Raw genomic sequence first — 43,261 nt, 5'->3', positions numbered from 1 at the left:
GTATAGGCCCGAGAAACCGGGCCGGTAATTGCTATGGGCTCAGACCGCGGATCCGCTCACCAAGGAGAAATTCGATGCCACTTGAATGAACAATTGACAAAAGACCTGATGTGAAAGGATATGAACCAGCGCCTCCCCCAAAGGGTCATAAGACTTATTGATTTAACTTGATTTTCGTCCCCGCAGCATTTCTCTTCAGCAGCCCCAACAGAACTTCAACCAAAAATTTTGGTTAAATATTTTTTCACTCGTTATCCACAATATAGTTTCCATGAGGATGGATAACGGCAGTAAATCTTTAAGAGTTTCAGATTTTGTCACGCGCTGGTCGAATAGGGAGGGCGGGCAGGAACGAGCAAACTATTCTCTTTTCTTAACCGAGCTCTGCGATGTTCTCGAAGTTGCCCATCCAGATCCAGCCGGCGCTTCTCACGAATTGAACGATTATGTGTTCGAGCGCAGAGTCGAGCGAAGATTATCTGAAAGTCGCCCCGAAGCGGGCCGTATCGATCTCTACAAACGCGGACATTTCATCCTTGAAGCCAAGCAAAGTCGACAAAGAGCGGTGGCCGACGGTCCCGTCGGTTTGCAAGGAGACCTGTTTGTTTCCGCCAAGTCTCATAGCCGTAAGGACGACGCCAGCGCTATTGACCACCTGATGATTCAGGCGCGGCGCCAGGCCGAGCGTTATGCCGGCGCGCTTCCGGCCGAGCATCCTTATCCGCCATTTCTGATTGTTTGCGACGTAGGACGCGTTCTCGAACTTTATGCCGACTTCTCTGGCAACGGGCGACATTATGCGCAGTTTCCGGATGCAAAAACGTTTCGCATCCACCTTGAAGATCTCAAGGAGCCAGAGAGGCGAGAGCTTCTGCGGATGGTCTGGGAAAATCCATATAGTCTGGATCCCGCGAAGCAAACTGCGAAAGTGACGCGACAAATCGCCGGGCGCCTTGCCGATATCTCGAAAGCACTCGAAGGCCGAGGCTTCGATCCCCGCAATGTCGCGATCTTCCTGATGCGCTGTCTCTTCACGATGTTCGTTGAGGACGTCGGACTGCTTCGAAAGAAGGGGTTTACTGAACTTCTCGACCGGTGCATCGAAGACCCCAGACGCTTTGCGTTCGAGATCGATGATCTCTGGAAGCACATGGACCAAGGCAGTTACTCGCCAGGCATTGGCGAACGTCTGCTTCGGTTCAACGGCAAGCTTTTTAAGAATGCGGCGGCGCTGCCTCTCACGACGGATGAAATGCGCTTGCTCCGCGAGGCTTCCGGTTCCGACTGGTGCGACCTGGAGCCGGCGATTTTTGGCACGCTGTTCGAGCAGGCGCTCGATCCGGTCGAACGCCGGCGCCTGGGAGCGCATTACACCCCTCGCTCCTATGTCGAACGGGTGGTGAATGCGACCGTCATCGAGCCCCTGACGCAAGATTGGCTCGGCCATCAATCGGCTGCAGAACGCGCCTTGCGGGCCGGTATGAAAACGGCCGCCATTCGCGAGATCGAAGACTTTCTGAGGTCTCTATCATCGGTGCGCGTTCTGGATCCGGCCTGTGGCACCGGCAATTTCCTCTATGTCGCCTTGCGGAGGATGAAACAACTAGAAGGCGAGGTTCTGAAGCAACTGCAGGATATCGGCGGCGATCAGGCAATCGCGAACGTCGATCATCTGTCCGTAAAGCCGGAACAATTCTTCGGAATGGAATTGAACGGCCGTGCCGTGGAGATTGCGGAACTGGTTCTCTGGATTGGCTATATCCAATGGCACATGAGAACCCGGACGACGGTCCCTCCGGAGCCGGTCATCGGCAGCGCGGATCATGTGAAAGAGCAAGACGCCCTCCTCACCTGGGCAGATTATCCAACCCGCCATGTGAAACGGGACAAGCTCGGTCGTCCCATCTGCGACCAGCAGGGCCGCGAGGTCTATTCGTTTCAAGATGTCAGGCGGCCCGAATGGCCGGATGCGGACTTTATAGTCGGAAACCCACCGTTTATCGGCGGGAAGGACATCCGCGGACGGCTTGAAGGCGGATATGCAGAGGCTCTGTGGGAGGCGAATCCCCAGATCAACCCATCTGCAGATCTTGTCATGTATTGGTGGGACCGCGCCGCTGAGTTACTGACCAAAAAAGGAACGCGACTCCGCCGTTTCGGCTTCGTTACGACCAATTCAATCACACAGGTGTTTCAGCGTCGGGTGCTGGAGCGTCATCTGTCTGCGGCCTCACCAGTTTCCATTTTGCTGGCTATACCGGACCATCCCTGGACAAAAGCGACGAAAGATGCGGCCGCCGTGCGTATCGCCATTACCGTGGCTGCTGCAGGCAACGTGCAGGGCGTCTTGCGCCAAGTCAGGACGGAAGACGAGATCGATACTGACGAACCGAAAATCGCGTTCGTCGCTCGACACGGAACCATCAACGCAGATTTATCAATAGGTGCTGACGTTACCAGAGCTCAATCTCTGCTATCGAACTCTTGGCTGTGTTCACCTGGCATGAAGCTCCACGGAGATGGTTTTATAGTTACCCGAAATAAGGCCGTTGAACTGGGTCTCGGAAAACGGACAGGTCTTGATCGGCACATTCGCGATTATAGAAATGGTCGGGATCTGACGGCACGATCGCGTGGGGTTATGGTAATCGATCTTTTCGGTCTGGATGCAGCTTTTGTGCGCAAAGCCTACCCGGAAGTTTATGAACACCTGCTCGAATTCGTGAAACCCGAGCGAGACAGGAATAACCGGCCTTCTTATCGGGAAAGGTGGTGGCAGTTTGGCGAGCCTAGACGGGAAATGCGACCGGCACTCGAGACCATAAGTCGCTATATTGCCACGGTAGAGACATCGAAACATCGCGTATTTCAGTTTCTCGATACCAGCATACTGCCAGACAATATGCTGGTAGCTATCGCATCAGACAATGCTTTCGATCTCGGCGTTCTGTCTTCTCGCCCCCATATCATATGGTCCCTTCGCGCAGGCGGGCGTCAGGGTGTCGGTAACGATCCTCGTTATTCCAAGTCGCGCTGCTTCGATCCGTATCCATTCCCGGACGCAACAATAACATGGCGCACAAAAATCGCGGACTTGGCCGAAGAACTCGATAGCACGCGAAAGCTGGTTCTTGCGGAAAATCCCGATCTGACCCTAACCGGGCTGTACAACATGCTGGAAATTTCCCGATCGGGAGAGGCACTTTCCGCGGCGGACCGTGAACTCCACAAGCGCGGACGTATCCGGATCCTCAAGGATCTACATGAGCAGATCGACATATCGGTCATGAAGGCTTACGGATTCGATATCCATCTTGCCGAGGGCGAGATATTGGCACAACTGGTCGAACTCAACCAGCGAAGAATGATGGAAGAACGCCGCGGATTGATCCGCTGGCTGCGCGCTGATTATCAGATAGAGAAGATGGGACCTCTGGTTCATCGCGCCGACCGCATCCAGTCGATGTCCACCGTTCAACAGCCGAAAAGCAAGTCCCGCTTCTCAGACGAAAGGAAGATACAGGCGGCCCAGGTGCTTGCTCTTCTCGATCGGCATCAAATGCCGCTCACCGCAATCGAGATCGCTGCAGAGTTCAGGGAGCCAAAGCTTGTCGGCCCACAAATTCAGGATGTCCTAATATCTCTGAACCGTCTCGGCGATATTGAAAGTTTTGATAACGGCCGAAGTTTCACGCGCATTGCCGGATGAAATTCTGGCATTCCCCCCGTATCGCCAAGGCCTTTCGTTATAAGCCTTAATTCTCATGGGTAAATGCGCCGAGAGCCAGCACGAACCAAATAAACCGCAACCAAAGGCGATAAACTGATTTTTAAAGCTCCGGTTCTATTTCCGCTCGCCCTCGGCACTTAAGTCGCGAGAAACGGAATGAGCATGGCCAAACACGATCTTTCATCAGGTCATTTTCAGCGCAAAATTTCGGAATTCTGCGAGGTGCGTATTGCGCCGATATCCTCAAAGCGGGTGCTGGAGAATGTGCGCCCCTATCTGATCAGCCTGATCATTTACCGCAAGCGACCGCCGGTCCTGAACGGCCGGCTCGACTGGACCGCGATCGGAGAGTACTGCGGGATCGAAGACGAAATGACGGCAGAATTGAAGAAGCAGCTACGGCCGGCATTGGATGCGATCATCCGATGGCTAAAAGCTCCACCCGTCGCAGAAGACGTTCCGTCGGCGAAACTGTCTATGCGCACAAGCAAGGTTGAGCCCGTCAAAAAGCCCGCGGCTGCATCCTCAACCAGAAAACCGCAGCGCGCCGCGAAGGACGGCATCTTCGCCCAGACTACATCTGCTCAACGTGGGCCGGCTCCGAAGCCCATCAGCCCGTTTCCGGATCCATTGTTCGAAGCGACCGACGATCCGGCGAGTTTTCAGGATGCGCTGATCTACCATATGCGTCGGTTCGGCGACAGCTACTGGCAACTATATGGTGCCGTGGTCCGTCTAACAGAGACTTTCGACAGCAAGACGCTTCTGTCCTGGATCCAGGGCGAACGCGTGCCGCAGTCGGTTGCCAGCTTTGATATCCTGCGGCGCATTGAAACACGCTACCGACTGTCAGAGGGATACTTCAAGGCAAAGCTGCCGCATCAGGCGCGATCGCTCTACGGTCATGACCTCGGTGATATCAGCCCGGCCGAGCGACGTCGCATCTCCTTGCATCTGCCGGATGATTTCAGCAGCCTGCCCTTCACCAAACGGGAAGAGATTCTCGACTGGGTCCGCCGGGTGATCATTTCGGGCTCGACCGAATATCGCCGTTACCAGGCAGCAGCCAGCAAGCAGCGTTATGCGATCCGATTTCCCGGTGTCACCTATGGCGGCGGTTCGCTGTCACCCCGATCTCTGGCCTCTGCCGCCAACGGTAACCAGAATATTGTTGAAGAACTCGACGATCCCGACCTGCTGTCAGGCGTCGTCGATGCACCGCCGCGGCTCGCGATGGAAATGGCGGATCTCATCCGCTTCAAGACTTCGACCCTCACGGCGATCGGTTTCCAGCGAAACGGGGTCTGGGGAGAGGAAACCGCGTCCCAGAAGATCGAACACCTTGGCCTCATGTTTGTCGCACTTGCCGCCTCCCCCTCCAGCATCGTCAAAGGTCGCGGCGTTCCGCTCAGCCAACTGAGCTTTGGCCTGCTGGTCTTCCCGGGCGTCTGGGACTGGTACCTGCAATGGCGCGAGCAGCGGCGTGGCTTCTATACCAAGTGGGAAGAGGACATGCTGATGGTGGCACAGGCTCTCACCCGAGCAGACGTCGGCTGGATCCGACAACATCCGGAACTTCTGAAGAATGTTCGGCCGATCGAAGGGCTGATCGAACAGGACGAGATCGAGTTCGCAACCCGAGACTGGAACGCCGCCTGCGACGCGTTCCACCGGCATGCAGCCAACCGCTCAAAGGAAATCCAGCGGGTGATGCGCGTCCACCGTGATCCGTTCGAGCCGATCATGTGCATCCTCGAGGCCGACAGCCCGCTCGCCGAATACCGCAAGATAACCGACGAGATCCTGAAACGCATGCCTGATGAAGATCGATACCCGCGGCCGGCTGCCGAAGCCGTCCGATCGTTCTTGCTCCTGCGCCTTGGCCTGCATCTCGGCCTTCGCCAGAAGAACCTGCGACAATTGCATGTCTGCCCGCGCGGACACTTCCCGACATCGGAGCGACGGCTCGAGGACCTGAAATGCGGCGAACTCCGTTGGAGCGATCGCGATGGCGGCTGGGAAGTCCTCATCCCTTCGGTCGCGTTCAAGAATTCCGGGTCATCGTTTTTCGGTCAGAAGCCATTCCGACTGATCCTTCCGGATCTTCTCGATCTCTACAAATACCTCGAGGCCTATATCGACAAACATCGCGGCGTGCTGCTCGGCAGCGCCAAGGATCCAGGCACGCTGTTCGTCAAGACGGTGAAGACGACCAGTATTGACGCCGCCTACGATTCAACCAAGTTCTACGAGGCTTGGAGAACTGTGATCCAGCGCTATGGGATCTACAATCCCTATACCGGCCGTGGCGCCATCAAAGGGCTGCTGCCGCATGGGCCACATAACCTACGGGATATTCTCGCCACCCATATCCTCAAACAGACCGGCTCGTACGAGCAGGCCAGCTACGCCATTCAGGATACGCCTGATGTCGTGCAGCAGCACTACGGTCGTTTCCTGCCGCAGGACAAGGCCGCACTGGCGGCCAAGATTCTTAATCAGGTTTGGGAAGGCGGCGCTTAGTCATCGATAGGGGCTATGGGGCGGCACAATTTCAAGACGATATAAACCGCCTACCGCTTAGATACCTAAGTTATTGTTTCTCATAATAGAAGTCCTTCGCGCATGATTAGATTCGGATATAACGGGGATAAAAGCGGATGGCCAAATTTGCGCTTAGCAAGGCAGCTGCAGCAAGGCTGGTTCAAAACGAGGATAAAAAACCTCTTTGACGGCCTTACCGCATCGCTTTGTTTTTATTCCGAATTGTTGCTGGCCTTGATCGAAAAATGCTGCTGAAGCCACCGAATCTGATATAAGGGGGATAAAAGAGGCCCGACATGCCAATTCATGATCCCTGCGCACTTCTCAATCGATTGCTGCAAGAGCCGAGTGAGAGTGCGTGGCTCGAGTTCAAGGTCAACAATAAAGATCCGCGTGAAATCGGAGAATACGTGTCGGCGCTGGCGAACTCGGCAATGCTGCTTGGCCGAGATCGTGCCTTTCTCGTCTTTGGGATAGAAGACAGGACTAAGAGACGTGTCGGTACCGAACTCCGCCTGCAGCAACTAAAGCAGGGCAACGAGGATTTCACCAACTGGCTCGCCCGAATGGTCGAGCCCCGGGTGCTGATCGAGGTGCTGGACTTTATGTGCGACGGCTTGGCTTACTCAATCGTCGCCCTTGAGCCCTCCTACGAGCGGCCTGTGAAGTTTTCCGGTGCGGAATTTATCAGGATTGGCGAAAACAAGAAGAAGCTTGCCGAATTTCCCGAACACGAACGTGCTCTCTGGATAGCGACTGGTCGAAGACGTTTCGAAACTGCGGTTGCATCGTCGAATGTAACGGCAGACGATATTTTCGCTATGCTGGATCCAGATCCGATTTATGATCTGACCGATGAGCCAAGGCCAAAAAATAATCAAGAAATCATTCGAAAAATGGTTGATGCAGGCTTCCTTCTCGACAATCTCGAGGGAAGGTTCGACATCACCAACTTAGGCGCAATTATGCTAGCGCGTGATGTAACGGTTTTCCCATCAATCGCGGGGAAGACGGTTCGCATTGTCAAATATTCCGGCCGTGATAAGTCCCGTTCCGACTTCGAACAGGAGGGCAGGAAGGGGTATGCTGTCGCTTTCACGGCAATGATGCGGTTTCTGATGGAGAGGCTGCCGAAGGACGAGCGGTATATCGATGGCGTTCGACGGATGGTGCCGCATTTCCCGGAAACCGCTGTACGCGAGGTTATTGCGAACGCTCTTATTCACCAGGACTTTATGGCAACCGGCGTTGGACCAGTCGTTGAAATCTACGACAACCGCATCGAGGTTACCAATCCCGGCAACTCCCTAATCAACACCGATCGTATTCTGGACGAACGTCGATCGAGAAACGAAAAGCTTGCTGCAACCATGCGTTCTTTCGGACTGTGTGAGGAGCGCGGCGGCGGTCTCGACAAAACCCTGATAGAAATCGAAGCGCAGCGGCTGCCTCCCCCAGACTTCATCTCATCTGAGCATTCGATGCGTGTGGTGCTGTTTGCGCCGAAGGGCTTCGGCCAGATGTCAAAGGCGGAAAAATTGCGTGCTTGCTTTTTTCATTGCGTCCTTCGGTGGCTCACCCACGATTACATGAGCAATGCGACGTTACGCGAGCGTTTTTCATTGGCTCCGGAAGAGTATCAGGCCGTTTCCGCTGTGATTGCAGAGTCAATCAAACTAGGCCGTATTGCTCCGGCGGACCCGGATCAAGGCAAGCGCAATGCGAGGTATATTCCGTATTGGGCGGCATGATACTACGATACCAAAGTGCACGGAATAATTTAACGCCTTGAGAGGATCTGAACCGGCGGCCCTACTAACCAGTCGTCCAAATCATTGAAATGACGTCACTGTGGCATAAGATTGATTTATGGAACCATCTCGCCGCGGCTGCCCGGTGATCGATGCGTTACGTTGTTGACAATGAGGATGATGCCCATCATCTTGATCATCAGCCGCAACATCCTGGAACGAAGGACTATTTTAAATGAGTGCTCTACTGACCCAGTTCACGATCACCGATGCAGCGCCGGGATACTGGCGGGTGACCTTCAACAATCCGCCGCTGAATTTTTGCGATCCGGAAACCCTCATCGAGTTGCAGCAGATCGTCGGTCTTATCGAGTCCGATGACACGTTGCGGGTGGTCGTGTTCGATAGTGCTGACCCGGATTTCTTCGTCAATCACTACGACGTCTCCCGGTTTGCCGATTTTCCCCTGACACCGGGGCCGACTGGTCTGCCGACGTTCATCGATGCCACCACACGGTTGACCACCTCCCCGGTCGTGACCATCGCATCGATTCGGGGTCGCACGCGCGGCGGGGGTTCTGAGATTGCTCTGGCATGTGATATGCGCTTTGCCAGCCTGGAGCGCGCGGTCTTTGCTCAGATCGAAGTCGGTGCAGGCGTGTTCCCCGGCGGTGGCGCAACCGAGCGCCTACCACTCCTCGTCGGTCGGGCAAGGGCACTCGAAATCGTCCTCGGCAGTGATGATTTCGACGCAGCAACGGCAGCGCACTACGGGTGGGTGAACCGCGCACTCCCCGATGATGAGCTCGACCCCTTCGTCGACAACCTCGCTCGGCGCATTGCGTCGTTCGACAAGCCTGCGCTCGCCGAGGCCAAGGCGCTGATCAACCGCAGAACCCTGCCGTCCGCTGAGGATCTGATGTACACACAGGACGTTTTCCTCAACGCGTTCTCTTGGCCGACTGTCCATGCGCGGGGAGCCCGCATAGCGCGAAAGCGCGACGAAGTGGGTGCTGACTTCGAGGCCCGCATGGGCTATCACCTCGGCAATCTCAGCACCGATTCCTGATGAAACCAACAGCGGTTCCCCTCTAGTGAGGCCGAAGCCTTGGCGTATGTTCGCCTTAGCTGGTTGTCGTCGAACTCGTTCGGATATAACTGGTGTCGCATCGGCGCTGGAGGTCATTCATGGGTAGTTCGAAAGCTGACAAGGCGGCAAGCCACGATCGAATCGTCAACATCGCTGCGGCACTAATGCGCCGCAGTGGCATAAACGGTGTCGGAGTGGCGGAGCTGATGCAGGAAGCCGGCCTGACCCACGGCGGCTTCTACCGTCATTTCAACTCCCGAGATGAACTGGTCGCCGCTGCGGTGGAACGAGCCTTGGCTCAGGGAAGTGCGCGGACCGTGGCTGCGGTCGATCAGGGGGGTAAACGGGCGCTCGAAGCAATCGTCGACGACTACCTCAGTCCAGCCCACCGCGCCCACCCTGAGGCCGGATGTGCAGTGGCTGGATTGGCCGAAGACATTTCACGCGCGGATGTTCGAACCCGCTCGGCTTACGGACGCCAGGTCGAGCGGTACCTTGAGCAACTGGCCGGGTTGACGCTGGGAACGGATGCCGCTGCTGATCGACGTCGCGCCTGCTTGATACTCAGCGCGCTAGTTGGTGCCCTTGCCATGGCACGAGCAGTCGGCGAACGGGGCCTGTCCGACGAAATCCTCTCCGAAACCGCCACGGCACTCAAGGAGCTATAGGTGGTTAGTCCCGGCTTTTGAAGGATGGGATCGATGATGAAAATCCGGCTCCAGATGAACTCGTAAGGCGTGAGGCCCTTTAGCGTCTTGAGCATGCGCCCGACGTTGTAGGCGTAGGTAGATAAAGTCGGACAGTTGGCCTATCTCACGGAACTCTTGCGTGGGGCGCCGCTCATCACAGTCCATCTGGATGATGTAATCGCTCAACAGTCGGCGCCTTGGGTCAGTCTTCCTAATGACCGGGCCAAGATCGTCACCAGTCGGCTAGGAATGGGCCGGTTTCGAGTTGGAGGCGCGGCGGAGCTTAATGGCTTGAACTGGGACATCCGTAATGATCGAGTTAAGCCTCGAGTCTCGATTGGACACTCATGGTTCTCCCAGGAGTTGGCACTTATCGAGTGGTGCCGTTGGCACGTCTGCGGTCAACGATGCCGAATATCATGCCAAAGGTTGGAAGAGGTCGTATCACGGGTGTATTTTACAAGACTGGCCACGGACATCTGGGGTGGACACTGTCGGCTGCGACAGCAGCAACGCTTGCGGAGTGCTTGGAAAAGGAACTGCCTCTCCAAACACGATAAGCCGGGTGATGGAGCTTGTCTCAAAACTTCAGCGTGTTCGCCGTATTTTGCGAGAGGACTCTCCGACTCTGTTGTAGAGGCGAATGCGGTTCGTACGACTGGCGGCAGGGAACGGCTCGGGCGAACGTCGCGGATGGGCGAGCGAACGTTGCGGCAACTGTTGATCATTGCATCCAGTGCCGTGGCGCGAGAGCGTCGACCCCGCTGGAGCGGCCTCAAGATATCTTGACAGCCCTGCTCCAGTGCATGTGCTGACTTTTTGAGCGTCCAACGGTGCCCGCCAAGCCAGTCGATCGCGGCGCTTCGGCCGATGCCCACTGATCACGTCGCCTAGAGACGCTCGATCATCCCGACGATGAAATCTGAATATCCGTCGAAGCGCGAGCGGCGCGGTCACCCCTTGCGGCCGCGGTATCGATTCGCCGATCCTTGCCCGAGCAACCCAGCAGATCGCGCTCGGTATACCGACGCCAAACCGTGCCGCCGCCCTGACCGGCGGATGCTCTTCATCCGGCCTTCAAGACACGCAACCACAAATCTTTCGCCCAGTGGCCTGCCATCGCCCGCCACAGCTAAAGCGGAGGTTGACTTAGTAACCGGCCAGCGCGTTGCATCACAATCGATTCGCTGATACCCGGACGCGCTCTAGGTTGTCCAGCCGTGCCGATCACTACGCGGCAACACCGGCGATTGCCTCTAGAAATGCGTCAATTTCCTCTTCAGTATTGTAATAGTGTGGGGAGGCCCGCACCACGGCCGGGAGTCGTCGCTCGTAAGCGTCCACGGGTGTACTGGAGGGAGGGGAAACCGAAACGTTAATTCCCTTTTCAGTCAGATAAGCCATGACGGCATGTGCGTCCCAGCCGTTGACGGTGAATGAGATTATGGAAGCAAGTGACGCCCCGAGATCATGTACGGATACCGCTTGCAACCCCCTCAGGCCTTCGCGAAGCCTTGAGGAAAGGTGATCGCAGCGCTCTTCAATGTTTTCGAGCCCAATGTCGAGAGCGTAATCCACTGCCGCCCGCAGGCCGAGGCGAACGGAATAGTTCTTCTCCCAGGTTTCGAAACGTCTGGCATCAGATCTCAATTCATACCGATCTGGTGCAGTCAAAGGCGCTCCATAGAGGTCGATCATCGCCGGCTCAATTTTTTCCAGCAACGACTTGCGCATGTACATGAAACCAGTGCCCCGCGGTGCACGGAGAAACTTCCTGCCAGTAGCGGTTAGAATGTCGCAGCCCAATGCGTTGACATCAATCGGCGTTTGACCCGCCGCTTGGCAGGCGTCGAGGAGATAAAGAATGCCGTTATCTCGGGCTATCCGACCGATCGCCGCAGCTGGATTGATAAGGCCGCCGTTCGTCGGGATCCAGGTGACCGCTATCAAGCGCACCCGCCCATCGATCATTCTCGACAGTGCGTCCGGATCCAGGACGCCAAAGGAGTCATTCGGAATGATTTCGATCGATACACCGGTGCGCATGGCGACCTGCAGAAAAGCGATGTAGTTGGCCGCAAATTCGGCACTTGCCGTTAGGATCCTGTCTCCGGGACGAAAAGAAAGGGAATAAAAGGCTCGCTGCCAAGCAATCGTTGCGTTTTCCGCGATTGCTATCTCGTCGCGGCTGCAGTTTAGAAAGGTGCCCAAACTGTCATAAGTTCCTTCTAACGAGGAGCTGGCCTCCGCTGCAGCCTCATAGCCACCGATTTCGCCCTCCCTACGTAGATATCCAATCACGGCATCAATCACCGGGCTCGGCATCAGCGATGCGCCAGCATTGTTCAGATGGTTTCTGTTCTTTGCGCCGGGGGTATCAGCACGCAGACGAAGGATGTCCAAAGTCTTGCGAGCGTCGCAGCTGTTTTCCGACATGTGGATTCCCTCCGTTGATCGAACAAACAGTCTTGTTGATGCAATCGGCATTGTTACGGAAGCCAATACTTTCGCAACGTGCTGTGCAAAAACGAGCGTCGTTGCATGGTGGCCCGCAAAGTCGGCCTCAGCCCTGTGGGCGGCCGGTTTGCAAAACTTCACGAAGACCAGGGTGCGTTACCCAGAAGTCTTTGTTCGTCTCGGCGCAGCAGTTCTTTGACGAATTGCTTTACGGCCCTCACTCTCGGGAGATGGGCGAGGTCGTGGTGCGCTGACATCCAGATCTCACGCTCGCCGCTCAACTCCTCGAGCACCGGAACGAGACCGAGGTTCAGACTACGTGCGAATTCGGGAAGGGCTACGATTCCTGCGCCTGCAGAGGCTGCAAACATCTGCGACATCATGCTGTTTGAGCTGAACGCAATTTTCGGATTGGGCACGAGTTCCTCTAGCCATAAAACGCTTTCGAGCTGGACCAACTCCTCGATATAGCCGACGAACCGGTGGCGGCTCAGATCCGCTACGTCAGCAGGAACACCATTGCGCTCGAGATATGCCGGCAAAGCGAATAAGCCTGTCCTGAAACGTCCGATCAGCTGACTGTCGAGAGACGTACCATGGGGCTTGAAGAAGCTTAGGAATAAGTCTGCTTCCCGGCGAGCGACCCGAACGCTTTGCGGCGAAGTTACCAGCTCGAGGTCAAGATCAGGGTACCGGTTACTCAGTTCAACCAGGCGCTCGGAAAGGTACAGCGTTGCGATGCCCTCCATGGTTGCCAATCTGACGGTGCCGCGTATCTGGTCTCGATTGCTCACGTCGCTTCGAAGCGCATTCACCCCGTTCTCGATTTCCTCCGCTCGCCGCATCGTAACAAGCCCGGCCGTTGTCAGCAGAAGTCCATCCCTGGATCGTTCGACGAGTGCGCCGCCAACTGTGTATTCCAGGCGAGCAAGCCGACGGGAAACAGTCGAGTGGCTGACTTTCAGTTCTCTGGCGGCTCCGGTTACGCTCTTGCACCGAACGACGATGAGGAAGAGTTTGAGATCGTCCCAGTCAAGATGATCGATTGCAGTCGCCATGCTACCCCCGTCTATTTTTGCACAGAGTAGTGCATCCTATTCGGGTTGGCGCGCAACTTCGTTCTGTTAGTTTCCAAGGGGCTGTAAGGGCGAACGTGCAGCATACAATAAAGCAAAACCCTTTGTGGACATGCCGGTCGCCAGCAGTTTGCAACGCATGCCTTGGGAGAAACCATGTCTAGACGAACTGTGAATGCCTCGAACGCTGCGGTAATAGGTCCATATTCGCACGCTACATGGGCCGGCGACTTGCTATTTTGCTCCGGCCAGACGCCGCTTGATCCCAGCACCGGCAAACTTGTCGACGGAACCGTCGCTGATCAGACACGCCAGTGTTTCGACAATCTGTTCCAGGTCCTCGAGGCAGCAGGCTTGGGGTCGGATGACGTCGTATCCGTCAGTGTTTATCTCACCGCCATGAGTGACTTTGGTCAGATGAACGAGGTTTACGCCACACGTTTTTCATCGCCCTGCCCGGCCCGTACCACCATCGGCTGCGCTAGCCTCCCGCTTGGAGCCCGTATCGAAATCGGCCTGACGGCAAGGCGGCAATCGTAAATCTGGATTCGGCGAACCAGACGCGATGCTTGATGGCAATCGTTGATTTGAGAGGAATGATGATGGGAAGCATGAACTTCAAGGCTGCCGCGGCTCATGTTGCCCCGGTCTATCTGGATCCCGTAGCAAGCGCTGAGAAAGCATGTTCGGTAATCGCAGAGGCTGCCCGAAACGGGGCTTCGCTTGTGGTCTTTTCGGAGAGCTTTCTTCCGGGGTTTCCCGTCTGGGCGGCGCTTTACCCACCCATCCAATCGCACGGACATTTCAAGCGCTTCCTGAAGACTTCCGTATACGTGGATGGGCCAGAGATTGACAGTGTGCGGAAAGCTGCCTCCGATAACGGCGTATTCGTTTCCATTGGTTTCTCCGAGCGCAACCCGGCAAGTGTCGGAGGGCTGTGGAATAGCAACGTCTTGATTTCCGATACGGGCGAAATCCTGATCCACCATCGAAAGTTGGTCGCAACTTTCTTCGAAAAGCTGGTGTGGGATCCCGGCGATGGCGCTGGTCTTATCGTTGCAAATACAAGAATTGGACGTATTGGCGGCCTGATCTGTGGGGAGAATACGAATCCCGTTGCGCGCTATAGCCTGATGACGCAGGCAGAGCAGGTTCACATAAGCAGTTATCCGCCGATCTGGCCAACGCGCATACCGACGGAGAGTGACAATTACGACAACCGAGCGGCTAACCGCATCCGTGCCTCAGCCCATTGTTTCGAAGCCAAGTGCTTCGGAATCGTTGTCGCCGGCCGGTTCGATGAAGGCGCACGCAGGTCGATTGCTTTGGATGACCCCACAATCGAAGCGATCGTTGATGCCAGTCCGCGGGCCAGCAGCTTTTTCCTTGGACCAACTGGGGCGTCAATTGGGGATGAAATGATCGATGAAGGGATTGGCTATGCCCATATCGATCTCGACGATTGTATTGAGCCCAAACGATTTCATGACGTCGTTGCTGGTTACAATCGCTACGATATATTCGACGTCGCCGTGAACCGGACACGCCGAAAGCCGATAAGGTTCGCGGAATGTAGCACTGAGGCGGCCCCCAGGGGGCCTGAGATATTGGCTTTACCGGAGTAAGGTGATGACACGGACGGGTATGCACATGACCGAGAAGGGCTTCTCCTTCCAAGGCCCGGCTGAAGGGGTTCACGCCCTCAATTCCTGGATTACCCCTGAAGAGGATCTTTTTCTTGTCACCCATATGGGGTTCCTGGAGATCGACCCCGACCATTGGCATCTCGATGTCGATGGCCTCGTCGGAAACCCGATGAGGTTGCGCCTAACTGATCTTCAAGCTATGCCACAGCGCGAGTATATGTCGTTTCACGAGTGTGCTGGAAGTCCTCTTACTCCTACAGTGGCCAAGCGCAGAATCGGGAATGTGGTTTGGAAAGGGGTGCCGCTGTCGGCTATTCTGGAACGTGCAAAGATGGGCAGCGACGCGTCTCACATCTGGACTTCCGGCCTCGAGTGGGGCGAATACGCTGGAGTTGAGGAAACCTATCAAAAAGACCTGCCTATCGAGAAAGCGCTCGCAGAAGAGGTTCTTCTTGCCCTTGAGATCAACGGCCGGCCGCTCACTCCGGAGCGCGGAGGTCCCGTTCGACTGGTTGTGCCAGGTTGGTACGGCACGAACTCCGTAAAGTGGGTTGGCTCGATTACGGCCGCGAACCGGCGGGCGAGCGGCGTCTATACGACGCGCTTCTATAACGATCCTACCCCATCAGGGGTGAAGCCAGTATGGACCGTCGCGCCGGAATCCGTCATCGTGTCCCCGTCTCCGGATGATCCGCTGTCAGCTGAGGTGCCCACAAAAATATGGGGTTGGGCTTGGGGAGATCGCCACATATCAACCGTAGAAGTCAGCGTGGATGGAGGAGGCTCGTGGCAGAGGGCCACTGTAGATGCGCGCGAGGATAGAAGTTGGCAGCGGTTCGAGATGTCTTGGACGCCGGAGCCAGGTCCTCACGTCCTGCTATGTCGCTGCAAAAACGAGGTCGGGGAAGAACAGCCGGCATCTGATGCAAGAAACGCGGTGCACTCGGTTCAAGTTCAAGTTGATTTCTAGCCCACGCTCCACAGCAATCAGGAGGGGAGACAGCGCCACCAAACGCGCAAAATCCGATTTTTCTGATGGAAACGATGCCGATCACGTCGTTGATCGCCGACAGATCTCTCCTATCCTCCAACTCCGCCTTCGCTTCCAACAATCTCAAGCGTGGCGTTTAGTAATCGGGCACGCCTTTTGGGTGAGCGATGCGGCCCGCTCTCGAGTGGGCCCAGGCACGATAAACACCGCCGTTTGAACGATAGACGATAATTTCAAAAGTGTCAGATCAGCAGCTAACGCGCACCTGGTCTGGAGGGGGGACGCGGGCCTAGACAGAGACACGCGACGCCCGGGTCTAGTCCATTCTGGGAAGCTCGGCGACGCTGACGGAGAAAGCGGGCCAATATGGTGGTTTGCCCCTAGAGCGCCGATCGGCGCGACGAAAATTGCCGACCCATAATGTAGTCAAAATTGAGAGCTGGACCAAAGGTTGATACCACCCGACGGGTAGCAACCGCCCACGACGTTAGACGTGTCGGCGCCAAAGAGGTTCGGAATTGAGGTGTCCTTCCTGTCCATCACGGCCGCCGTAGCATCGGTTTTATAGCCCATTGACGTGCCAAACTCCCCGATAACACCTTGATCGCGTGATATGGGCCTGGCGCCAATCGGCGCGACGCAAGGGCTGGATTTTACCTCCGCATTCCACACCTGCGATTAAAGGGTGTGCTTCAGCGTTGGAACAGTGGATTATCGCCATTCGCCGCATGCCGATTGTAACATTCGATAGTCGCCTCTAGCCCCGAGCATGAGATCCCACATGCAATCGCGGGCTCTGTTATTGATTTCCCCGCTTTTCAGATATCCCGAATTGACGAACGGTTTGGCGGGCAAAGGCGACGGCCGGGATACGCCAAAGCCGCAGTGACGCTGGAAGGCATGATCGCAGATCAGCCTTGATGCCGATAGTGGCGAGATCATTGCCCATGTCCTGACATCCGGAAGCCGGCGATGCCACGAAGTCGGGACCGTTGCTGGATCAGATCGATGATGAGATCAGCCAGTTCACCGCCGATGGTGCGTATCACGACTATCCAACCTACGACGCAGTGCTGCTTCACAGCGCAGGCGCAAGGGTCGTTATTTCACCGCTCGACGCGGTTGAACGGCCCCCCCGTCAAATCTCGCATTTTTGCTTGCGAAACATCATCATGACATAGGCAAACGTCTGAAAAAGGCTTGTTGCTTTCCGAAGTTCTATTCGACACCGGGCACCAGGGAGTTCGGATCATACCCAGCGCGGTTCCTCGGCATCTCAGCTATCGGTGAGCAGGGTCCCGTTCATATATTTCAGTCCCGTATCGCAGGCTACTGTGACGACCGATTTGTCACTGCCTAGTTCACCGGCAAGTGCGATTGCCGCGACGACGTTGAGGCCGGTGGATGTTCCGACGAGCAATCCCTCCTCTCTTGCCAGCCTGCGGCACATTATACGGGCCTCCTCTTCCGGGATTGCACGTGCTTCGTCATAGAGCGCTCGGTCGAGAAACGGGGGAGAGAAGCCGACGCCGATACCCTCCACATGGTGAGTTCCCGCTAAGCCTTGCGTTATCACCGGCGAGGATGCCGGTTCGAGAACCACGATGCGACTTTGTGGCGACTTCGACCTGAGGACTTTCCCCACGCCCATGACCATCCCGGCGACGCCGACGGCGCCGCAGAAGACATCAATGCCGTCCGGAAACTGCTCGAACAGTTCATGGCCGATGTTTTCATACCCTATAAGAGCGTCGCGGTTGTTGAACTGGTCGGAATAATAAAAGCCTTCCTGCTGTGAGACCTCCCTTGCACGCCGTATCATCGAGGGAATGAGGTCGGCTGTGATGTTCCCCGAGGGGCTATGGAGGACGTCCACGGTAGCACCGAAGCTGCGGATCGTGCGCAATTTCTCGATGGCGAAGGCATTCGACGACGCCACCAGAAAACCGTAACCCTTAACAGCACAAACGAAGGCGAGCGAGGACCCTGTGCTTCCACCGCTCGCTTCGACCACCGTCATGCCCGGTCTTAAGTCGCCACGACGCTCCGCCTCCTCGATCATGGATCTAGCCATGCGATCCTTGTACGAGCCCGTCGGGTTGAAATACTCCAACTTGACAAAGACTTGGGCGTGCCCCTCGGGAACAACGCGACGGAGGCGAACGACAGGTGTATTGCCGATGGCGTCGAGGGCTGTTTTAACGGGCGGCGGCGGTGCAAGACGCATGAGAATATTCCTCGTGGATTGCAAAACTAGCTTACTTTAGCAAGGTCAGCGGAAAGCCGACCCGTGGTCAAGCGGTGTGGCGGCACGGTCGCGTGCCGCTGCGTTTCAACGGGAACGCACACCGGTAGTTTGGAAGCCTGGCGCTCACAGGCAACGGCGTCGAAATCGAAGAGATCTCGATCTTCCGGTACGACGGTGGGCGGATCATTTAGCAGTGGTGGCTTTTCGATAAGGTGATTCGTCACCAACAACTTAATGCGCATAAGGGCGGTCGCAGGCGATCCAGTGGCTATGAGGCGTTTGGTTCTTGCGCAGCGGGAAATCGTTAGATCGTCGCTATTGCCTGCAGCGCTTCATCCTGCACGGACTTGAGCACACGCATTGCGCGATCAGCGAGTTCGGCCGGGACAAAAATGTGATCGTGATGGAATGCCGCAACCATGTTGCTGGGTATACCCGCTTCTGCCAAAGCCACAGAAACACCAGCGGTCAGGCCGACCCCCTCAAGGGCCGATTTGACATTTAGAGTAATCTGGCGCATCGCAATGGAAACATCCAAACCTGCTTCAAATGCATTGCCGCGCTCTGTGATGATCGTCAAGCCTTCGGATTCGCGGAACGTCCCAATCGCGCGGAGCCCGTGAATGTCGATAGCACTCGAGACCGAGCAGAACACATACTCCCCGTCCTGCAGCGTGGGCGCCATATTCGACAGCATTTCCAGCGCGCTGCTGAGCAATTTTGTCATCTTTCCAATCCGCCTTGGTTTTTCGTGAAAAGGTCGATACCGGTTGTTTAGGACGACTATCGGAGTGAAGGCAAATTAGAGTTTCTTAACTCCCCTTAGGCAGACCCAGGATGCTAGATCGGTCCCAGCTCGAAGCACTCGTGACAATTGTTCGCTACGGCAATTTTGACCGTGCGGCTAAAGCCCTTAACGTTACGCCGTCCGCCGTGTCTCAACGTATAAGAGCGCTCGAAGAGAAAGTCGGCGCTGTACTGATAGTCCGCGGACAGCCATGCCGCGCGACGCCCGTTGGAGAGAAGCTGTTCCGTTACGCGGAAGACGTAGGGTTGCTTGAACAGGGTCTTCTTTCCGAAATAAACTCACTTTCAAGCGCTGAAGAACAGAGAACCGTCGCAATCGCCGTAAATGCCGACAGTTTGGCGACGTGGTTTCCATTCTCTCTCTCTGCCAGCGAAGATATCCTTTACAATATCGTTTGCGAAGATCAGGAGCACACGGCAGACTTGTTGAAGTCCGGCCTTGTAAGTGCCGCCATCTCGGGCCATGGACATGAGGTCGCCGGATGTGGTTGTCGGCTGCTAGGTAATCTGCGTTATCGCGCGGTAGCGACGCCAGATTTTATTTCCCGCTATTTTCCAGATGGTGTAACACCCGTCACGGCCGCCAGAGCCCCCGGGCTGTTGTTCAACAATAAGGACAATCTCCTCTCACAGTGGTCGGAACGCTGCCTCGGCTATCCCGTCCTTCCCCCAACACATTGGCTACCGTCAACGGATGCGATTGTCCAAGCGACGCTGCGCGGGCTTGGTTGGGGGATCAATCCAGAACACTTGGTAGAGGGACATTTAAAGGAAGGCGAACTGGCTGAGATCATTCCGGACCAGCCCTTTGATGTTCCGCTCTTTTGGCACTGGTCCAGGGCGGTCGAGCGCATCCTGGCCCCTCTTACGGCCTCCGTCCGTGAGACCGCACGCAAGTTTCTCGCGTAGCATTGAGGGTTATGCGATCGCGCAACTTGGCGAACCAGACCACCCTATTCGAACCGCCACCGGTAGTATGTAACTTCCGTAACGTCTGTCGACCGGATCGCTTCCGAGTTCGATTTTTCCTGCGCATTCAGCACGCCGGCCTAACGAAGCTTCGCGACAATCTCTTCTGCCTTATGTCTTTTCGCTGTCGTTCAATCCTTCTGGGACTCATGCCATACTTCATGAAGGATCACTTTCCGGGGCAGAGCAATAGGCTCGTGCCCATCACCGACACCGGCGCGAAGAAGAAAATAATCCAGACAGGTCGAAAACCAATCGACAAGGCGCCAAGGCCGCACACGGAAGCCCAGCGTCTACGTCATCTAGCCCTTGCTGGGATGTCCCTCAACAGACCTTGGACAACCTGCCCGGACAACTGGTAGCGAGCGCGGTCAGAGGGGCAGCGGCAGAATAACAACACAATTGAGGGCGACAAAGGCGCGCCTTGCATCTTTGTCTTCCGGCCAACCGGCGCGGCTGCAAATCCGCAGGAAAGGAGCCCTCCGCTACGACGACAGCGCTTCCCGGATAGCTCTGATGGCAGCCAGCGCCGTCCGCATGCGCATCGTGCTGACAAATTCCGGCCAGCTCGACAGGATAACCGCTGCGAAATCCGCTTCCGGGTCGATATAGATCAGCTGCCCGAACACGCCGCGCGCCATATAGGCACCACGCGAAGTATCCTCGATCCAGAACTGGTTATGATAAGCGCCGGCCGGCAGCACGTCGTGATAGATGCCACCGAAGAGCGCCGGGTTAGCGCCGAAGCGCGTTCCCGCGATCCACTGGGCTGGAACAATGCGCCGGCCGTTAATCTCACCACCGCGAAGATGCAGCAGTGCGAAGCGGGCATAGTCGCGGAGAGTCGCGTTGAACCCGCCGTCGCCCAAGGCGTAGCCGGCAGCATCGACAGTGAAACAGGCATCCTCTTCCGCTCCCATCGGCGCCCACAATTCACGGCTGACAAGCTCCGCGAGCGGCGTTGCGGTGGCGCGTTGCAGGACAAAGGCAAGCACATCGGTCTCGATTGATCGATATCGGAAGGATGCCCCATGCGGGCACTCCAGTTCCTTCAGCGACAGAATCAGGTCCCAGACATGCATCGGCCAGTTCTTGTTGCGGCGATCCTTCCAGCCACTGGCGGCATCCAGTTGCGCCATGTGGGAATCGAGCGCGGTATAGGTCTCGTCGAACAGCACACCACTAGTCATGTCTAGTACATGTTGCACGGTCGCGCCGCGATAGGCCGTCGTCTCCAGCTCCGGTAGATAATATGTCAGCAGCGCTCCAGAATCGACCAGGCCGCGGCCAGTCAGAATGCCCGCCAGCGTGCCGACGATCGACTTGGCGACCGATTGCGACAAATGGAGCGTGCGAGGGACCATGCCGTTGAGATAACGCTCGGCGACAACGGTGCCACGATGAAGCACGATCAGGCCGTCGGTATAATTCGTCTCCAGAAAACTGCCGACCGTACCAGCCTGACCTTCCGTTTCGAAGGCAATGGAATCGATAGGTTGCAGAGCGACCAGCAGCGGGCTCGCCGGGCCTGGCCCGCGCCAAACCTGTGTGGTCGGCACCATGTCGCGGACATGCTGGAAGGTCCAGCGGTTCCAGGGGGCGCGATCCCAGTCCTGCCGCGGAATTACAGGAGTTCCCGATCCTGCGGAATCACGAAATAGCGTTGTCCTGGTCATTATATGCTCTCGTTTGCGATTGGGAATGGGCTCGTTCATTCATCGCGGCGAAGGTAGCTGCCGCCGACGAACTCACCGAAGAGGCTGCCCATGTTGCTCATCATGGCGAAGTTGCGCTTCGCCTTCGGGCCGAGCTTGGTTGCAACGGCATCAATCAGCAGATTGAGTACGACGCTCAGGCTCGCTGTGGAATCCCAGAAGGTCTTCACATGAGTATGGGCCTCGAACACAAAACGCGTGTAGACAAAGGCCCAATGGCTAAATTTGTCGGTGACGATAACGAGCGGCATGTCTATCGACTTCAGCATTTCCGCCAGCTTGATGCCGCGCGTGGCATAGGAGGCCGTGTCCACGAGGACGACGGCGCTCTGTTTCGGATCCGCATTTATGATCTCGCCGAATGTCCCCGATGCATTGTCGATGAAGATGACATTTGAACGGGCCCATAAGAGGCGGCTCGCGAAATCCATAGCGAGCCCCTTTGAAGCCTGGAATCCGACGACGTAGATAGTGCGGGCCTTTACAAGCAGGCTGGCAGCCTCATCCCACAAGTCTGTGGTGGTCAACGCATAGGCCTTCACGATCGCGTCAAGTTCCAGCCGCAGGCTCTCCTGCAACATCTGCTCGCGGCCCTCGCGCATCTGGAAGCGGGCCATGTAGTCGTCGACCTCGCTGTCCTTCTCCGCGACCGCTACACGCAACCGCTTTTTAAGGTCGCGCAGGTTCTCGAAGCCGAGACCGCGAACGAACCGCGTGACGGTCATTTCGCTGACACCTACTGCCTGGGCGATGCTGCTTCCGGTCTCGAAGGGCAGTATCTGGATATTGTCGAGGATATAGGCCGCGAGGCTCTGCTCCGAGGGCGATAAATCGGCCATGCGGCCGCGCAGGATCGCTTCGATATCGATCTTCTCCTCGACGCCGCTTGCGTCCTTGGCTTCCTTGCCGCTTCGCGATTTCGCCACAGTGATGGACTCCTAGAAATTGCCGACATGGATAGCCGGGCGCCCCTGCCCCCAGACGCCAGAAGCGCCCTCTACCTCTTCTTCGATTTGCCGCGCGGCCGCAAGCAGCAGATCCTCCCGCCCAAAGCGGGCGACGAGTTGGATGCCGATCGGCAAACCGTCGCTGCTGCGCCCAAGCGGCAGGGATATCGCTGGCTGCCCGGTGGCATTGAACAGGGCGGTGAACGTCTCCTTCGGTGCCAGATCCTCGAAGACGCCATCCGCATCGATGCCGGCGCGATTAGGATCGAAGGTGCCGATCGGTTCCGGCAGAATGGCGCTAGTCGGCGTCAGCAGCAGATCGTATCGGGCAAGGAACCGCCCGATCTGGCGTGTCGTCTGGTCATAGACGGCAAGCGCCTCGATGAGCTGTGCGCCGCTTATGCCAAGTCCCCAGCGGTAAAGTGCATAGACACTTGCTCCAAGCGCTTCCTCCAGCGTCCGGTTCCTATGCCGGGCCATGGCCGGCATGTTCGCGGCAGCGTCGGCGGCCCAGATGACTTTCTGCGCGTGGAGGAAGGCCGGATAGTCGAAGTCCGGCGATGCTTCAACGACATGGTGGCCGAAAATCGCCAACCGCGCCGCGGCCGACCGTGTCGCTGCGGCTACTTCCGGGTCGATCCGCACGCCGGACCACGAACGCAGGCACAGCGCAATGCGCAGCCCCTTCGGGTTGCGCGTAATGGCATCGAGGTAGGTGTCGAATGGTGGTGCAATCTCATAGCCGTCGCCTGCATCCGGGCCATGGCACAGGTCGAGCAGTGCCGCGGTGTCGCGGATGGAGCGGGTGAGCAGGAAGGCCGTTGCAAGACCGAGAAGCGGCGCATTCGCATTCGGAGAACCCGTGACCCGGCCGCGCGAGGGCTTCAGCCCGATCAGGCCGCAGAACGCCGCCGGATTGCGGATCGATCCGCCACCGTCGCTGCCCTGTGCGAAAGGAACGATACCCGCGGCGACCGCCGCCGCCGATCCGCCGCTGGAGCCGGCAACGCCCCGCTCCGGGTTCCACGGATTGCGCGTTGCGCCATAGAGCGGTGATTCCGTCGCCGCCGGCACACCGAATTCGGAACTGGTCGTGCGTCCGACATTGACCAGTCCACCCTTGCGCAAACGGGTCCAGTACACGGCATCATGGCCGGCGTGAAAACCCTGCGCCAGACGGCTGCCGAACTCAGCGGGCCGTCCCGCCTCGATGGGAAAGTCCTTGGTTAGAATGGGAATGCTACCGAAGAGGGTTGCGGACACCGCCTCCGGCAGGCCTTCTAACGCGTCCGGATAGAGTTCGATGACGGCGTTCAGCGCAGGGTTCACCGCCGCGACGGCCTGTTCGACGCATCGGCCAAGTTCCCTAGGCGTGACCTCGCCTTTCGCCAGCAGGCGGGCGATACCGGTTCCGTCATGGGTTGCATATTCATCAAGTCGCATGGGTCGCTACCGTTTGGGAATAGGGTGTCCTCTTGGCGGACTGCAGCCGGGCCAGCGAACCGACCAGCGCCTGCGTATAGGGATCCTGCGGCGTGGACAGAACCTGCTGCGCCACGCCCTGCTCCACGATGCGTCCTGCCTTGAAGACATACACGCGCTGGCAAAGGCTGCTCACTACGGAGAGATCATGCGAAATGTAGAGCAGCGTCAGCGCACGCTCGTGCTGGAGCCGCATGAGCAGTTCCAGGATCTGCGCCTGCGTCGTGACGTCGAGCGCCGAGGTGATTTCGTCCGCGATGAGAAGCTGCGGTTTCAACGCCAGCGCCCGTGCAACGCCGACGCGCTGGCATTGCCCACCGGAAAGCTGCTGCGGCTTACGATCGCGTAGGCTGCTCGGTAACTCCACCATCTCCAGCAGGGCATCGGCTTCTTTCCGCGCGGCCTTTCGGTCGGCGATGCCATGGCGCCAGATCGGCTCCGCGACGGCCTCGGCGATGCTCAGGCGCGGATTGAGCGAATCGTACGGATTCTGGAACACCATCTGCACGCGACGGCGGAACGCCGTCAGCGCCTCGCCCCCGAGCGCCCCGACATCCTGCCCGTCCAGGTGGATTGCGCCGCCGCTTGGCGTGTTCAGGCGAATGATCGACCGGGCGAGCGTGCTCTTGCCAGAGCCGCTTTCGCCGACGATGCCGACCGTTTCGCCCGTACTGATCTCCAGATCGACGCCATCAAGGGCGCGGAAGGCATTGCTGCTGCCGAAGCCGCCAAGCAGGCCTTGTCCGGCGGGGAACGTCACCGAGAGGTTATCGATACGAAGCAGCGGCGGCGCCCGATCCTGGCTGCCGGCCGTGCCATAGCTCTTGCGGCCCGGCTGTGATTCGATCAGCAGTCTTGTATAGGGATGGCCCGGCCGGTTGATGACGTCGTCAATCGCCCCCTGCTCCACCACCTCGCCATGGCGCATGACCACCACGCGCGAGCAAATATCCGCAACGACCCCAAGATCGTGCGAAATGAGGATCATCGCCAGCCCGGTATTGCGGTTGAGTTCCTTGAGCAGTTCAAGAATGCGGGCCTGCACGGTGACGTCGAGGGCCGTCGTCGGCTCGTCTGCGATCAGTAGCTTCGGCTGGCAACCGATGGCGGCGGCGATCATCGCCCGCTGCTTCATGCCGCCCGAAAATTCATGCGGATAGGAGCGCGCACGCTTTTCCGGCTCGCGGATACCGACATCTTCCAGCAGCTTCACCGCACGTTGCAGGCCTTCGCGTTTGCCGATGCCGAGGTGCCGAATCATCGGCGCAGCGACCTGCTCGCCGATGCGGCGCAGCGGATCGAGATGCGATGCGGGGTTCTGGAAAATCATGCCTATGTCGCGACCGCGAATGGCGCAGAGTTCTGCCTCGTCGAGCGTCAACAGGTCGCGTCCATCGAGCGCCGCCCTGCCTTCGGCGCGCGCCGCCGCCGTCAGCAGCCGCATCACGGCGCGGCAGGTCACGGATTTTCCCGAACCGCTCTCGCCGACAATTCCGAGGATTTCTCCTGGCTGGAGCGTGAACGACACGTTCTTCACCGCTGCGAAGCCGCCGAAGCTGACGGAGAGATCCTTGACTTCAAGCAGCGGCCGCTTGCTCGTTTCCAGCCCGCTCATGCCGTCACCCCCTTGCGCTGCAACTGTCCCAGCCCATCGCCGAGCAGAGCAAAACCGAGACCGAGCGAAATGGCGGCCAATCCCGGGAAAAGGCAGATCCACCAGGCCTGCTGTACGAATGCCTGCCCGTCGGCGATCATTACGCCCCATTCAGCCAGCGGCGGCTGCGCGCCCATGCCGAGGAAGCCGAAGCTTGCGCCGGCGAGCATGACAAGTACCGCATCGCTGACCGCATATGCAATTACGGGGCCCAAAGCGTTCGGCAGTACATGGTGGCTGAGAATTGCGGTAGGCCCATAGCCGAGGCATTTGGCCGCCTGAATATATTCGCTCTCCCGGATCGTTAACACCTGCGCACGCACCAGCCGCGCATAGCTCACCCAGCCCACCAACGTCAGCGCCAGGATGAAATTGAGGAGCCCCGGTCCGAGCACACCGACGACGGCCAGCACCAGCACGAAGAAGGGAAACGCCACGGTCAGATCATAGATGCGCATGAACACACTATCGACCATACCGCCGAAATAGCCGCTCAACAGCCCGATCGTCGTGCCGATCAGCATCGGCGGAAGCACGCCGGCCACGCAGAGCAGCAGGTCAACCCGGCTCGCGAAGAGAACCCGCGAGAACACGTCGCGGCCCACCTGGTCCGTGCCGAACCAATGAGCGGCACTCGGTGGCGATAACATATTCATGATGTCGATGGCATCGGGATCATAGGGCGCGATTGTTGAGGCGCCGAGCGCCATCACCAGCCATCCGCCAAGAATGATGAGTGCAATGAGCATGGTGGGCGTGATGCCGCGCAAAGGCGGCGCAGTCTGCGCGAGAATCGGGGTGTCAGCCATGTGCGATCTCCTCAAAGCCGGACGCGCGGATCGATAAAGGCGGTGAGCAGGTCCACCATCAGGGTGATCAGAACCGTCGAGACCGCAAAGATTAGCGTCAGCCCCTGCACGACGTAGTAGTCGCGCCCCAGAAGCGCATTGACCATCAGCGTGCCGAGGCCGGGCACTGCATAAACGGTTTCGACGATAATGGCGCCGCCGATCATAAAGGCCACCATGACACCGAGCAGGTTGAGCGTCGGTAGCACGGCGTTCGGCAACATGGTCTGCCAAAAAATCTGCCGCTCCGTGGCACCCTGCGCCCGCGCCGCGGTGACAAAGTCCGCCGTCGTCTTTTCGATGAGTGCAGCGCGCAGGCTCTGCGTCAGAACCGGGACCAGCCAGATGGCCGTCGACAACGCCGGCAGGAAGAGGTGATGAAGATGGCCGGTGAACCCCGCGCCATAGCCGGAGACAGGGAACCAGCCGAGGCTGACGCCGAAGAAGCGCGACATCATGATGCCCAGCCAGAACACAGGAATGGTTAGGCCGGCAATCCCCACCAGGCGAATGATCTGGTCGACGATGCCGCCAGGACGGCGTGCCGCGAGGATGGCAAGGGCGACCGTCGGCGGGATGGCGAGGCACAGCACGTAGCCGGTCAGGAACAGCGTCGGCCACATGAACTGTCCGATAAGCTGGCTTACCGGCCGCTGGAAGCGCAGGGACAGGCCGATATCACCCGAAACGAGGTTGGCAAGATAGGCCAGGAACTGGCGCCAGAGCGGCAGGTCGAGCCCGTATTGCGCGCGGATCGCCGCGATGGTCTCGGGGCTTGCCCGGTCCCCGGCCAGAAGCCGCGCGGGATCGCCGGGGGCCATGTGTACGAGGAGAAACGTCACGAGGCTGATGCCAGCGAGCACGCCGATCAATTGCAGCAGACGCCGCGCAATGAGGTGCAGAAGGGACAATCCGATTCTCCGGTTCGAGCGTCAAGAGCGCGCCCTTCTTTCGGGGGGCGCTTGAGGCGGCTCACTGGCCGATGGACGTCTCTTCCAGGGTCCATTGCAGCGAAGGCGTCAGCTTGAGGCCTTGCAGGCGCTTGGAATAGGCGACCGCATTCGGCGCGTAGTAGAGCGGGATCTGCGCAACCTCTTCGGTGGTGATCTTTTGGATCTCCTTGTAGATCTCCGCGCGCTTGGTCAGGTCGACCTCCTTGGTGCCCTGTTCGACGAGCGCGTCTACCTTCGGGTTCGTATAGAAGGTGTTGTAGGAGTTGGAGCCGCAGCTTCCGCACACCGCCCAGCGTACGGCGAGATCGGGATCGGGCGTCTCGTTGTACCACCAGTTGGCCGCGGCATCGTAGTCGCCCTTGCCGGTGGCATCCCACCAGGCGCCGCTATCGACATTGACGATGACGGGCTTCAGACCGATGGCCTGCCATTGTGCCTGGATGAGCAGCGCCGTCTGCTGCGACGGCGCGTCGGCGGTTGCCAGGATCTTGACCTCGCGCCCCGCCATGCCGGACTCGGCCAGCAGTTCCTTCGCCTTGGCCGGGTCGTACGGGATGCCCGGATAATCCTTGTCATGGAAGTCGACACTGCCCGGCAACGTGGTGTTTGCCGGCTCGGCGTAACCGCGCGTGATGGCCTTGGCCATCGCCTTGTTGTCGATAGCCATGCCGGCCGCCTGCCGGGCCTTCAAATCGGAGAAGGGCTCACGCTTGTGGTTGAGCAGGGTCATGTAGATGGTCGTCGAGGGCTCGAGCCGCAAATCGATGGTCTCGACGGTCTTCAGCTCATCGATCTGCGCCCACGGCACCGCCCGCACGGCATCAATCTCGCCGGCTTTGAGCATGGCGATGCGGGTTTCGGGTGAAGCAACCTCGATCAGTTCGACCGTCGCGTCCGACTTCGGATAGCCTTTGCGCCAGTAATGCGGGTTGGGTTCGAGAATAAGCCTTTCATTCGGCTTCCACTGTTTGACCTCATAGGGGCCGGATGTGACCGGAACCGTGGCGAAGGCTTCCTCTTCGCCGCGCTTCTCGACATCCGCCTTGGAGACGATGCCCATGTTCCAGATTTCGGCGTTGCCGAGGAACGGCGCGAAAGCCGACTTGAGCGTGACCACAACGGTCTTCGGATCAACTGCCGCCACCGCGTCCACCGCGCCGAGCGGCGCCGGATAGGCCGATTTCTTGCCGCTCCGGATGCGCTCGAGGCTGAAGGCCACGTCGTCGGCCGTGATTGCCGAACCATCCGAGAACTGCGCATCGCGCAGATGGAACGTGTAGGTCTTGCCGTCTTTAGAAATATCCCATTTTTCGGCAAGCCCCGGCTCCAGCGCACCGGTCTCGGAATTGCGTCGCAGCAGGCGTGAATAGAGCTGGCCGTAGGTTTCGATATTGCCGGCCGCCGCGGAACGCATCGGATCCAAAGTCGTCGTCTGGTAAGGCGAAACGATGCGGATGACATCGTCGGCGAAGGCCGGAACGGCCCAACAAAAACCCATGGCGACGAGGGCAGCTCCGTGCAGCAACGCGCGAGTAGCCGGCGTACGGATCACGCTCAAAGAATTCATCTTGTTCTCCTCCCATATTTCGCGTGTGCCTTTCGGCACGAGGCATAAGGTATGAGATATTTATAACTTATGTCAACACAAAAGTTGGAAAGATAACACGAGGCCGCTGCTAGATCGCAAGCCCTCGCATCCGGGCTAGCGATGGCGACGCAACGGAAGAAGAGAGGACGACGGCTTCTTCGAAATCAGCCATTCAAGCGTCACTAATAGCGATTTTCGTGCTGATCGCAAATTTGACGACACACGAAACGTGTAGATCGTGAGAAGTTATCGCATGGCGCGTAGCGCGCTCGTAGGCCGCATGAAACCACACAGCGCACACGCGGTGAAAGCCGAGTGGCATCGCGACATATTCAAGGGCAGTCCTCATAGGGGGAGCAACCCGCCCATAATAGCATGCCGTCGATTGAGGCAGGATTTGCCCAAAGCTGCAGGCTGGATACTAGTTGCCTAAACGGCCCACACCCCAAAGACTACTTGGACTCCTGTACCGTATTCACGACCGACAGCGTTCCGCTGTTGAAACGTCTGCTGCGATCCCAAGTCTTTGCGCAACCTGTGTTAGCATCGCATGAGCTGGTGAAGGCGCTGACTCCGGATCTGTATCAACGGTTTGCCGACCATCAATCATGGCACTCGGGTCAATTTTAAACTCCGAAACAATCCCGCGCAACCGTTTTGCCTCGATGGCAAGTGTTGTGCTTGCAGCCGTGGATTCTTCGGCCATCGCTGCATTTTGCTGCGTAACCTGATCCATTTGATTGACTGTCCGGTTGACCTCGGAAAGGGTTACCGACTGCTCGTTGGAAGCAGCCGTAACGGCATCGAGTTGCGTGTTGATCAGCACAATTTGTTTCTCGATGATCTTGAGCGTATCTCCGGTATCGCGGACCAGGTTGACACCATTGCTGACCTCTTCGACCGAATTTAGGATAAGATCCTTGATCTCTTTTGCAGCGTGCGCCGAGCGTTGAGCAAGCTCGCGTACCTCGTGGGCAACGACCGCGAAACCTTTTCCGGCCTCACCGGACCGTGCTGCCTCAACGCCCGCGTTGAGGGCCAGAAGATTGGTCTGAAACGCGATTTCGTCGATCACACCGACAATAGTCGATATCTGGGAGGATGAGTGCTCGATGCGCTGCATCGCCGCGACAGCGCTGGAAACTACTTCTCCAGAGTGACGCGCCGACTTGTTCGCCTCGATCGCAACGTGTCGAGCCTCCGCGGTGCGCGTGCTGGAGTTGGCGATGTTTTGGGTGATCTGATCCAGAGCGGCAGCAGTCTGCTCCAGAGAAGCGGCCTGATGCTCAGTCCGCCGGGAGAGGTCCTGCGCGCTCAAACTAATTTCCTGCGCGCCGTCATCGATTGATCCGGTGGCGTCGGACACGGCTCTTAAACCTTCAGCAAGTTGGGTAACGGCAGCATTGAAGTTTGCGCGCAACGGTTCGAAATCCTCAGCGAAATCGTCGTCGAGCTTGAACACGAGGTTGCCGCCAGCGAGTTGCTTCAGGCCCTCAGCCAGCTCGGCCGTAGCCTCCGCCATATCATGTGCCCGCTGGCGCTCGGTCTCGGCGATGCGCGCACGTTCGATCTCGTTTGCGCCACGACTGGCCTCTACATCCTTTTCGAGATCCCGTGTCCGTAACTCGTTATCCTTGAAGATTTGCACTGCGCGGGCCATAGATCCGATCTCGTCACGGCGGATCGTTCCCTCAACGGACGACGTCAGATCGCCGTCGGCAATGACCTTCATCGTCGAAACGATCTGCCTGATCGGTTTGACCAACCAGGAGCGAACCGCGAGGAAACCAAAGCATGAAACGGAGAGCAGTGCCGAAAAGGCTGCTCCCAAACTCAGCACTGAGGTGTCACGGACGACGCGTAAAACATCAGCACGCTTTTGCTCTGCGTCCGACGCGAGTTTTTCCGTCACGGACGTAAATCTCGGTGAAATGGCCGCGAAAGCGGGTTGACACAAAGTGAGATAGAGTTGCTGCACCATGGTAAGCTCGGCTTCACTGGTCGCGCCGCGGGCCACGGCGATCGCTGCACCACACGTGTCGGTCAGGACAGAGAATCCATCCGCCTTCAACTTCGGCAGTTCGCTCTGCTCTGGAACTGCCTGGACGGCCAGATCCATGAACCTGACGAAGTTCTCTCTCGCGTCATTCAGGCCAGCTTCTGCGCGCGCCCTTGCCTCTTTCGACCGCGCCGTCACCATGTCGCTGATGCTGGCGCGCGCTGTCTCAAGACTTCGGTTCGATTGTGTCAAGCGAAGCGCTGCCGATGCATCCCTGTCGAGAAGCCCCTGGTAGCTGTCGTTTACCTTGAGCATCTGCCGACTCTGATAGAACGTCAGGCCGAGCGCCACGACACCAAAGACAGCCATGATGACAAAGAACTTCCCGACAATGGAAACATGTTTCACAAGCCACTCCTCTAAGCTCGGTCTCAGTCACGGTGCATGGGTGTTCAGGTTCTGATAATTTGAAAGCCTAAGAAAAAAATGGCTGCCGCCGACCTCGTATTCGACGACAGCCAAGTTGCCTGGGAGGGCAGGAGAAATGTTGAACCTCTTGTTTGGCGAATAGCCCGTCAGTCGCGGATTGCAATTCCAGTTACCGGATCGAACCAGTGCAACTTCTCCAGATCGACAGTTAGTGGCAGATGTTGATTGGGGCGCGGTGTCAGCGCCGGTGGGATCCGCGCCACCAATCGGTTCGTACCTTTATTTGGAAAGTCTTCGGTATCTTCGGCATCGTTTATGTTGACCGGCGGTGACGCGATGTCGAAAAAGACGAAAGTGTCGGCTCCAAGCGCTTCGGCAACTGGGACCTGCTGGTTGAACAAAGCTTCGGACTCGGGGCAAACCTGGAACATCTCCGGGCGAATTCCAACGATCACCTGTCGGCCAATATACTCCGAAAGTGCCGCCTTGGCGGGGACGGAGAAGGATGTCGTCGTTCCAGTAACCGTAGCTTTGAGCGACCCGGCGTCCGCCGTCAGCGCGACGCGCACGAAGTTCATAGCGGGCGAGCCGATGAAGCCAGCAACGAAGAGGTTGGCGGGCTTGTCGTAGAGCATCTGCGGGGTGTCGATCTGCTGAAGATTGCTCTCCTGTCCATTTAACACCGGCTTCAGCACAGCCACACGATCGCCCATGGTCATGGCCTCGACCTGATCATGCGTTACGTAGAGTGTCGTTACGCCGAGCCGCTGGTTGAGCAGCTTCAGTTCGCCGCGCATCTGCACGCGGAGCTTGGCATCCAGGTTGGAAAGAGGTTCATCCATCAGGAACGCCAAGGGGTGGCGAACAATCGCCCGGCCCATCGCCACGCGCTGGCGTTGACCACCGGACAGTGCCCCGGGCTTGCGCTCTAGATACCGCGTGAGATCGAGCATCTCAGCTGCGTCGCGGACCAGCTTGTCGATCTTTTCCTTGGGCATTTTCCGCTGCTGAAGACCGAAGGCCATGTTGTCGTAAACGGTCATATGAGGGTAAAGCGCATAGTTCTGGAAAACCATGGCGATATCCCGGTCCTGGGACTCCGTCTCGGTGACGTCAGCGTCATCCATGAGCAGCCGGCCGCTGTTCAGCGTTTCAAGGCCCGCTGCCATCCGCAATAATGTCGACTTACCGCAACCCGATGGGCCGACCAACACGACGAATTCTCCGTCCGCGACCGAAAAACTCACATTTGCAACAGCAACGGTTCCGTCCGGAAAGGTCTTGCCGATCCCATCAAAGGTCATGGACGCCATTTTAATCTACTCCCTGCATTGTCCGGCGAGGCAAGCCGCACTGTCGTACGGATATGCCCCGCGCCTTTGCTTTCGGCTTTAGCCGATGTTTACAGGCTTGCCGCTCGCGACGGATTGTTCGATCGCCGCTAGGATCTTAGTGTTCGCCAGGCCATCCTGTGCATCCGCCAGCAGCGGTGCGTCGCGCACCACGCTATCGACAAACCGAGCAATGGATTCCAGGACAAACCCGCCGATACGCGTCGCACCGGTTGGCGTTATGCCGATATAGTCATTGTATTTCAGTCCTCCGTCGCCAATTCTGCGCAGGCCGCCGTTATGGGTGGGGTCCGCCTGGACCTGGCCTTTTTCACCAACAAACTCGATCTTGAAATCAACGAGCGAAGGATTGTCGCGCGAGAGGATCCAGCTGTTCTCCATTGTCACGACCGTGCCCTTGGAAAATTCAAGGACCGATACATGGAAATCCTTCGTATCCACGCCGCCGGCCGACAGCGTCCCCGAGCGGGCGACGGAATAAACACGCGCGACCTCGTCGGCGAGAATGAAACGCAGGACATCGACCAGGTGGCTACCCAAAAACCAGAGTGCGGATGACTTCGCAGCCCAGCTTAGCATTTCGAATGGAACGAACGTCGTGTTCGACAGACGCGCGGTGCCGTGCTTGGCCAGGCCGATCTGTCCGTTCTGGATCACGTCGCGCACCTGGACGAGAATCGGATTCACACGGTTGTGAAAATCAATCATCAGCTTGCCCTTGGACTTTGAAGCCGCTGCCGCAATCTCCTCGGCTTCACTCACGGTCGTCGCAAGTGGCTTTTCGCTCAACACGTGTTTATCGGCTCTCAGAGCCGCGAGAATAATCGGCGTATGAGTAAAGTCCGGCGTCGCGACCGAGATGGCGTCGATCTGATCGCTTGAGATCAGCTTGTGGTAGTCGGTGAAGGAATGTGTGGCCCTAAAGCTTTCCTTCATCTTCTGCGCCCTGCCCTCATCCAGGTCGCAGACGCCGACCAGCTCGGTCTCCGGCAAAACATTAAAGGTATGGGCATGATTGCCGCCCCAAAGACCGGCGCCGATGACACCCATTCGCAGTTTGCTCATTGCATTTTACTCCATTTATAAAGGGAAAGCTCAGCCCTTCACCGATCCAAAGGTAAGGCCCCGAACGACATATCGATCGAAAACAAGGAAGATGATCATCGGCGGTATCATCGCGAGCACTGCCGCGGCCGCGATGTAGTTCCACGTCACTCCGCTTGTCGCGAAGTATCCAAGTGTTCCGATAGGAAGGGTGGCGGTGGAGCGCGAGCTCAGCACGAGCGGGAAAGCCGCGTTGTTCCACGCGAACACAAAGGCGAACATTGAGGTGACAATAATGCCGGGACGAACGATCGGCAGCGTGATACGCAACATGATCGTGTACCAGCGCGCACCGTCGACCCGGGCGGCTTCCTCCAGTTCCACTGGCACTTCGTCGATGAAACTCTTCATCAACCAGACCGAAAACGGGATCGTCAGCGTCTGCAGAACCAGGATCATGGAGAAGTAGGAACCCTGGAGGCCGATGCGCGTGATGAGGATGAAATACGGGATCAGGAACGCGACCGGCGGCGCCATCAGCAAGCCGAGGTACCACAACATAATGTTCTTCTTGCCGCGAAGCTTGAAACGGGACAAGGCGTAGGCAGCTGGAACGGAAAATGGCAGATTGAGCAACACAGCGCCAACTGCGACGATCAGGCTGTTAACGAGTTGCGGCGCGTTGGTGCCGGGATCAACGAGGATGTGCCGGAATGCGTCGAGATTGGGCTCGAAGGTAATTTGCGGCGGCATCGTGAATGCCGTCTCGGCCGGCCTGATAGCAAGGGCGATGAACCACAGGATAGGACCGACGAAGATCGCCAGGAAGAGGAGGCCCGCAGCATAGGTCAGCGCCGTGTTGAAGCTCGTGTGGCGACGGGACATTTTACCACTCCTCATTTCGGAACGCGAAGAAGACGTAGAGGGCAACGATCACGTTGACGATCAGGACAGTGATCCAGGTCATTGCGCTGACAAGGCCGATGTTGAAGTTCACGAGGCCCTGTTCGTAGAGCGAGTATCCAAGGGTACGCGTGGAGGTTCCGGGTCCGCCACGCGTCAGCACAAGAACCGTGTCGAAGGTGTTGAAGATTTGCATAAAGCGCAGCATGACGATGATAATGGCTGTGCGCTTGATCAGCGGCAGTTTGATTCTCATCAGAATCGTCCATGCAGACGCCCGATCTAGTCGTGCGGCCTCTAAGATTTCGTCGGGGACGGCCAGGAGGCTTGCGTAGAGAACGATCGCAAAGAATGGCGTCCATTGCCAGATGTCGACGAAAAGGATGGCCGCAAGCGCTGTTGATGGCGAGCCAAGAATTCCTTCCGCGGGAACGGGAAGCCAGAGCGACTGCAACACCCAGCTCAGCAATCCGCCGCCAGGATCATAGAGGTAGCGGAACAAAAAGCCGACGACGATAGGCGCGATCGTGGTGGGGAGGATCAGCAGGGCCCGCACGATATTCATGCCGGGCAGCGCCTTGAGCAGGATGAGCGCGATCGCCAGGCCAAATGTGAACTCAAGTGCCGTACCAAGGATCGACAGGATCAGCGTGTTGGTGAGCGCGGCGCGAAAGTCAAAGGCGTTAAACGCCTGCACATAATTCTCAAAGCCAACGAACTGGAGCGGCTCCGGGCCGATTTGCAGATTCCAGAAATAGAAGCTCGATCTCAGGGCAAACAGCAAGGGGTATGCGATCAGAGCGAGCAGCATCACGACCGAAGGTGCGATCAGCAAGTATGGTAGATTTCGGCGGATAAAGCTCTTCCGGGCAGGCCCGAGGGCTCGCGGCGAGCGAACAATTGTCGTGTGCATAGCCAGATCCAGTTCTTCTTCACATGGTTGCCGGCGCGATCGCTGTCGCGCCGGCGCGAGGAGAACTCTATTACTTCTTGGCCATCAGGGCTTTGGCTCCATCAAGCGTATCTGCATAGCTATCCTTCTGATAAGGAATCATCAGATTGCCCTTAAGGATGCTCTCGAACAGACTGTTGGCGCGCTCAAGACCGGTCTTCGGCTCTTCGTTGCCGGTCAGAAGCTGGTTCAATGTGAGCCCGAGCACGCTTTCGACGGCTGTGTAACCTGGTACAGGCGGCCGCGTGACCTTGCCATTGCCCTGTTTCATCATCGCATACTGCACATCAAGGTAAGGATAGATCGCCCGGACTTCCTCGTCTTCATAAAGCGAAGCGCGTGCAAAGTCGGAAAACTGGTAGTTAAGGTCCGGCCAAAGAGCCATTTTCTTCTGCGTGGCCTTAGAGGTTGCCCATTTGATGAAGGCGTAGCCAGCATCTTGTCTTTCCGAGCTCGACGGGATCCCGAGGCTCCAGCCGCCGAGGCTGACCGTCTGAGGGACGCCCTCGGCTTTCGGCAAGGCCGCCGTCGCGTACTTGTCCATGACGCCCGACTTCTTGCCGGTCATGTAGCCGGAGTTCTTGATCAGATAGAAGTAAGGCGTCCACCAGTAGAACATCCCGATGTCGCCCTTGGCGAAACGGGTGCCGGCGTCGAACCAGACATAGTTGATCGCTTCAGGCGGAGACAGCTTGTACAGCTGCCTGTAGACTTCGACAGACTTGATCCAGGCGGGACTTGTCAGCTGCGGGGAGAAATCCCACGGAGCCGCTGGGAACGACTTGAACCAGTTCGCGCCGTGGCTTGCCGATACCTGCGTAAACATGTGCACGATCGGTGACGGTTGGGAGCCGCAAACGACGGTTGGGAAGAGCGGCTTGCCGCCAAAAGATTTGCCTTCAATTGACTTGAGGGTGTCGACGTATTTCGTCCAGGTCCACTCTTCCGAAGTCTTTGTCGGCGGTGCTGCGATGCCGAGTTCGTCAAAGACGTCCTTGCGGTACATAACCCCCTGCGCATATGCGGCGACCGGCAATGTACCGACCTGACCGCGCCACATGTTCGAGGAATAAAGCACCTCCGGGATGAAGTCTGAGAGGTCGAATTCGTTGTCCTTGGCAATGAAATTGTTCAGCGAGATGATCCAGCCATTGTCCAGGTACTGCCCAAGCCACATCTGATCGACAACGATGACGTCGGCGTCTGAGGTCTTGGCGACGAAGGCGGAGACGAGGCGCGATTGAAGCGCGTCATAGGAGAGGCTCTCCAGTTCCACCTTGATGCCTGTTTCCTTCTCGTATTCTGGCACCAGCGCCTTCATTGAGAAAAAGAATGGGTCTTCAACTGACAGGACGCGAACCGTGTTCGCATCCTGGGCAGCGCCTCTGCGCGGAATGGCCAGTGAACCTGCGCCAGCTACAAGAGCTGCGACTGAAGCGCTCTTCAGCAGGTCACGTCGCGACATATTTCCGATATCGATTGTCATAAGAGCCTCCTCAGTTGATTTGTAATCCAATTCCGGCCGTTCAGCGTAGCCCTTAGGCTTCCGCTATTGATACCGAGATTGTTACCCCTAATTTGCTTTTGTCAGCAGTTAGTTTGTACCTCGCACAAACTTATGATAGTGTCAAGAAGTCGTTCAGTGAAAATTCCGCTTTACCGCGACGCGCGCCGGCCATCCTGCTGGCGTCACTTGAAACGCCTCATGCTGTCTGGTCGTTCGAGAATGTACAGGCTACAAAGGATCAAGCAGATTGGAGATAAAAATTGAAATTTGAGAGCCAGCCGTCCTATTCGTTGGGTCAGCGCACCCCCGCCAGCAGAGAAGTCGCTGCCGGCGAGAATGGCGGCAACGTGACGCTTGTCTCGCAATCGGCACTTGGCGCCATCAACCGCGGTCGCGTCCTGCAAGCCTTATACGATAACGGGCCCAAAAGCCGGGCGGATCTCGCCCGCCTTGCAGGCGTCAACCGGACAACCATTACCGGTATTGTGCAGCCAATGATCGAAGACCAGCTTCTTGTCGAGGGAGATGCATCGCCTTCCGATGTCAAAGGCGGCAAGCCCGCTCGTCCGCTTTATTTCAACCCCGACGCACCGATGCTTGGCGCTGTCCTCCTTCTGCCCGGCACAATACAAGCCTGCCTCGTCGCGCTAACCGGTGAAATCAAGGCTGTCACAAAAGCAGAGTTTGATCCGGTTGGCGACACAAAGGCATTCATCGCGGTCATGACAAAGACGCTTACTGCTACACTGTCTGAGGCCCAGCAGGCGCCGTTTGGCATCGGCGTGGCATCGGCGGGAATGATCGATAGTGACAATGGGACCATTCTTACCGTGAACCTTGCTCCCGTCCTGACGGGCCTTCCCCTTGTGGCCATATTACAAAAACGCTTCTCTCTTCCGGTTGTCATCGATCATCACCCCCGTGCCTTGCTTGTTGGGGATAGATGGTTCGGGCCGGGTCGCGGCCAACAAAACTTCGCAGCGGTCTATACCGGTGAGGTTCTCGGGGGAGCCTTCTTCATCGACGGTAAGGTCTACCGTGGACTTGCCGGATCCGGCGGCGAGCTTGGTCACAGCGTGGTGCAGATCGATGGTGCCCTTTGCAATTGCGGAAAGCATGGTTGCTGGGAGACCGTTGCTGCCCTTCCCTGGCTGCGAAAAGAAGCCGCCCGAATGGGCTTGCCGCATCCCAAAAGCATCACCTGTGCTCGGCTTGTCAAGGAAGCAGACGAGGGCTCAAACGCGGCAGATGAGCTGCTCGACCGCTACACACGCAATGTTGCGTTCGGCATCGTCAATCTGCAGCAAACACTGTGCCTCAACTCCTACGTCCTTCATGGTGACGTCGCCGGAGGCGGCATGAGGGCTGCGGAGCTGATCAGGCAACATGTCGAGCAGCTTGTGGTGAAGAGACCCGGTCAGGAGATTTCGATCACGGTGAATGGTGTCGGCGAAGGCCATACGGCTCTGCGTGGCGCGGCGGGTCTGGTTTTATCGAGCCACCTCAAGCTGGTTATTTGAGGCTGCAAAGCGGCGGCTGGTCCGTAATCAAGCGACGTCGCGACCTCTGCAGGTGCCAAGTCGCGCCTGAGCGCTCCGCGAACCTCCTTAAGAGAGGTAGGGGGCAATCGATTTTTAAGGTCGGGACTTGGGCTTGCGACCGTTGAGGTAAGGACTGCCATCGTCTGCGACGAGGGCGGAAAAGAGTGGGGCAAAGAACGGAATGCAGGCCGCACCAATTGTCCCGACGCGGGGCCTCAGTCGGGACGCCTCGACTGGGCAGCCTGCAAGCAGCTTGTCTGTTACCAGTTCTGGCAGCCGTCCCCACAGGACATCAGGGCCGGGTCGAACATCGCCATTGCCACACGCATCGTCTCGCTGAGTTGCTAGCCGGCGCGTTCAACCTATTGCCACGAGCTACTGCAAACCAACTTAACTTACGCAATGTAATTCACCTGTCATGTTGCTCCCTTACCAAGGAGCCGCCCGTCTGGAGACCAATGCATAGGGCACCACTCTATGGGACGTACCAAGGCCGCCCAGATTTACAAGATGACGGGCAACCTCCGGGCCGCATCCTGCTTTGTCATCCGCAAAAGCCTCATCGCGCACTCTATCAATCTCTAACTTGGCATCGATTTCGAAAGTTTGCGACAGAACCTGATTGTTTGCTAACAAGATCAGGCAAGGCCGCCGGCAATACGACTATGCCGTCACGAGCTTTTTCCAAGTTCGGCACAGAGGTCTTGTCGCGAAGAAAGGAAGTCTATGAAGGTGCGCACCTTGGCGGAAAGATATTTCCGGCTGGGATAGACGGCGTATAGCGTTGTGCTGAAGTTCAGTGCCTCCGGCAGCACCATCTCCAGTCGTCCTTCGGCGGTGTCCGGCTGAATCATCAACGCCGGCAGAAAGACAAGTCCCATGCCCTCGAGCGCTGCCATGTGCAGCATGGTCTCGTTCTCGCTTTGCATCACGGTCCGGAATTTCACCGTTTCCCGACCCTGTGGACCATCGAAGGCTAAACTACCGTTCGAATTCATGCCGCTGTATTGCAGCAAGGAATGTCCGTTGAGATCGGTCAGTTTCGCCGGTCGTCCGGTGCGCGCCAGATAGGTGGGCGAGCCTACCGCGTGAAAAACGATTTTCGTCAGCGGGCGTGCGATGAGACCAGGATCGAGTCTTTCGGGTGCCGTTGCTCGCAGGGCGAGGTCGAAGCCCTCATCGACGAGATTAACGATCCGGCCGCTGAAATCCATGTCGAGACACACCTCGGGGTAGCGCTGATGATATTCGGCAAACATTCGGGCGACGAGGGTATTTGCAACCCAGACCGGAGCGCTGAGCTTTAGCGTTCCACGGGGCGTCACCGCGACGTTGCTGACTGCGGCTTCCACCTCGTCCAGTCCGTCCAGCGTCTGTCGGGCCTGACTGAAATAGAGCATCCCGGTTTCGGTCACGCTGACGTGGCGGCTCGTCCGGTTGAGCAGTCTAGTCCCAAGCCGGTTCTCCAAATGCAGCACGTGCTTGCTCGCCATTGCTGGCGAGAGGCCAAGACGATCGGCTGCGGCCGTAAAGCTCTTCAGTTCCGCCACAGCGCAAAAGACCCGTAGGCTCGTCAACGTATCCATGATCATCAACTTATAGGAGATGTTCTTTCAACAAAAGGCACGTTGATCAACATTTCTGAAACATTCATTTTGGTTTGGACAGTGCGAATTGAGGACGTTCACGGCGATTTCGCGTTCGCGTCACCGGCATGTTTCCGAGGATAAAAGATAATGACGGCGTTTCGCCTTCCGACCTACTTCGTCAGTCATGGTGGCGGCCCATGGCCATATATGACCGGTGACTTCCGTCGCAACTTCGACAAGCTTGAGCGGTCGCTGGTCGAAATGAAGGTCGAACTTGGCGACGTACCAAAGGCCATCCTCGTGATTTCCGGTCATTGGGAGGAGCAGGGCTTTGCCATTTCATCCGGCGCCAGCCCGGGGATGGTCTACGACTACCAAGGCTTTTCTGAAGACCTCTATCATATCAAATATCGCGCACCGGGCTCACCCGCGCTTGCAAAGCGCATCCAAGAACTTCTGAAGGTCCGTGGCCTCAAGGCAGGGCTTGATCCGGCTCGCGGTTTCGATCACGGCACTTTTAGCATCATGAAGCCGCTCTATCCTGATGAAGACATCCCTGTCGTTCAACTTTCTCTGGACACTAGCTACGATCCGGCCTTGCATCTTGAGGCCGGGCGAGCACTGGCACCTCTGCGCGACGAGGGCGTGCTGATTATCGGCAGCGGTCTAAGTTATCACAATCTAAGGGAAATACGCGGCAGTAGCGGGCATGAGGCGTCCCGCCGATTCGATGCCTGGCTCCAGCAGACGTTGATCCATTCATCGCCCTACGATCGCGCCGAGCGGTTACTCGAATGGGAGCGAGCCCCATTCGCCCGGGCCGCACATCCAAAGGAAGACCATCTCATCCCACTGCTGGTCGCCGTCGGCGCGGCAAGAGATGAGCCCGGCGCCGTTACCTACCATCAGACCAATTTCGCGGGCGGGCTCACCGCATCGAGCTTCCGCTTCGGCAATGTCCCGGTCCCAAGCCATGGAGTAGTGCAATGACCAAAACCACATTTAAACCCGTCGTCTACTTCAAGCATAACTGCCCATTCTGCCTGAAGGTGCGGCTGTACTTGCTCGAAGCGGGCATGATGGAGGCAGTTGAGATCCGCGACTTCGTGCCTGGATCAAAGCAGGAAGAGGATGTCCGTGCCGAACTCAGCCCGCACCTTGCTAAGGTAAGCTTCCCTGCCGCTCAGCTTGAAGACGGGCGCTACATTGCAGAGTCCGATGACATCATAGCGTTTCTGGCAGCGAAATCGGGGCGGGACCCAGCAGGGCTGCCAGTGCTCGGAAATTATATCGAAGGTGCCCTCAAGCCGATGCTGAATCTCTGGGAAGAGAATGTCGAGCTGAAGGCCGCCGCTGCTTGACGATACAACCAGAAAACAAGGAAAATACCATGCCAAATACCAATAAGTGGACGCCGTATATCCTCGCCATCTTGAGGATCGTGACCGCACTGCTGTTTCTCGAACATGCCACGATGAAGTTCTTCCAGTTCCCAGCGGCGATACCTGGCGTACCCTATCCGCTGCCGGCCATCATGCTCATCGCCGGTGCGATTGAAGTGGTCACCGGATTGCTGATGACTGTTGGATATTTCACACGTGTCGCAGCCTTCATTGCTTCTGGCGAGATGGCTGCCGCCTACTTTATGGCCCATGCTCCACAGGGCTTTTGGCCAGCCCTGAATATGGGCGAGCTAGCGATCATATTTTGCTTTGTATTCCTCTACGTTGCCTCGGCCGGCGCTGGTGCCTGGGCGCTCGACAATCTCCTGCGTCCTTCCAAAATTGGGACGCCGATTTCCGGACGGGCATAAGTTTTCGCCAGAAAGAACCTAACTACCTCGGCCGGGGAAGAGCTTCCTTATCCAGGTGGCGTTGAAAATTGCCTAAGGTCGGAATGATTGTCGACGATCCTCCATGCCTGCCTTAGGCCTCGCTTGCGACCGAAAACTGACAAAGATCGCTGGCGCCGGTGACGGCTATATATCGCCCGGGAGGGACACATAAACTGTCTCCCAACATATTTTGAAGTTAACGAACAAGAAGGTGCCGACCCATGAAAGCTGTCCGCCTGAAGTCCTATGGCGATATCGATCAATTGGTGATCGAGGAGATCCCCATGCCCCAGCCGCAAGCCGGTGAAGTCCTGGTCAAGATCGAAGCGTCCGCAGTCAACCACTTTGACCTTATCATCCGTCAAGGCTATGCAGCCCAGTTCATTCCGTTGGAGCTTCCCGCAGTACTAGGCACCGATGCTGCCGGCACCGTTGTCGAGCTTGGTACAGGCGTAACCGGGATCGCGGTCGGCGATCGCGTCATTGCCGACTTCGCTCACAACGGCAAGGGCGCTCATGCCGAATATGGCGTGGTTCCTATCACGGCGATCGCCAAACTTCCGTCAAATCTGACCTTCGAACAAGGCGCCGCGTTGCCGAAAGCGGGCTTAACCGGGCGGCAGTCGGTCGATGCTCTTCACGTCAAAGCAGGTGACCGCGTCCTGGTTTCAGGCGCGCTTGGTGCGGTTGGTCGGGCTGCGATCCAGTATCTCCGCGAAATTGGGGCAAAGCCGGTGGCCGGCGTCCGAAGCAACCGGCTCGAAGAGGCGCGCCAAGTGGCGGGCGAGGCGCTCGATATGTAAGCGCGAATTTCGGTGCGCCTTTTGAGGCGCAGCGCTCTGAGGCATGAAGTGTCCACCAAAAAATAGGTGGACACCAAATCATGGATGAAGATGCTCCTAAATTGCAGGTGCGGCTTGTTGGTC

General features: G+C 57.6%; 33 protein-coding genes and 3 pseudogenes. 16 read left to right on the top strand and 20 right to left on the bottom strand.

Translation table 11 applies throughout. From position 1 onward, the window contains the following. Positions 1–271: 271 nt before the first annotated feature. The 5 genes from HGP16_RS32165 to HGP16_RS32145 all read left to right on the top strand — a co-directional run bounded on the left by HGP16_RS32165 (position 272) and on the right by HGP16_RS32145 (position 9,783). A complete protein-coding gene (locus HGP16_RS32165; RefSeq protein ID WP_246705643.1) occupies positions 272–3,709 on the top strand; it encodes a class I SAM-dependent DNA methyltransferase in 3,438 nt (1,145 codons plus the stop codon). A 177-nt stretch (positions 3,710–3,886) separates the two neighbouring features. Further along, positions 3,887–6,253 carry a hypothetical protein gene (locus tag HGP16_RS32160; protein WP_168843989.1) on the top strand — a complete coding sequence of 789 codons (2,367 nt, stop codon included), beginning with the start codon at positions 3,887–3,889 and terminating at the stop codon, positions 6,251–6,253. 317 nt (positions 6,254–6,570) lie between these two features. Further along, positions 6,571–8,025, top strand: coding sequence for an ATP-binding protein (locus HGP16_RS32155; RefSeq protein ID WP_168843988.1), 1,455 nt, complete (start codon positions 6,571–6,573; stop codon positions 8,023–8,025). A gap of 235 nt (positions 8,026–8,260) precedes the next feature. Continuing rightward, positions 8,261–9,094 carry an enoyl-CoA hydratase/isomerase family protein gene (locus HGP16_RS32150; protein ID WP_168843987.1) on the top strand — a complete coding sequence of 278 codons (834 nt, stop codon included), beginning with the start codon at positions 8,261–8,263 and terminating at the stop codon, positions 9,092–9,094. 119 nt (positions 9,095–9,213) lie between these two features. Further along, positions 9,214–9,783, top strand: a complete 570-nt coding sequence (locus HGP16_RS32145; protein WP_168843986.1) for a TetR/AcrR family transcriptional regulator — start codon at positions 9,214–9,216, stop codon at positions 9,781–9,783. Here HGP16_RS32145 and HGP16_RS32140 read toward each other — a convergent pair. After that, a pseudogene (locus HGP16_RS32140) lies at positions 9,783–9,896 on the bottom strand (IS481 family transposase); the annotation flags it as partial. The gene HGP16_RS32145 and the pseudogene HGP16_RS32140 overlap by 1 nt on opposite strands. 61 nt (positions 9,897–9,957) lie before the next feature. Between HGP16_RS32140 and HGP16_RS34315 the strand changes: the two are divergent. Further along, a pseudogene (locus tag HGP16_RS34315) lies at positions 9,958–10,364 on the top strand (FAD-dependent oxidoreductase); the annotation flags it as partial. Positions 10,365–11,034: 670 nt separating this feature from the next. Here HGP16_RS34315 and HGP16_RS32135 read toward each other — a convergent pair. Beyond that, positions 11,035–12,240, bottom strand: coding sequence for an aminotransferase class V-fold PLP-dependent enzyme (locus tag HGP16_RS32135; protein WP_168843985.1), 1,206 nt, complete (start codon positions 12,238–12,240; stop codon positions 11,035–11,037). A 158-nt stretch (positions 12,241–12,398) separates the two neighbouring features. Beyond that, positions 12,399–13,319, bottom strand: a complete 921-nt coding sequence (locus HGP16_RS32130; RefSeq protein WP_168843984.1) for a LysR family transcriptional regulator — start codon at positions 13,317–13,319, stop codon at positions 12,399–12,401. Positions 13,320–13,493: 174 nt separating this feature from the next. Between HGP16_RS32130 and HGP16_RS32125 the strand changes: the two genes are divergently transcribed. From HGP16_RS32125 to HGP16_RS32115, 3 genes are all read left to right on the top strand, one after another. Then, positions 13,494–13,877: a RidA family protein gene (locus tag HGP16_RS32125; protein WP_168843983.1), complete on the top strand. Its 384-nt coding sequence runs from the start codon at positions 13,494–13,496 to the stop codon at positions 13,875–13,877. A gap of 62 nt (positions 13,878–13,939) precedes the next feature. Continuing rightward, the gene (locus HGP16_RS32120) at positions 13,940–14,962 is read left to right on the top strand and encodes a carbon-nitrogen hydrolase family protein (RefSeq protein ID WP_168843992.1); all 1,023 of its coding nucleotides are present in this window, start codon (positions 13,940–13,942) and stop codon (positions 14,960–14,962) included. A gap of 4 nt (positions 14,963–14,966) precedes the next feature. Continuing rightward, positions 14,967–15,953, top strand: a complete 987-nt coding sequence (locus HGP16_RS32115; RefSeq protein WP_168843982.1) for a molybdopterin-dependent oxidoreductase — start codon at positions 14,967–14,969, stop codon at positions 15,951–15,953. Between the two features lie 447 nt (positions 15,954–16,400). Here HGP16_RS32115 and HGP16_RS34870 read toward each other — a convergent pair whose 3' ends face one another. Beyond that, positions 16,401–16,646 carry an FAD-binding protein gene (locus HGP16_RS34870; RefSeq protein ID WP_168843981.1) on the bottom strand — a complete coding sequence of 82 codons (246 nt, stop codon included), beginning with the start codon at positions 16,644–16,646 and terminating at the stop codon, positions 16,401–16,403. A 238-nt stretch (positions 16,647–16,884) separates the two neighbouring features. On the opposite strand from HGP16_RS34870, the pseudogene HGP16_RS32105 reads away from it, so the two are divergent. Next, a pseudogene (locus HGP16_RS32105) lies at positions 16,885–17,122 on the top strand (IS5/IS1182 family transposase); the annotation flags it as partial. A gap of 128 nt (positions 17,123–17,250) precedes the next feature. Here HGP16_RS32105 and HGP16_RS32100 read toward each other — a convergent pair. Further along, positions 17,251–18,201 carry a PLP-dependent cysteine synthase family protein gene (locus tag HGP16_RS32100; RefSeq protein ID WP_168843980.1) on the bottom strand — a complete coding sequence of 317 codons (951 nt, stop codon included), beginning with the start codon at positions 18,199–18,201 and terminating at the stop codon, positions 17,251–17,253. Positions 18,202–18,526: 325 nt separating this feature from the next. After that, positions 18,527–18,949, bottom strand: a complete 423-nt coding sequence (locus tag HGP16_RS32095; RefSeq protein ID WP_168843979.1) for an ACT domain-containing protein — start codon at positions 18,947–18,949, stop codon at positions 18,527–18,529. 110 nt (positions 18,950–19,059) lie between these two features. Between HGP16_RS32095 and HGP16_RS32090 the strand changes: the two genes are divergently transcribed. Beyond that, entirely contained in the window at positions 19,060–19,938 is an 879-nt protein-coding gene (locus tag HGP16_RS32090) for a LysR family transcriptional regulator ArgP (RefSeq protein WP_168843978.1), read from the top strand. Positions 19,939–20,483: 545 nt separating this feature from the next. Here HGP16_RS32090 and HGP16_RS32085 read toward each other — a convergent pair. The 13 genes from HGP16_RS32085 to HGP16_RS32025 form a co-directional block, all read right to left on the bottom strand. Further along, positions 20,484–21,674 (bottom strand): serine hydrolase domain-containing protein, encoded by a 1,191-nt coding sequence (locus HGP16_RS32085; protein WP_168843977.1) that lies wholly within the window; start codon positions 21,672–21,674, stop codon positions 20,484–20,486. A gap of 35 nt (positions 21,675–21,709) precedes the next feature. Continuing rightward, complete coding sequence (locus HGP16_RS32080; protein WP_168843976.1) at positions 21,710–22,639, bottom strand: MurR/RpiR family transcriptional regulator; 930 nt, start codon at positions 22,637–22,639, stop codon at positions 21,710–21,712. A 12-nt stretch (positions 22,640–22,651) separates the two neighbouring features. Continuing rightward, on the bottom strand, positions 22,652–24,103 hold the full coding sequence (locus HGP16_RS32075) for an amidase (protein ID WP_168843975.1): 1,452 nt from the start codon (positions 24,101–24,103) through the stop codon (positions 22,652–22,654). Further along, positions 24,093–25,757 carry a dipeptide ABC transporter ATP-binding protein gene (locus HGP16_RS32070; protein WP_168843974.1) on the bottom strand — a complete coding sequence of 555 codons (1,665 nt, stop codon included), beginning with the start codon at positions 25,755–25,757 and terminating at the stop codon, positions 24,093–24,095. Before HGP16_RS32070 ends, HGP16_RS32075 begins: the two co-directional genes overlap by 11 nt. Then, positions 25,754–26,605: an ABC transporter permease gene (locus HGP16_RS32065; protein ID WP_168843973.1), complete on the bottom strand. Its 852-nt coding sequence runs from the start codon at positions 26,603–26,605 to the stop codon at positions 25,754–25,756. The genes HGP16_RS32070 and HGP16_RS32065 overlap by 4 nt, the downstream gene beginning before the upstream one ends. Before the next feature lie 11 nt (positions 26,606–26,616). Continuing rightward, complete coding sequence (locus HGP16_RS32060) at positions 26,617–27,555, bottom strand: ABC transporter permease (RefSeq protein WP_168843972.1); 939 nt, start codon at positions 27,553–27,555, stop codon at positions 26,617–26,619. Positions 27,556–27,616: 61 nt separating this feature from the next. Further along, on the bottom strand, positions 27,617–29,164 hold the full coding sequence (locus HGP16_RS32055) for an ABC transporter substrate-binding protein (RefSeq protein WP_168843971.1): 1,548 nt from the start codon (positions 29,162–29,164) through the stop codon (positions 27,617–27,619). Between the two features lie 496 nt (positions 29,165–29,660). After that, positions 29,661–31,592 (bottom strand): methyl-accepting chemotaxis protein, encoded by a 1,932-nt coding sequence (locus tag HGP16_RS32050; RefSeq protein WP_168843970.1) that lies wholly within the window; start codon positions 31,590–31,592, stop codon positions 29,661–29,663. A gap of 167 nt (positions 31,593–31,759) precedes the next feature. Beyond that, on the bottom strand, positions 31,760–32,926 hold the full coding sequence (locus HGP16_RS32045) for an ABC transporter ATP-binding protein (RefSeq protein ID WP_168843969.1): 1,167 nt from the start codon (positions 32,924–32,926) through the stop codon (positions 31,760–31,762). 78 nt (positions 32,927–33,004) lie between these two features. Beyond that, on the bottom strand, positions 33,005–34,030 hold the full coding sequence (locus HGP16_RS32040) for a Gfo/Idh/MocA family protein (protein ID WP_168843968.1): 1,026 nt from the start codon (positions 34,028–34,030) through the stop codon (positions 33,005–33,007). 30 nt (positions 34,031–34,060) lie between these two features. Beyond that, positions 34,061–34,894, bottom strand: coding sequence for a carbohydrate ABC transporter permease (locus HGP16_RS32035; protein ID WP_168843967.1), 834 nt, complete (start codon positions 34,892–34,894; stop codon positions 34,061–34,063). A gap of 1 nt (position 34,895) precedes the next feature. Further along, on the bottom strand, positions 34,896–35,825 hold the full coding sequence (locus tag HGP16_RS32030; protein ID WP_168843966.1) for a carbohydrate ABC transporter permease: 930 nt from the start codon (positions 35,823–35,825) through the stop codon (positions 34,896–34,898). Positions 35,826–35,895: 70 nt separating this feature from the next. Beyond that, on the bottom strand, positions 35,896–37,350 hold the full coding sequence (locus HGP16_RS32025) for an ABC transporter substrate-binding protein (RefSeq protein WP_168843965.1): 1,455 nt from the start codon (positions 37,348–37,350) through the stop codon (positions 35,896–35,898). Between the two features lie 281 nt (positions 37,351–37,631). Here HGP16_RS32025 and HGP16_RS32020 point away from each other — a divergent pair, with 281 nt between their 5' ends. Continuing rightward, entirely contained in the window at positions 37,632–38,891 is a 1,260-nt protein-coding gene (locus HGP16_RS32020) for an ROK family transcriptional regulator (protein WP_168843964.1), read from the top strand. 692 nt (positions 38,892–39,583) lie between these two features. On the opposite strand, the gene HGP16_RS32015 is transcribed toward HGP16_RS32020, so the two are convergent. After that, the gene (locus tag HGP16_RS32015; protein WP_168843991.1) at positions 39,584–40,498 is read right to left on the bottom strand and encodes a LysR family transcriptional regulator; all 915 of its coding nucleotides are present in this window, start codon (positions 40,496–40,498) and stop codon (positions 39,584–39,586) included. 150 nt (positions 40,499–40,648) lie between these two features. Between HGP16_RS32015 and HGP16_RS32010 the strand changes: the two genes are divergently transcribed. The 4 genes from HGP16_RS32010 (at position 40,649) to HGP16_RS31995 (ending at position 43,138) form a co-directional block, all read left to right on the top strand. Beyond that, positions 40,649–41,491: a class III extradiol ring-cleavage dioxygenase gene (locus tag HGP16_RS32010; RefSeq protein ID WP_168843963.1), complete on the top strand. Its 843-nt coding sequence runs from the start codon at positions 40,649–40,651 to the stop codon at positions 41,489–41,491. Further along, a complete protein-coding gene (locus HGP16_RS32005; protein WP_168843962.1) occupies positions 41,488–41,862 on the top strand; it encodes a glutathione S-transferase N-terminal domain-containing protein in 375 nt (124 codons plus the stop codon). The genes HGP16_RS32010 and HGP16_RS32005 overlap by 4 nt, the downstream gene beginning before the upstream one ends. A gap of 29 nt (positions 41,863–41,891) precedes the next feature. After that, positions 41,892–42,314, top strand: a complete 423-nt coding sequence (locus HGP16_RS32000; protein ID WP_168843990.1) for a DoxX family protein — start codon at positions 41,892–41,894, stop codon at positions 42,312–42,314. Positions 42,315–42,556: 242 nt separating this feature from the next. Continuing rightward, positions 42,557–43,138: an NADP-dependent oxidoreductase gene (locus HGP16_RS31995; RefSeq protein WP_168843961.1), complete on the top strand. Its 582-nt coding sequence runs from the start codon at positions 42,557–42,559 to the stop codon at positions 43,136–43,138. Positions 43,139–43,261 lie beyond the last annotated feature (123 nt).

This window comes from Rhizobium sp. P40RR-XXII (genome assembly GCF_012641405.1).
GTDB lineage: Bacteria > Pseudomonadota > Alphaproteobacteria > Rhizobiales > Rhizobiaceae > Rhizobium.
The sequence above is the reverse complement of the archived record's forward strand: the minus strand, read 5'-3'. Positions and strand labels throughout refer to the sequence as shown.

What these genes read in the sequence shown, in the direction of transcription:
- HGP16_RS32025 (WP_168843965.1), bottom strand. Translation starts at nt 37,350, where the DNA reads ATGACAATCGATATCGGAAATATGTCGCGACGTGACCTGCTGAAGAGC.
- HGP16_RS31995 (WP_168843961.1), top strand. Translation starts at nt 42,557, where the DNA reads ATGAAAGCTGTCCGCCTGAAGTCCTATGGCGATATCGATCAATTGGTG.
- HGP16_RS32125 (WP_168843983.1), top strand. Translation starts at nt 13,494, where the DNA reads ATGTCTAGACGAACTGTGAATGCCTCGAACGCTGCGGTAATAGGTCCA.
- HGP16_RS32070 (WP_168843974.1), bottom strand. Translation starts at nt 25,757, where the DNA reads ATGAGCGGGCTGGAAACGAGCAAGCGGCCGCTGCTTGAAGTCAAGGAT.
- HGP16_RS32155 (WP_168843988.1), top strand. Translation starts at nt 6,571, where the DNA reads ATGCCAATTCATGATCCCTGCGCACTTCTCAATCGATTGCTGCAAGAG.
- HGP16_RS32145 (WP_168843986.1), top strand. Translation starts at nt 9,214, where the DNA reads ATGGGTAGTTCGAAAGCTGACAAGGCGGCAAGCCACGATCGAATCGTC.
- HGP16_RS32015 (WP_168843991.1), bottom strand. Translation starts at nt 40,498, where the DNA reads ATGGATACGTTGACGAGCCTACGGGTCTTTTGCGCTGTGGCGGAACTG.
- HGP16_RS32115 (WP_168843982.1), top strand. Translation starts at nt 14,967, where the DNA reads ATGACACGGACGGGTATGCACATGACCGAGAAGGGCTTCTCCTTCCAA.
- HGP16_RS32075 (WP_168843975.1), bottom strand. Translation starts at nt 24,103, where the DNA reads ATGCGACTTGATGAATATGCAACCCATGACGGAACCGGTATCGCCCGC.
- HGP16_RS32045 (WP_168843969.1), bottom strand. Translation starts at nt 32,926, where the DNA reads ATGGCGTCCATGACCTTTGATGGGATCGGCAAGACCTTTCCGGACGGA.
- HGP16_RS32095 (WP_168843979.1), bottom strand. Translation starts at nt 18,949, where the DNA reads ATGACAAAATTGCTCAGCAGCGCGCTGGAAATGCTGTCGAATATGGCG.
- HGP16_RS32040 (WP_168843968.1), bottom strand. Translation starts at nt 34,030, where the DNA reads ATGAGCAAACTGCGAATGGGTGTCATCGGCGCCGGTCTTTGGGGCGGC.
- HGP16_RS32085 (WP_168843977.1), bottom strand. Translation starts at nt 21,674, where the DNA reads ATGACCAGGACAACGCTATTTCGTGATTCCGCAGGATCGGGAACTCCT.
- HGP16_RS32090 (WP_168843978.1), top strand. Translation starts at nt 19,060, where the DNA reads ATGCTAGATCGGTCCCAGCTCGAAGCACTCGTGACAATTGTTCGCTAC.
- HGP16_RS32065 (WP_168843973.1), bottom strand. Translation starts at nt 26,605, where the DNA reads ATGGCTGACACCCCGATTCTCGCGCAGACTGCGCCGCCTTTGCGCGGC.
- HGP16_RS32100 (WP_168843980.1), bottom strand. Translation starts at nt 18,201, where the DNA reads ATGCGTCTTGCACCGCCGCCGCCCGTTAAAACAGCCCTCGACGCCATC.
- HGP16_RS32005 (WP_168843962.1), top strand. Translation starts at nt 41,488, where the DNA reads ATGACCAAAACCACATTTAAACCCGTCGTCTACTTCAAGCATAACTGC.
- HGP16_RS32000 (WP_168843990.1), top strand. Translation starts at nt 41,892, where the DNA reads ATGCCAAATACCAATAAGTGGACGCCGTATATCCTCGCCATCTTGAGG.
- HGP16_RS32010 (WP_168843963.1), top strand. Translation starts at nt 40,649, where the DNA reads ATGACGGCGTTTCGCCTTCCGACCTACTTCGTCAGTCATGGTGGCGGC.
- HGP16_RS32055 (WP_168843971.1), bottom strand. Translation starts at nt 29,164, where the DNA reads ATGAATTCTTTGAGCGTGATCCGTACGCCGGCTACTCGCGCGTTGCTG.
- HGP16_RS32120 (WP_168843992.1), top strand. Translation starts at nt 13,940, where the DNA reads ATGGGAAGCATGAACTTCAAGGCTGCCGCGGCTCATGTTGCCCCGGTC.
- HGP16_RS32130 (WP_168843984.1), bottom strand. Translation starts at nt 13,319, where the DNA reads ATGGCGACTGCAATCGATCATCTTGACTGGGACGATCTCAAACTCTTC.
- HGP16_RS32165 (WP_246705643.1), top strand. Translation starts at nt 272, where the DNA reads ATGAGGATGGATAACGGCAGTAAATCTTTAAGAGTTTCAGATTTTGTC.
- HGP16_RS32160 (WP_168843989.1), top strand. Translation starts at nt 3,887, where the DNA reads ATGAGCATGGCCAAACACGATCTTTCATCAGGTCATTTTCAGCGCAAA.
- HGP16_RS32135 (WP_168843985.1), bottom strand. Translation starts at nt 12,240, where the DNA reads ATGTCGGAAAACAGCTGCGACGCTCGCAAGACTTTGGACATCCTTCGT.
- HGP16_RS32030 (WP_168843966.1), bottom strand. Translation starts at nt 35,825, where the DNA reads ATGCACACGACAATTGTTCGCTCGCCGCGAGCCCTCGGGCCTGCCCGG.
- HGP16_RS32150 (WP_168843987.1), top strand. Translation starts at nt 8,261, where the DNA reads ATGAGTGCTCTACTGACCCAGTTCACGATCACCGATGCAGCGCCGGGA.
- HGP16_RS32035 (WP_168843967.1), bottom strand. Translation starts at nt 34,894, where the DNA reads ATGTCCCGTCGCCACACGAGCTTCAACACGGCGCTGACCTATGCTGCG.